We start from the raw sequence: 57671 nt of genomic DNA, 5'->3' as shown, positions 1-57671 counted from the left end.
TGCATCCAAATATCTTGCACCGTAACACCTGCATTGTCGTAAATCTCAAATGGCAACTCACCAATCTCCGCAAACGCCTTACTTACCTTCTCCCAATCTTCCATCGCAAAACGATGCTTCGGATTTTTCAGCCTACCTCCTGACACTTCACCTACGCAAGATGCCATCCTTTTTAACAATTGCTTACTACTCATCTCTAACGAAAACAATCCAACCGCCGCTCCAGACTTCGCCGCATGCAATCCAACATTAAGCGCAAACGCAGTCTTCCCCATAGAAGGACGCGCACCAAGAACGACAAAATCACCTTCCTGCAATCCGCACGTCATTTTATTTAACGATGTATAACCAGTCTCAATACCAGTAATCTCCTTCACATCTTGATGAAGCTCTTCATATAAATCAACTAGCGCATCCTTCAAATCAAACTCACATACAGAGTCTTTCTCCTCTAACTCACAAAGTGCCGTAATCGTCTCACCGATAACTTTCTCACTCTTCTCCGCAATAAGACGCTCTCCCATCTTGTGCCCGAGAACACCAGCCTGATACATTTTCCAGGCACCTCGAACAAGCCCCTCATAATAAGAGAAGTTGGCAGTTGTAGGCACACCATCCATTAACCCTATAAAATACTCCATTCCCCCGATTCCCTCTAAAAACTTCGGATCTACCCGAGAAATGAACGTCACAAGATCAATCGGTTGCCCCTCTCCTTCCATCTTTCGCATTAACTGAAATATAGACTTATGTACTGGCATAGAAAAATACTGCTCCGTCAAACGGCACTCCTTAATAAGCTCTCCATCAATTAATAGAGAACCTAACACCGTCTTCTCCGCCTCCACATTTTGAATACTCATGGCCGCCACCCGCGCTCCGCTAAAAAGCGCTGCAACTCTTCCTCTGACGGCGCATTCTTCTCCCACTCCTCACACCTCGCCAAAAACTCCTCCGTCTCCCCCGTACTAACAGACAACTCCTTCTTCCGAAACTTAGCCGTATCCGCCTCAACCTCACACACTTTCGTAAACCCTTTCCCGTGCCATCCTCTCAAAATCCCCTTCACATAAGCAATCGTCCGCTTATTATTCTCAAACGCAATTTGAAGCGCCTTCAGCACAAGCTCCTCTGACAAATCTTCCATCCACGCACTCAGTTCCTCCACCGCAAAAGGAGACAAACTACCGAAATGTTGCTCATAAAAAGAAAACACACGACTTCCCTTTTCTTCCTCTACAACCTCTTCTTCCTCTGTCTCCTCACAAATCGGCTCAACATCATCCACAGCCAAATCATCAGGCATACCGAAATGTGCTAAAAGCATCGGAACATTCAGCTCTTCCTCAGTGCACTTCTGAAGAAACATATGTACAAACTCCTTATTCTTCACACCCTTAAGCTCACGAAGTACACACTTCTCCACATTCGTATTCGTCACAGGATTATAACGAAGCCAATTTAAAACGAATAACTCCCGTGTATCCGCATCATAAAGAATCTTCCCATAATCAACAAAGCGCTGCACAAGCTTATCAACAGTCTCCCGGTTATAACCAGTCTCCATCTCAGCTAATCGCTTCGGAAAAGGAAAAATCCCACACTGCGTCGTCTTCGAACAAGTTAATAAGTAAACATAAAAATACCGCTCCTCCGGCGTCAAATCCAAAACAAAATCATCCTGCCAAAAATTCACCTGCACATTACGATACACCGCCATCCTAATTCCTCCCGTCTCCGTTCAAAATAAAAACCTCTTCATAATATATATGGGAGGTTAGTCGGGTTTTTGGCGTGTTATTTTAAATTTTTTTTGACTACTACTACGGTGTTTGTTGTTGTTTTTGTTTTGTTATGTTTTTTCTTAGTGATTTATTACTTGGTAGGGGCTTGCAAGGGGCTTAGGAGGGGCTAGTTATCGGTTACTTTGATTAGAAAGACCCATCTCCACATTCTGCTTAAACCAATTAAATGAATCCACAAATCTAATAAAAAACATATTAAATTCCAATAAAAAAGACCATATCAAAAGCATACTCCGATGTCATTTTGATACAGCCCCATCTATATTCGCTTAATAATTTTAGAAACATAAAGATATTAAAAATTTAATATACCTACAAAACATTACCGTCCTTTATATAATCATAGATCTTATTATCAATTGATTTCTCCATAATCATATTCATCGTAACAACAGGTAGTTCTTTTCCATTTTTATCTTTCATTTCAGTTTGTTCTACACTTGCTTTATCAGGTGTCGCTTTTCCTAAATAGTAAAAGTCGCTTCCCTCGTCATCATCTTTTTTCACAAAAATATGGACGTCAATATTATTTTCTTTAGCATCAATAATTGTTTGAACTTCCTTTGATTTTAATGTTCTATTACTTCTTGTATACCATTTAAGAACATCTTGATTAAGGAATTCATCACCGTAGTCCACACTGGATTCTACCTCATCATTTTTATGGTATGTGATAAATATTGGACAAGTATAGTACTTTGTCTTATAACCATACATAGTTGAGCTCTCGTCATTATGCCAATTTAAAAGTTTACACACATCTTTTCTTGAGTATTTTTTATATACAGTAAGGTTACTATCACACTCATAGTTTTTGCTCTTTTTCCTTGCACTTTTAATAATGTCCATAACCATACGCTTAAAGTATTGATTTTGTTCTAAGCTTTTTCGGATAGAATCATTAAACATATACATCTTATCGTCCTGTAAAGAGAGAATTGGCTTTTCTCCATATTTCTTTTGACTGTTTTGTGAGAAAAACTCTAATTCAAAAATTCGTTGTACTGAAGTAATCGTTTCATCATCTGTTAAGCAATTAGATTCTTCAAGTTGTTTTATATACTCATCCTTATCAACTTTTTCTTGCTTTAATAATAAGTCTAACAAAACGATTTCGTTTTTACGTTTTCCATTCAATACTTCCAATGAAAACATCGTTAAAACTTTATTTTCGTACTCTGTTAATGCAGGGACATCTTCTTTCATTTTCAATAAGAACTGATAATAGTTCGAATATCCTTCTGCAAGTACAACTGGATCAATAGAATGGTTTACTATAAAGTCATATAGATATGGAGTTCTTCCTATTCTATTTTTCAACTCAGCAAAAGCTTCCTTCAATACTTTCATTGCTGTTAAATTACTATTGTTAATCGCTTTAAAGATCTGCTTTTTCGCTATCTCTTCAAAGTTAACTGTTGAAATACCTTTAATATAACTCGTGTCATTTGTATATCTACGTATATTATCTTTATTTTGTGATCTATCTCCTGAAAGGGCAATCGGAATTAAATAGTTATTTTTATAGTTTCCAATAAAATCAATAATCGTAACAAAATCTTTCGAATCGTGTTTTCGAAGTCCACGCCCTAACTGCTGTATAAAGATAATGCTTGATTGAGTTTGTCTCAACATAACAACTTGGTTCACACTCGGAATATCAATACCTTCATTAAAAATATCTACTGTTAAAATATAATCCAGTATGCCATTTTCTAATTGATTCACCCGCAGTTCTCTTTCCTCTTGGGAATGATCGCCGGTTAATGCAAATGTGCGAAAACCTTTTTCATTTAAAGCATGTGATAATTGTTCTGCCTCATCTTTTCGGCTGCAAAACATTAGTCCTGTTACTTTCTCACCAGAAAAACCATAATATTTTACTTTTTCAACTATATGATCTACTCGTTCTTCCGTAACAAGTTTAGATAAAACAGTAGTGTCATCTATCTTTTCACCATTATATTCAAAATCAGTTACTCCAAAATAATGGAAAGGACAAAGCATATCTTCTTCAAGTGCTTCTTGCAATCGAATTTCATAAGCAATGTTGTAATCAAATAGCTCATAAATATTAAAATTATCTGTACGTTCAGGTGTAGCGGTCATTCCCATTAAAAATTTCGGTTTAAAATAATCAATAACTCTATGATAAGAACCAGCACCTGCTTTATGAACTTCATCTATTAAAATATAATCAAATAACCCAGGATCAAATTGCTGTAAATTTTCTTCTTTTGAAATGGTTTGGATCGTCGCAAATAAATATTTAGCATTTATTTGTTTATTTGACCCTGATAAAATTCCAAAGTCCTCATCTATCCCACCAAGAACTTTTTGAAAATCAGATTTCGCTTTATTTAATATTTGCTCTCGGTGAACAATAAATAACATCCGTTTAGGTGCAAAATTTCTGACATCAAATGCTGAAAGATATGTCTTCCCCGTTCCTGTTGCAGAGATAACTAAGCCTTTTTCTTTTCCGGCGTCTCGAATAGCTTGTATTTCTTGTAACGCAGCTTGTTGCATTTTATTTGGGGTAATTTTCAAAGCTTCTTCAATTGAATTGTGATATTGACCAGGTAATTCTATAACTCGATCTAGTAACTTATTTTCTGCAGCTTGCTCATATATTGTTTCGTAATTTGCAATCAACTCTTCGGTTAATACTTGAGAATGCTCCCAAACTTCTTCAAATTGGTTTTTAAAATGCTGTACAATCTCTCCATCTTCATGCGATGTTAACTTAACGTTCCATTCATAGTTTACCTTCAAAGCATGTGCAGTTAGATTTGAACTACCGACAATTAATGAACAATGTGTTTTATTATCAAATATGTATCCCTTTGAATGAAAACCAGATAAGTTTGTTAATCTTACTTCTACATTTTCAAGTTTCATTAATTCTCTAAACACTTTTGGTGTATTAAAATTTAAAAATGTAGATGTTAATATACGTCCTTTAACCCCTTTTTGTTTAAGGTCAAGGAAATGTGATTTTAAAGTCGCCAGTCCACTTTCTGTAATAAAAGCCACTGAGAAAATAAAGGATGTACTGTTTTCAAGCTCCTCCAACAATGAGCTTAAAACATTTTCATTTTTTTTCGTATTATTTACTAATAACTTAGGTTTATATATTCCGGGATGATTATGTTTTTGATCAATAAACCCTTTATATAAAGACCCCTCTAATTTTTGAATAAAATTCTCCATATGATCACCATTTATGACAATTTTTTATATTAATTGTATTACTCACTGATTTAAAGTGCAAATTTATTACAAACATAAAAAACTATCCGTATAAAACGAATAGTTTTTTTAAGATTACTTTACAATCGATTCTTTTGATAATTTCTCAATAGTTGGGATATCCGCAGGTGCCCATTCTAAAGCTGATAGCTCATTCGGATATAACCATTTAATTGCTACATGCTCAGTTAAAACCGGACTTCCTTCAACAAGTTTACAATAAAAAGTTTTCAAATGAACAATACCAAAATCATACTCATAGGCTGTATAATCAATTTGTTCACCAATCTGCACGCTACAATGCATTTCTTCATCAATTTCACGCTTTAACGCCTCTTGAGGTGTTTCTCCCTCTTCTATTTTCCCACCTGGAAATTCCCACATAAGAGGTAGCGATTTAGATGGTCCTCTTTGCGCACATAAAATTTTCTCTTCTTGGACAATTACTGCTCCAACAACATAAATATTTTTCTTCATTATGTCCTCCTTAAATCTCACAGAAACTCTATACTTTATGTTTCCACACTTTATAGACTGAAAAATGCCTTTTATATCTTTTAACGACTAATATATTTTTAATCAGTAAGCTAGATTTTATCTAACCCTATCTAGCCCTTTTAATGTAATTAGCCTAACACTCTCATCTCTTTTATATTATATAGAAGTAACTACAAAAATAAAGCATGATTGACTACTTCCCTCTTAAGCCTCTTTTTCCACCATCTCTTCATACCTAAAATTACTCTCCTCCAAAAACCCCCTAGTCTCCCCACTATCCTTATAATAAGAATTCCAACCCCGCTCCCTCAAAATCCCCTTCCAACTCTCACTCTCCACCATCTTCTTAATCACACCATCCCAATAAGCAACCTCTTCCTCCGTCATATCTTTCGGGCCCATGATTCCTTTCCAGTGCTGGAATATGACGTCGATTCCTTGTTCTTTCCATGTTGGGATTTGTGGTAGTCGGTCTATCCGTTTTGGTGCGGATACGGCTAGTATTTTTATTTTGCCGGCTTTGTATTGTTTTTCGGCTTCGGATAGGGTCATGGTTGCGGCGCCTATTTGTTTGTTCGTTAGGGCGTTTATGATTTTTTCTTTGTTGTCGTAGACGAAGAATTGTAGTTCGGCTGGGTTTATGCCGAATGCTTTGCTTACTTGTACGAAGGATAGGTGATCGTCGTTTCCTAGGCCGGGGGCAACTCCGATTTTGAAGTTTTTCTTGTTTTGTTTTAGTTGTTTCATTAGTTCGTTTGCGTTTTCTATGTTTGAGTCTTTTGATACGACAACGACTTCCCAGTCCGATACGAGTGTTGCGAGCGGCGTGAAGTCTTTATATGTTAGTTTACTGTGGCCTAGTAGGTTGTTCGTTATGAGTAAGCTTGAGTTAATCGTCAGTACGTGACCGCCTTTTTGTTTCGTATATTTCCATCCGACATCACCGCTGCCACCTACTTTGTTTGTGACTGTGATTGGTTTTGTGAAGATTTTTTCTTCTGTTAGTGTTTTTTGCATTGCTCGTGCTGTTAAGTCCCAGCCTGCGCCTTGAACGTTTGGCGCAACGATTTCTACTTTGTCGATGTTCACTATATTCGTATGGGATGTTTCTGAGGAACAACCAGCTATTACTCCTGTCATGATCCATATGCATAGTAATAATTGTTTTTTCATAGTCCTCGTCCTATTCGATATTTTCGTTCTGGTCGTCCGATAATGCCATATGTGTATTCTACTATGCATTCTTTTGTCGCTACTAAGTATTCTAAATATCTTCTTGCGGTTGTTCTGGAGGCACCCATTTGTTCTCCCATTTCTTCTATTGTAATGCCCTCTTCGAATCCTTTTATAATGCCTTTCACTTTTTGCAGTGTTAACGGATCCACACCTGTCGGTAAGTTTTTTATGTCTTGTGTTTGCGAAGTCCCGAAGAAATTATCGATGAGTGCTTGATTTACTTCATTGTTACTATGTAATAGTTGCTTCTTTCTTTTATAGTCTTCAATTGTGCGAACAAATTTTTCTAACGTGACCGGTTTTATAAGATAGTTGCTTACGCCATTTCGAATTGCTTTTTCTAGCATATAGTTTTCATTCGCCGCCGTTACCATAATGACGTCAACGCTTGGAAAGTCAGCATGAATTTTTGGCAATAAGTCTGTTCCAATTCCATCTGGTAAGTAATTATCTAATAGAAGCAAATCGATTTCTTCCCTTTGTAGTAGTTCCATCGTTTCTTTTGCGTTTAATGCTTTTCCGATCACTTTTACATCCTTTATTTTTAATAAAAACTCTTCCTGAACTTGCGCGACGCGGAAATCATCTTCTGCAATTGCAACCTTCAACATATGCCCATCCCCCTGTTTGTTATGTACTTTCTCTCAATGTTTTCGGAAGGTAAATTGTAAAAATAGCTCCCCCATTTTTCTCGTTTTGAATTTCAATTGTTCCCCCTAGTAGATCTACCATTTCTTTCACGTTTGCTAGTCCGTAACCGCGATCATTTCCTTTCGTTGAAAATCCTTTTTGAAAAATGGTCGTTATTTTTTCTGCCGGTATTCCTATCCCGCTATCTATCACTTCAAACACAATATCGTGCCCAATATCGGTAACAAAGAAGGAAACACTCTTTTCCTCTCGTTCATTCACCGCATCAAATGCATTGTCGATTATGTTTCCAAGAATCGTAATAAGATGCGAAACCTTTATATGGTCTGGTAACGGATGAAGCGCGCTATCTCCTTCAATATGAAAATCGATTTTCTTTTCAGACGCTGTTCCGATTTTTCCTAATAAAATAGCTTGTACTTTCGCATCGTGAATTTGATGAAATAAAATATGGTTTTGGCTTTGATGAATATTAGATTCTTGCTGGATAAATTCAATTGCTTCTTTGTAATGTCCTAACTGAAGTAATCCTGATAAGACGAAAAGTTTATTTGTAAATTCATGTGTTTGAGCACGTAAATCCTCAGAATACTTTCTTACCTCAGATATCGTATTCACTAAGTTTTGCAGTTCTGTTTTATCTCTAAAACTACATACAACCCCTACCGTACTGTTATTTTCAAGTATCGGTGTCATGTTTAAAATAAACACTTTATCTTGAAACGCGATTTCTTGATCGCTTTCTAACACTCGTTCCATATTAAATTCCGGTAAAACCTTTGAAATGTGTTGCTGCATATAATCATCATTTACATGTAGCATCTCTTCTGCCGACGTATTCATCATCGTAATAAACCCGTTTTGATCAATAGCGATAATTCCTTCTTTTATAGATAGTAATATTGCACTTCGTTCCCGGTATAGCGCTGCAATTTCATTCGGCTCTAAACCCAGTGTATCTTTCCGAATGCTACGTGCTAAAAGAATGCCACCAACAATTCCGGCTAATAATACCGCTACGGAGAAGAGGATAATTTCTTTCGTTCTACTCAATATGTTAGATTCAATACCTTTTATTAGAAACCCTACTGTCACAACGCCTACTACTTGATCGTAATCTCCGTTATGAACAATAATAGGTGCCTTCGCCATTAAAGCAGGACCACTTTCACCATTTCCTTCGAGCGTATAATAGCCACCAAAAGTGAGTGCTTCATAGTTATACGGGTTGTTACTCTTTGTTCCAATCAACTCAGAATTAGAATGAGAATACATAACCCCATAACGATCTTCTACAATGACGTAATCCGCACCAGCTTGCTCGCGAACTTGTTCCGCAATGGATTGAATGGTACTTTTATGCTCGTTATTTTGAAAAGCCTCTTTTATAGCTGGCATAAAAGAAAGAGATTTAGCTGTTTGCAGCGCTAACTGTTCTACTTGGCGCTTCGTATCAACGGACTGAATGTAAACAAATATTCCCGCTAATAGGAGAACGACAAATAAAATTAACGCGATAATTAAGCTTACTATTTTCGTTTGTAATGACACTTTGCGTGATTTTTTCATGCTTCATATCCTTTGATAAAATATTCAAAACTATCAATCTCCTTTTTTCTATTATTATGACAAAACTGAAAATGAAGCAACTATTAAAAATATCCATGTTCATAAAGTACAAAAAGAATAAAATTGTCATAATATTGAGATTTCATTCAAAGAACAGTACAATTCTTTTACAATGAACACGTTTTCATAATTATCATTTTATTACTAAGCAAGAGGAGGAATTAGTATGGCTCAAGTAAAATCAAACCGAGTCGCCGGCAATATCTTCAAAGGTTCAGTCGGTAATTTAATTGAATGGTACGACTGGTACGTTTACTCTGCTTTCGCTGTTTACTTCTCAGCAGAGTTCTTTCCTAAAGGAGATCCAACGAGTCAGTTACTGAACACAGCGGCTATTTTCGCAGTTGGATTTTTAATGCGCCCTATCGGAAGTTTATTAATGGGCCGCTATGCGGATCGGCACGGACGCCGGGCAGCATTAACACTTTCTATTACGGTTATGGCCAGTGGTTCTTTCATTATCGCCTGTACACCTAGTTACGAAAGCATCGGGATTATGGCGCCTATTATTTTAGTTCTTGCCCGTTTACTACAAGGATTATCACTTGGCGGAGAGTACGGAACATCTGCCACATATTTATCTGAAATGGCTAGTAGTGGTCGCCGCGGTTTTTATTCAAGCTTCCAATATGTAACGCTCGTTGCTGGACAGATGGTTGCGTTAGGCGTTCAAATTGTTCTTCAGCAATTACTAAGCGAACCAGATATGAAAGCTTGGGGATGGCGTATTCCATTCATTATTGGAGCGATGGGCGCAGTAGCTGTATTATGGCTTCGCCGCACGATGGATGAATCGGAGCAGTTCTCAAACATAAAATCACAAAAACGCGAAAGCGCAGGAACCGTTCGCGCTCTTATGAAACATCCGAAAGCAGTATTAACAGTAGTCGGCCTAACACTAGGAGGCACTGTTGCATTTTATACGTACACAACATATTTACAAAAGTTCATGGTAAACACAGTCGGCCTTCCGAAAGAAGTTGTAAGCTGGATTAACTTTGTTGCACTACTTATTTTCGTTGTACTTCAACCGATTGCAGGGCTACTATCCGATAAAATCGGACGCCGCCCACTATTAATGGCATTCGGTATTCTCGGAACATTACTAACAGCACCGATCTTCTTCTTCATGGAAAAAACGACAGAACCAATCGTAGCATTTTTACTCATGATGGTCGGTCTCATTATCGTTACTGGTTACACATCAATTAACGCAATTGTAAAAGCAGAACTCTTCCCGACCGAAATTCGCGCACTTGGCGTAGGTTTACCATATGCACTAACAGTCGCGATATTCGGCGGAACAGCTGAGTTCATCGCATTATGGCTAAAAAGTATCGGAATGGAATCATTATTCTACTTCTATGTGGCGGGTTGTATCGCGATCAGCTTTATTACGTATTGGCGTATGGATGAGTCATCGAAGACTTCGCAGATTGAGGCAGAGCTTGGTGGTGGGGATAGTTTAGCTAATAATAAGTCTAGTTAAAATTATGTATTCTATGTTCTTCGTTTATCTGAACTCGATTTACTTTATCTAAGAAGGCATAATTTATTCATATATAATTTAAAAACCTTTGGATATTGGTTCTATAAACAAAAGATATGGCGATGTTGCAAGAAATACTCAATTAGAGCACCCTACAAATTACACTGAAATATATTGGTATCAACAAGGTAGAAAAAGACAATATACTAGATACACTTTGTATTTAATTCAATACATATTTCTAATAATATCCCCAGTAAGTACTCATGAACCTAAAATATATTGAAATTAATAAAAAACTAAAATAACATCAAGAACTTGCAGATTTACAATATTAAATATCTATCAATATGATTTATTCTATTGATAGATATTTAATTAATTTTACACTTCAGCTAAGGCTTACAAGTATCTCGTATGACTTATCTCAAAATCCCTATTGATGTTAAATTTATTCATTTTTAAGACTAGAAACAAATTAATATAGTAAATTCACATTTTAGGGGTACTACCCCATCACCATCAAGCTAATATTTTAAAGTACTCCCAAAATAAAATTGTTAGCTCTCTACAGTTATTTATGTGAATTCAGCTCGTTTTTTGTTTTGGATGAAAATTATGTTTGAACTTGATAGCAATGTGGTGCTGCCCCTATTAGGCAAATTCGACAAAGAAAAGACACCCAAAGGTACCTTCCTCCGACTTAAACCATCTTAATTTTATTGTGTTGTTATTATATAAGAAAAGAAGACATCGCCTAAGATGTCTTCTTTTACTTGTACACTTGGTGTTAAGAAGGTATTTATTGCTTAAAAACCATAAAAAAATATAACAATCATCGAGTAAACCTATTATAGCATCAATAAATAGAGTTTTTATATGCATTTTTACATATATATAGATTTATTTATGTTTTATATATATAGTTAAATTGTCTGTTTCTTGTTTTAATTCGTTTGTTTATTTTGAGTGCTCCAGCAATGGAGCCTTTTTTTATGCAATAAAACATTTTCTTAGCATTACTTAGTTGATCTATATTAACTTTACCCTCTTAATTATATCTATATTTTACCAAATGATTATATAGATAACCAGTTTTTTCTAATAATTTAGTGGATTGATAATTTTAATGTTAGTTGTTAATACTTATAGAAAAATTCATCATGCAATGAAAATTGAGAAATCAAGAATTATAAAAAACTTATAGTATCTTTAGGAAAAGTACATTTATAATTTGTATATTAATATGTTATAATTTAATTTCTAAAACTACCAAAAAAGGACTGCCAGTAATGGTGGTCTTTTTTATACTGGTGAGATTGTACTAGGTTGAGCAAAAAAATGGAACCGAAAAAGTTATTTCTAATGAGGATAGCCTTCTTATGATGAAGTTTAATTCAGTGAATCTGCAAGCAAACATAAAAGAAGGAAAAAATTACGATTTTACTTTACGTGGATATAGAGTACCTATACTTTCATGGTTTCCAAATTTAGATGGTGCCGAACCACAAAATTAGCACTATTCTTTAATAAAAAATCCGACTCATTTTTTAATGAGTCGGATTTTTTATTAAAGAGCTATTTCGTATTAATTTGTGCCATCATTTAATATGCTATTTTTAAATGATTTCCAAATTTGATAACTAATTATCTAAATTTCTAAATTCTATACAGCACTATCAATTAAACAATTATTAGATATATCTTCTATCTAAAACATCGTATTATCATTAGCTGCTTCACTTGGAATCTCTTGAATTACATCCCAGTGTTCGACAATCTTTCCATCCTTGATACGAAATATATCCACTATAGCAACTCCCTTATCTTGAGAATTAGTACGAGAGTGTACATGAAGAGCAACTGTATCCCCTTCAGCTACTACACGTTTAATCTCTGCAGAGGAATTAGGATTTTTAACAAAATCCTCCTTAAAGAAATCCATGAAGGCTTTTCGTCCATCAGCAACAAAAGGATTATGTTGCTTATAATCTTCGCTAACATATTTAGGGATAATATCGATATTATGTTTGTTAAAAACTTCATTATAGAAATCAACTACCATCTTTTTATTCTTTTCATTTTCTTTCACTTCTTTTGATACAGAAGTAACATTCTCGCTCTTTATTGAGTTCCCTTTGTTATTACCGGTGGAAGCTTGATATACCAAAGTCGAAACTACTCCTAAAATAAATACAGAAATAATTGTTATGATTAAACTTTTCTCTAATTTCATATATACCTACCTCTTCTACTTAAATAAGTTTTCTTCTATAAAAAGTTTGAAGAAGGAGAAACCTTCCCCAAAATGTAATGTCAGGGGTAATGTTAGGAATTTCATTTATCCTCCCCCTATACAAGGCATATTAGAAACGATTAACTCTAACTTAATACCTCATTAACAGTTGCACTGTCCACAATTTGAATAAACTTCTTAACCTTATCGTTCTCATCAAACTTATAAAGATGACAAAAATCTGCTACAAATGACTTCCCTGTAGCTTTATATGTTCCACTATATTTTCCATACACAATAACAGTATTGTTATTAAAAGTATAAATTTCATCTTTAGCGCTATAGTCATTCCATTCCGTGCCAAGACGTTCATGTACGTTTTTCACTACTTCATCTGGACCTATATAAGTACCTGCATATGGAAACCCAGCAGCTTCTGTCCAAGATACATTTTCACTTAAATACGTTTTGAACGCATCCAATTTCCCTTCGCCAGTTAACACATACGTTTCATGTAATAGTTTTTGATATTTATTCATATCATTAACCCCAAGGCATTTCTTTTGTTACAACTTTTGCACTTAATTCTAATACACCTTTATTTGCATAGTCTGGATATGCTGCTTCAAGTTTTGCCACAAAATCTTTTGAAGTTCCACTTTCCTCAGAAGCTTGAACCGCAGTTCTTAGATAATCCATTGTCGCAGTAAGTGCTTGATTATTTAGAGATTTTTCGATTGATCCATGGCTTGGTACAATTATGTCAGCATGTAATGCTTGTAACACTTTCAAGTTCTCAATCCACGCCTCCATCGCCGCTTTTGAGCTAGTATCCGCTAAGAATACATGTATTTCGTTAAATACATCAATACCACCAATTAATACTTTCAGCTCTTTATTAAATAAGCTAGTTCTGTAATGATCTAAGCCTACTAGTTCAAATGTTAACCCCTGAAAGTCAATCGCTTTTTCTTTAAACACTTGAGGTAATACCACGTTACTTGGCGCATTTTCTCCAAGGGCGTCTTTCCAAACTTTTAATTTCCCTAAGACAGAATGAACGATATGTTCAACAGTAGACTCCGTAGCATACGCTATAGCTTCTGGGTAAACGGCTTTAATGCTCTCTAATCCAAAGTAGTAGTCTGGATCCCCATGAATAATAAAGATTTTATCTAGAGATAAGTTGTTTTTTTTCAAATACTCTACAATTTCTTTCGAATCAGATTGAGTAAATTTTGAGTTTATTAAAAATGCATGTCCTGCTTTCTCAACTAATGTTGCTGTGACCATAAAGCTTTTTTCGTCCGAACTAAACACCGTTAATTTCACATCTTTTTGATTTGTATCGATTGTTTTAAACATAGTATGTTATTCTCCTTTTGTTAAAGTTATTAACTAATTATCATATTTTTATCTTGTTTCGATAAAATCTCCCACTCCCATTCATCTGAAAGTGTAATAGTACTGGCGAATATTCCGGAGATGAATGTCAGGTGTCCTAAGATAACATGTTTGCTACTATATCCTAAATTTTCTTAATATAAATTTTTAAAACGCGCTTCAATTTTATCCGGCGTCATTACGCCACCACCAATAGGAATAATTTGATTATCCTTTTGTAAAAGTAAGGAAGGATAGCTATTAACACCAAGCTGTCGAACTTTATTGAAATCATTTTGGACATCTATTATTGTTTCTTGAGCGTTTAAACGTTCTAATACTTGTTCAGGGTCCAAACCATGCTCGATTGCAATTTTGCGATATGTTTCAGGATCACTCAGACTTTGGCCCTCATAATAAAACGCTTTTTGCATAGCCGAAGTGAATTCTAATAAACGGTCTGGCGCTAATGAGCGTAAAGCTGAAAAACCAATTGCAGCATCTTTCGAATTCATTTTAAAAGTCCCTTCCTCCACCAATTTTTGATATGAAGGACCAAATTCAGCACCTGTAAGTTGATTAATTCTTTTATTTCCTTCTTCTATATATGAGAAGTTTTTCATTGGTAAATTATCTAAAAATAACCCTCCACATAAAACCGTTAATGGCACTTCAGTGTGGTTTTTGTAAAATCCTTTAATACTTTCTGAAAAACCATAGCACCATCCACAATATGCATCCCATACGTAAATAAGGTTATCTTGTTTCGTCTCCATTTAAATCTCCTACCTTTTTTTTATTATCCAGCTCAACTAAATTTTTGGTTTATATAAGTACATCTTTTTATACCTTGTTCTTTTTTAGATACCTTACTATATTTCCCCAAAACTAATATTTCCAAAGAAAGATCCACCAAGGTTTTTAACAAAAGATAACGTTGCACCTTATTGCCCCGTAACAGAAAATACTAAAGCTTAGAATATGCATTGATTTGAATGTGTTAGTAACTTTCTACACCGGGTGGCAACGTATGGACCACCATCCTTAATTAAATATATAAATCATATTTTTAGCAGATATTAGTTGTAACTAAATTGATTACATCTTTATGTAACTATTTTAGTTACAACTAATATAGAAGTCAATTCTTTTTTTCGAAAACATTAAATTTCTACATTAATCTACAACCAATCCCACTCTTTAAAAAAATATATCAACGATTATTCGATTATATCGATCGTAACTCCGAATATATCAACGTTTCGACACAACATATCGATTTACCGACAAATTTCGAGCGCGTTATCTCCTAAACTAACAACCAATCCCACATCAAGTTCACCTACAAAACCAAAAAAGTACCAGATCCCTCCATATCCACCAAGTTTCAAAAATGATGGATATAGAACCCATGGTAGCATTTTCACTCATGATATTCGTCCTCATCATTTTTATTGGCTACACATCCATTAACGCAATTGTAAAAGCGGAACAGCTGAGTTCATCGCATTATTGCTAAAGAGTATCGGAATGGAATCACTATTCTACTTCTACGTAGCTGGCTGTATCGCGATAAGCTTTATTACGTATTGGCGTATGGATGAGTCATCGAAGACTTCGAAGATCGAGGCGGAGCTTGGTGGTGGGGATACATTAGTTAATAATAAATCTAGTTAAAAAAGGCAACTTAAGGTGCCTTTTTCTCATTTGAATTTACTATTTGAGTAATCTAATCGTTTACCTTTGATCCTTAAATCCCCAACCGGAGACTAAATAGTTTTGCGTTTTGTTTATCGTAACGCGAATTGCCTTTTTCTTATCATTTTTAGAATAACCTTCTACATCAATAAAACCATCACGTACTCCATGTAAAATCTCAACTTTAGTAACTACAAGATCTATATTTTCTTTATCCTTCATATAGTTTATTGCTACTTTTGAAGCTTTATCTTGAGTAATATTTTTGTTGTACATTGTATAAGATATGTAGCCTATTATTAATAATAAAATTGTAAAAATGGCAATATTCACCTTTTTTCTCTTATTCAATATATTTCCTCCTTAAGAAGATTTATAATATAACTATAAATCTTTTTTGAGGAGATGGAAATATGGGAAGTTCAGTTTCAGATAAAAGCCTTTCCCATTTGGCTACTAGTAGTTATGGTGATGCTCTTACAGAAGTTGTATAATTTGGTAAACAAAAAGAGATTTGGAAACCTGTAGAAATAAATGGTGCTGTTCTTCATAACTCAAATAATAGCTTTGATGCCACTGTTTACAAGAATGAAGAAACAAAACAAGTTGTGATTGCTTTTCGCGGCTCTTGGGAAGCACCTGATTTTTATGATGCAGATGTATTTGATGTTATGGGTAATCGTTTTAGAAAAAATCAAGATAGTTTGGAAAAAATGAATAGCTTTGACACTTCATCACTTCCTTTAACTGAACAATTTAATTTCGCTATGGCGAAAGAAAGAAAGCAAAAAATAGTTGCAGAAAGTCAATTTACTAATGCTGATGATTTAACAAAAGAAGTAAAGAAATATATGAAAGACCCTAAAAATGGGTTAGACGGATACCAGCTTACATTAACCGGCCATTCTCTAGGTGGTGGTTTAGGTGAATACGCTGGGGTTATGAATGATGTAGCAGTTGTTAGTTACGAAGCTCCAAATGTTATTGATTCATTACCTAAAGATAAAAAGGAAAAAGCCTTAAGGGGGGATTATAAAGATCAAATTACAACTATCGGAAACCCCAATGATACTGTATTTACTGGTTTTAGAGGAAATGATAATAAAAATAGAGGTCGTATAGGTCATTTATTTTATACAGATAAACCAGATATAAAAAATGATAATAGGATTCATGATGCAAGTAGTTATATTCCATTTTTACCTTTTTTAACAAATGGTTATAATACTGTTCGTTTTTTCATGGGTTTTATGGGACCAAGCTTTCATTCCATGGATAACCTTAGTCACGATAAATACGGTTATTTAAATATGCCGAATATGTACGATGGGGAGACAGGAGAGAAAATTCAGGGGTCCCCGCGCGCTGATGGGGTTACAATTCATTTAACAGTCGAAGAAGTTAAACAAATTACTTCAGATTTAAGAAGAGAAATTGATGATATTAACCAAAAGATCGTACAAGCAAGCAATAAAATTATTAATGTATTACAACAATCACCAGCTAGTGTTGATGGTAATTTAATTAATACACTTACATACGGCATTTATGGATTTCAAAGAGGGTATATGGAACGTATTCGTTCTGAGGCTGATTTCATAGAACAAAGAGCGGTTGAATTTGAAACTGTTGATAAACAAAACTGAAAAACGGGTGATCTTCATGAAAAATTATGATGTTATAGCACATGCTGCCGATGTAGTAGGTGCCAAAAATGATTTAGAATCGTGTATTTTAGAATTAGAAAATCACAGAAAAAATGTCAATGCCATAAAAACACTATTGGGACATAGCTGGAAAGGAAATACCGCTAAAGAAATTGAAAGAAGGTTAAGTGAAGTAGAGAAAGAACTTGTCTATAGAATTGATGAATTTAGAAAGATAGGAGATGATTTAGATAGATATAGAAGAGCAATGGATAGCTTCGCGAATCAATTCATGATGATGGGGCCTAAATATTAGTATAAAAACACCCTAATGTATCCATTTCTGACTTCGATAAATATATATAATCTTAGCTCTGCGCGCTTTGCTTATTTGTCATACTTAATTCTAAATTTAACCTTACCAATATGAAGGTTATTATAAATTATGCATGTATAACTAATGTTTGTTTCATCTTACAAAATAATACGTACTACATATTGAGTTTATTTACTATAAAAAATGACTTAAATTCTAAAACATTTAATTTTGTAGAACCTGTCCCCTTTGATTACCGCATAATTCCATAGTGTTTTCTCCACCTAATTTTGGAGCACTGCTAATCAAAAATTTTTATTTTTGAACAAGAAGCATTTCGTATCTAATAATTCCCTTTGTTAGCTTAATGCCCATGTAAAACAAAAAGCACCAGGTCCCCCTAGTGCTCTCCCTCTAAAACAAATGACAAGCCACCTGATGCCCCTTCGCAATCTCAACCATCTTCGGTACTTCCTGTGCGCATTTTTCAGTGGCGAATTTGCAGCGCGTTCTGAATTTGCAGCCGGATGGTGAGTTTAGTGGGCTTGGTACTTCTCCCTCTAGGATTATTCTTTCTTTCCCAGTGTTTGTTGGATCTGGTTCTGGCATAGATGAGAGTAGTGCTTGTGTGTATGGATGTGCCGGTTTTGTGTATAGGTCTTCGCTGTCGGCAATTTCTACTATGTTTCCTAAATACATGACTCCGATTCTATCTGAGATGTGCCTTACCATCGATAGGTCATGTGCGATGAATAAGTATGTGACTCCTGTTTCTTCTTGAATGTCTTGCAGCATGTTTACGACTTGTGCTTGGACTGAGACATCGAGTGCTGAGATTGGTTCGTCACATAGGATAAAGTCAGGTTTTACAGATAGTGCGCGCGCGATGCTAATGCGCTGGCGCTGGCCTCCACTAAATTCGTGCGGGTAGCGATATAAATGTTCTTCTTTTAAGCCTACCTTTTTCAGAAGGTCTAAAATGATTTCTTTTTGTTCTTCTTTTTCGTAGGAACCGTGAATGTTCATCGGTTCGCTAATAATTTGGAATACGTTCATTGCCGGGTTTAATGATGCGTATGGATCTTGGAAAATAATTTGCATTCGTTTTCTATATTCTTTTAGTTCACTTTCTTTTAAACTTGCGATATCTTTTCCGTCGAATAAAACGTTACCTGAAGTGACATCGTGTAAACGAATGATGCTTCTTCCTGTCGTTGATTTTCCGCAACCTGATTCTCCTACTAAACCGAATGTTTCACCTTTTTTAATGGTGAAGCTAAGGTCATCGACTGCTTTTAATTGCTCTGTTTTCCTGCCAAATAGTCCTTTTTTAATAGGAAAATACTTTTTTAAGTTCCGAACTTCAATTAAGTTTTCTTCATGCATGTGAATCACCTACTGTCTTATCGTTTAACCAGCACATGGAACGTCTTTCGTTTCCGATTTCAAAATATGGCGGACGTTCTTTTTCACAAATGTCCATCGCATGCGGGCAACGCTCTGCGAATGGGCAACCTTGTGGCGGGTTTAATAAGTTTGGTGTTACACCTTGAATAGGAGCGAGTCTTTCTTTTACACCGTTCGATATTTTTGGCAGAGAGTTTAATAGCCCTTTCGTATATGGATGATTCGGCGATTGGAAAATATCAAGTACAGGTCCTTCTTCCATAATAAGCCCGCCATACATAACGATGACGCGCGTACAGTTTTGCGCGACAATTCCTAAGTCATGCGTAATAAGAAGTAACGCCATATTCGTTTCGTTCTTTAAGTTTTTCATTAAATCTAGTATTTGTGCTTGTATCGTTACATCAAGTGCAGTCGTCGGCTCGTCCGCAATAAGAAGGTCAGGGTTGCAAGACATCGCCATTGCGATCATAACCCGCTGCTTCATACCACCGCTTAGTTCATGCGGATATTGTTTTACCCTTTCTTCTGGCGACGAAAGGCCGACTTGTTTTAACAAGTTAATCACGATTTGCTCTGCTTCTTTCTTTTTCACTTTTTGATGACGTATAATTACTTCCGTCATTTGTTTCCCAATTTTCACGACTGGATTTAGCGCTGACATTGGGTCTTGAGAGATAAGTGAAATTTGATTTCCTCTAATAGAACGTAATTCTTTTTCAGATTTAGAAAGTATGTTTTCATTATGAAAAAGGATTTCCCCTTCTTTCACTTTTCCTGGTGACGTAACGAGAGACATAACAGACTTCGCCATTACACTCTTTCCGCTTCCAGATTCCCCAACGATACCGACTACTTCTCCTTTATTTAAGCGAAATGTAACGCCGCGAACCGCTTCAACTTCGCCACTTTCTATGAAAAAAGAAGTTTTTAAATTTTTCACTTCTAGTAGTTTTTCAGACACGCTTCTCACTCCTTTCACTTAACACTTTAGTTTTCATGTCCGGCTCCTTTTGGTGCGAAAGCTTTCTTCAACGCTTCACCAATTACGTTAAAACTAAGTACCGTTAAAAGGATAAGGAATCCTGGGAAGAGCGTTAAATACCAAGCTTCACCAATATATCCTTGCGCATTGTTTAGCATGCTGCCCCAAGAAGAATCTGGTTCTCTAATACCTAAACCTAAGAAACTAAGTGATGATTCCATTAAAATCGATGTCGCAATCGTTAATGTCGCGGCGATAATAATGGTTGATAAAATGTTAGGAATGATATGTCTTACAATAATCATAAGTGATTTTTGTCCTGATACTTTTGCGTATAAAACGTACTCACGCTCTTTTACAGATAACGTTTCTGCCCTTACAATGCGCGCGGTGTCCATCCATGTTAGTAATCCGATAATAAGAACTAACGTCGTAATTCCTGGTTTTAAATACGCATTTAATAGTAGCATTAAAAAGAATGATGGAATTGACATAAGTACTTCAACAACTCGCATTAAAAAGTTGTCTAACTTTCCTCCAAAATATCCGCTAATTGTTCCGACTGCGGTCCCGATTGTAATAGAAACAACCATCGCAAGGAAACCGACCGCAAGTGAAACTCGTCCGCCATATAACGCTCTCGTTAAGTAATCCCTTCCGTAATCATCCGTTCCGAAAGGATGACTCATACTTGGTTCTTGTAAGCGATCTGGAATTGACATTTTACTAGGATCGTACGGCGATACGAATGCGAAAATTGATGCGACCGTTAAAACCGCAAGTATAATAACTCCCATTGCAACAAACTTATTTTTCGTAAAGCTATGTTTTATCGTTTGAAATCTCCTATTATTCATTCCAAATCACCCCCTCATTCGAATGCGCGGATCTACTACGCCATATAAAATATCAGCAATTAAGTTACCGAGAATTAACATGAATGATGATAGTAATGTAATTGCCATGATAATCGGATAATCAAATCTAAAAATAGCATTTACCCCAAGTGAACCAAGACCCGGCCATGAGAATACTGTTTCCGTAATAAACGCTCCGCCTACTAAACTTGGAATCGATAATCCGAAAATTGTAATGATCGGTATTAATACATTTCGAAGTACGTGATTAAATAACACCGTTTTCTTTGAAGCGCCGTACGCATATTGAATTTGTACATATTCTTCTTCTAATTGCTGAATCGTACTTGAACGAATATATCTCATATAAACAGATACGTTTTGGAACGCTAACACCATGCAAGGTAAAATGCCGTGTTGCACAATATCCCAGACAGAATCTTTACCTACGGTGCGCATACCCATACTCGGAAGTAGGTTCAATTTTAAAGAGAATAAGTAGACTAATAGTAGTGCAAACCAGAAAACCGGCATAGAAATACCAACGTATGAAATAAAGTTTACAATGCGGTCAAAGAACGAATTCTTTTTCACACCTGCAAATAGTCCAAGTGGTATTGCGATTACGAATGAGACGAGTAAAGATGATCCCATTAATCCAATTGTTGCAGGTAATCTTTCTGTGATAAGTTCCAAAACAGGACGATGATTTTGAAGTGAGTAACCAAAGTTTCCTGTTAAAATATTTTTTAACCATAAAAAATACTGCACGTAAATTGGTTGATCTAGTCCTAAACTTTTACGAATACGCTCAACATCAATTGGACTCATGTTTGGCGTAACAAAGTTTCGAACCGGATCCCCCGGCGCTAGTTTTATTAATAGAAAAGAAATAATAGAAATAACAAATAAAAGCGGAATTGCATTTAAAAGCCTCTTCGCAATTACTTTATACACAAACTTCCCCCCTCAAGCTAAAGAAGCTGATTTCCACCAGCTTCTTTATTGTTTCTTATTTCACTTCATAAATCTTAGATAGATCTTCAAACATTGTGACAGGAATTGCTTTCGCTTCTTTTAATCCATCAAACTTTTTATCTACTGCAATAACTGCTTTCGGATACGCGATTGGTAGATAAGGTACGTCTTCTCTAGCTGTCTCTTGAATTTTATGGTATAGCTCTGCGCGTTTTGTTTTATCTGTTTCAACTGCAGCTTCTTCCCATAACTTATCGAAATCAGCGTTTTTATATCGTGCATAATTGTATTCAGCATTACTTAAGAATAAGCTCTTATATGAATCTGGCTCAGGTCCCATTATGTAACCACCAAATGTAATATCATATTCTTTATTCTCTTTATCTAAGCCTTTTTCACTTGCCGCACTAGCATCTAATGCATTTAGTTCAACTTCTAAGCCAACTTCTTTTAATTTTTGTTGTGTATATAACGCTAAGCTTTCCATAATTTTATTATTCGTTACATACATCACACGTACTTTTTCCTTATCTTTCACGCCAGCTTTTGCTAATAAATCTTTCGCTTCTTTTTTATCATACTTATAGTCTTTAATATCTTTCGCATAATACATAGCGTCTGGCGTTAAGATTGAATTTGCTGGTTCTGCAAATTCACCTGAAACGAATGCTGAGTTAATCATTTCTTTCTTATCTAACGCATGTGCAATTGCTTGGCGCACTTCTTTTTTCTTCATAAGATCAGTATTCATGTTATAAGATAAGTAGAATAATCTACCTTCAGGGAATGTCACCATTGAGAAGTTCCCAGTGCTATCTAATTTCTTAAAGTCTTGCGGCTCAATCATCTTCATGTTGATTTGACCATTTTGCAGTGAAACATTTGCTGTATTACGGTCTTTTACAACTCGGTATACGATAGAGTCTAATTTAGCTTTCCCACCTACATAATCATCAAATCGATCTAATGCAACGTACTCATCTGATTTATACTCTTTAAACTTAAACGGCCCTGATCCTACAGGTTGTAAGTTTTTCTTACTCTTCGCTAAATCTGCTTCCCCTTCAAATACATGTTTCGGAATTGGGAAGAAATCATTCATCACACCTTCGAAAGATGCGCTTACTTGTGGTAAAACGAATTGAGTTGTTAACTCATCTACCTTTTTCACCTCAAGCGGCTTTCCTTTAAAAATAAAGTTTTCACGACTTGAGCTATTTTGCTTCTCATCTAAAATAGATTGGAATGTAAATGCTATATCGTCTGATGTAATTTTCTTACCATCATGCCATTTCAAATTATCTTTTAATTTCAATGTCCACGTTAATTGATCTTCTGAAGGCGTAAAGCTCTCAGCAAGAACAAACTTTTTCTTACCGTCTTCCATATGATATAGCGGCGCATATAAAGCTTGCTGCACAGTTAATGACACACGATCATTCGCATAAAGCGGATTCATCGTATCTGGATTATCGCTAACACCAATCGTTAACGCCCCTCCGTCTTTCGGAGTCCCTGATTTACTAGTTCCTGCTTGCTTCGAATTTTTTTCCCCTGAACAAGCAGCTAATGCAATAAATAATAGTAGGACAAATGGTAATACAAACAACTTCTTCTTCATATTTCGACCCCTCTCGACTATTTACACCTATAAGAAAACTCGGAATTAATACCGAGTTTTCTTATAGGTTTTAAATTACCACTACCGGTATGTATTGTCAAACTTTTTCGCAAAGGTAGAAAGTTTGTAATCTATTAATGCATTCTTGCGATAAACTATATTTATGCGGAGGAGAAAATAAAAAGACCACGAATAAGTAGCCTCATAAAATGAGTTAAAAAACTATCAACTTACAGAAAATCCCTCTAAAATGATTGTTTTATATGATCTAAAATGTAAAATGAAATTAAAGACAAAAAACACATTTAGGAGGTTATCATGACATTTGATGAATTGAAAAAAAATAAACCAACAACCTCATGGGTTGAGTATGATGAAGATGGGGAATTTTTTACTGAAGAAAATATAAGTGCAACAAATACAGTTCTTGACACTTACATTAACAATTTACAGCGATTAGGAGAGAATCCAACCGAAGTCGAAGTAATGCAAGTTGTTAAAGAGGTAGTTATTAAATTAAATGAATTAAATATCGAACATGACCATTTTATCGAAACAATGGAAAGAGAAGATCTCTATGAATTTATCGATACAGCAGCACGAATAGCTGGCTTAGAATCCGAGGAAGATATAACAGAAGAATGGCGTGAATGGTAAAAAGTTGCATCTCTAATAATTAGAGGTGCAACTTTTCCATATACCAATTGAATGAATGATTTGATGTCCGCGCAGAATTCATATATTTCAACATAATATTAAAAGGCTTCAATTATAAATACTAGCACACCCATCCTGACAAAAAGACCACCAAAAGGCAGTCTCAAAACTCAATCTTATTCCCTACTCCTTGCTCCACCGCTTTCTCATACAAATACTTCGCAACGATAATATCTACTACCGCTAAACCAACTGATTTGAAAATAGTAATCTCTTCATCATTTTCGCGGCCAGCTTTTTCTCCGCTTATAATTTGACCAAGTTCAGCGTGAATGGTGTTTGCTTTGAATAGACCTTCTTTTATCGGAACTTGAAGGTCTCCTGTTTCGTCTAGTGCTGCTTCTTTTGATTCGACTACTACTTTGTTTGCTTTAGCTATGGCATGTGAGGGTAGTTCTTGCATGCTCGGTCTGAATGAGCCGACGGCGTTTACGTGGACGCCTTTTTGTAGTGTTTCTGAGAAGACTGGTGTGGATGCATTCGTAGTTGTGACGATAATGTCTGCTTCACGTATTGCTTCATTTGGATCCCTGTAAACGTAAGCTGGTTTTCCAAATTTCTCTTGTATATATTGCGCAAATGCATACGCTTTTTCTTCTGTTCGATTGTATAAGATGACTTTTTCGATATCTCTAACCGCAAATATTGCTTCGGCCATTCCCTTCGCTTGTTCACCCGTTCCGATAATGCATAAAGTTTTTGCGTTATGACGAGCTAAATATTTTGTCGCTACTCCTGATAAGGCGCCTGTTCGGATCATCGTTAAGTACGATCCTTCTAAAAGTGCGAGCGGTTCTCCCGTTTGAAAGTCTGATAGCATCACAATCCCGTTGATCGTTTTCTTTCCTATCTGTTTATTTTGCGGGACTACCGTTACTATTTTTACTCCAAGCGCCTCAAGCCCTTCCGCTACTGAAGGCATAATTAATGCCGTATTTTGCTCGTTCGCAAATGGTAATGAGCCCCTTATTGGTGTAATCGTTCTTTCTGCGGAAAATTCTTTTAAAGCAAGCGCCGCGTATTCAATAACTTCATTCATATTTACTAAGTTTCTTTGTTCGTTCGCGCTTATGACTAGCATATCTTTCCACCCCCTCCCCTTATCCTAACAAAAATCCTCGATTCAAATCATCTCTCGGATCTACAACGAACTGATGAAATCCTGTAATAAAGGCATTCCCCGTTACTTTTGGAACGACAGCTTCATATGTATCTACTGCGGTTACGGATAATACTTCTCCCTGGAATTTCCCATCAGTAATGCATTCATGGATGAATACTTCTCCTTTTTGCAAGGTAGCTTTTTCAAAAAGAGTTGCGATTCTCGCGGAAGTTCCTGTACCGCAAGGAGAACGGTCTACTTGCCCATCAGCAAAAATCGTTACATTTCGTAGCGTAGCACCTTTGTCTTTCGGTTCATCTGAAAAGATAACGCCGTATATTCCTTTCAATCCTTCTTCAAGTGGATGTTTCACTTCCATTTTGCTCTCTATATAATGTTTAATTTTACCGCCCCACATTTGAATAGCAGATAAATCTTTGAAATCAACTTTCAAACCAAATTCTTTACAGTCTACAACAGCGTAAAATGCTCCTCCAAACGCGATATCTACTTGAAATTCATAGTTATCTATTTTAATAGGAACGTCCTTTTTGTATACAAAGGAAGGGACATTTTCAAATGATACAGATTCTACTTCACTCCCGTTATATTTTGCATACGCAATGACTTCCCCAGCCGGGCTATCAATAATGAACTTTTGTTTTTCCCCCTTCACTTCAAACATGCCTGTTTCAATTCCAACTGTAATAACAGCGATAATACCGTGACCACACATCGTACTCCATCCTTCATTGTGCATAAATAAAACACCAAAATCAGCGTGGGCACTTGCTGGCGGTGTAATGATACAACCGTACATTCCGTGATGCCCTCTCGGTTCATACATAAGAAATTCACGAAGGTAATCCAAATGTTCCATACAGTAGGCGCGTCTTTCCAGCTGCGTTTCTCCTTTTATTTCTGGCACTCCGCCCGTAATAATTCGAAGCGGCTCCCCAGCTACGTGTGCATCAATCGTTGTATATATTTTACTAACCTTCATTTCGATCTCTCCCCTATACGTTGATACTCTTTTCATTGCAAATATCATGCCAACGCATAGGGTATAAATTTGTATGCATTTTTTAGAAAAACATACACTACTGTCTATTTTTTTATACACTGTCCAGAGGCTATGTTATGGGGGCCCCCTTGATACAACCAGTCTTATTATTTTCAATGTAAAGTTACTTCGCCCCCCAACATATACTGTTCAAAAGCAAAAAGGAAGTGATCCCATGTATTACGGAACAAAGGGCTGGTACGTAGCTGAACTTAAAAAATTAGGCGTGCGCTATCATGAAGGTCGAAAACTAGAAAGTTACCGCGGACACATATTACGCAATTTACTCATCGCACAACAAGAAAAATTAAAAGAACAGTAATAGACTCCTATCACAATATCAACTTATCGCCACCTGCAAACTGCCAATCAATCACACATCAAACTACACTAAAAAGGTCACCCAAACGGGTGACCTTTCTCTTTCTATTCACAAACAAGAATTTGTCTAGTAAATGATCCTTTTCTTGTAATACAGCGATCTGTAATTTCAAATCCTGCTTCATGGATCATGTCGTCCATTGTCTCCATCGTTACAACGACTACCTTTTTAGCGATGCGGCGTGCACTTGAAAGAATGGAGAGCTGGTCTTCTGGTGTGGCATGCGTAAATAGGTCGTACGGCATATCGATAATGGCAACGTCGTAGTTCTCAGTAATTTCCTCGATTGGTCCTTTTGTGACTGTTCCTTCAAATCCGAAATGTGCGATATTTTTTCTTGTTCCAAGAACTACAAGTGGATTTATATCTCTACCAACGATGTTAATCCCCATAGAAAGTGCTTCTACTACTACTGTTCCAATACCGCAGCACGGGTCAATTGCTCGTACTCCCTCTGGATTTGGTACAGCGATATTTGCAACCGATCTCGCAACACGTGTGCTAAGTGATGTCGAATAACTATGCGGTTTTTTTATGTGATGATACCAAACTGGTTCGCTTTCTACATAGTGCCCGAAGTACCAGCGTCCTCCAAGAGGAACAATCCCGAATACACGCTCTGGATTACGAACATCCGCTTCTCCTTCAATATGCATGCCAAGGTCTCGTTCAATAAGACGTCTTTCTCCATATTCAATTTTATTTTCTCCAACGAGGTCATTGATTTTAACGAAGATAACTTTAAACGACGCCCCCGCTAAATCAATTTGTTCCACTTGTTTTAAAATGCTTTTTAAGTCGTCCCCTTCATACATAACCTCAACGCGCTCTTTCATAAACGCACTTCTACTCGGGTCAATTTTTACATCACTTTTTAAAATATTAACGTGCGACTCCATTCCAAAGAACGAGCGCATTTCCAAGTAACATAAAGCACGCTCCTCCTCACGAAATGCATACGTATATATACAGGCAGGTGTTTTACTATGATTATTCAATCTATTATCATCCTCTATCGTTTAAAATTGTTATGATTACAATTACTCAAATACTTTTTTGTATATAAAATTAAATGATATCATATGCCGGAAATAAAGAGAAACGTTAATAAATAAAAGAGACTGCCAATGGCAATCTCTTATTATTTATTAACGGAAAGAAGACACGTTGTTACCCATTTCTTCATAGTAATCTAAAATACCTTGATAAATAGCTTCCGCTGCATTTTGTCTTTGCGCTGGTGTAGCTATTTTATCTGCATCACTTTTATTATCTACAAATGCTAATTCTGCTAATACAGCTGGCATTGTATTTTCTCTAATTACGTATAAATCGCCTTTTTTCACACCACGATCTTTTGTTCCCAGTGCATCTACAAGACGCTCTTGAATTTTTTCTGCTAGTAAACGACTTTCTGATACGTTAGGATTTGTTCCTCTTGCTGTCGCTGATTCATAGTAGAATGTTTCTGTACCTTGTCCACTTTTCTCTTCCGTGCCATTACCATGAATACTTACAAAAATATCCCCATTATTTTTTTGAGCAAATTCTACACGTTTCTTTAAAGAATCAGAAGCACTTGTTCCTGGACGTGTATCATCTGTACGAGTGAATAACACAGTAAATGGTGTCTTTTTCTCAAATATTTTCTGTAATCGTAATGATACATCTAATACAGTTTCACTTTCTTTCTCATAATAACCTGGATTACCTGAATCTGCTCCACCATGACCTGGATCAATAATAATCGCTTTTCCTTCTAAGAAATTCCCTTGCTTCACTGGATTTAATTGATTTTTATTAACCCATTGGAAACCAGCGCCCATGCGGATACGAATCCAGCTGCCGTTCTCTTCAATAACAGTTACTTGCTGTGCGTTATGTGTTCCCATTACTTTTGATGAAGAAGAAGCTTCTGCATAAGTAGTGAATCCTTCATTAATAACTTCTGTTTTCTCTACTAAAGGTGTCCATTTATCACCGTTACTTGTTGCAATTTTGATCCATCCATCTCGTTCTTCTTTAATTTCAACCGTTTGTGGGTTATGCTGATTCGCACTAATCCCAGAACTTAATGATGGTGCGTGATATGTAATGAATTTTCTATCTATGTACATTTTCTTTGTTTCTACTGGACGATCACTATTCTTGCTAAATTTATCTGTTTGCGCAGTAAGCTGAGCTGCTTGTTCACGCGTAATAGAATCATTCGGTTTCCAGCCATTCTCTGTACCTAAAGAAAGTTTTAATTCTACTAAAATATTAACTTCTTCTTTACCCCAATGATTCTCTAAATCAGCGAATTTTGTAGGAACTGGTCCTGTTACTTTGCTTTTCAGATTATATGCTCTTACAAGCATAGCTGCCATTTCAGCACGGGTTACTTTTCCTTCAGGATCAAATACTCCTGGTTCTCGCCCTTTAATAATATTCTCTTTTTCCATGGCTGCAATAAATGAAGCTGCCCAATTATTTTTTGCATCATTATAAGACGGCTTTGCATTCGGATCTACTTTAGCACCAATTGCTGTTGCGATAATCTTTGCTGCCTGGGCACGTGTTAAATTTCCGTATGGCATAAAGTTACCATCTGGCATACCGTTAATTACATTTCTCTCTACTAAATAATAAATTGCGTCTTTCGACCACGCACTATCTGAAACATCAGGAAATTTCTTCGTTTCTGCTAAACTACTAATTGGATGTGCTAGTAAATTTGCTGCTAATAAACCTGCGGCTATTGCTTTGTACTTCATGAAAAATAAATCTCCTCTCAAAACTTCATATTCATACAATTTTTTTATTCAAGCTAACTAAAAAATATTAACTATTAATTAATTCCTTTCATAGTGTATAACATTATATATCTATAGTAAATACGTTTCCGGCCTTATAACAAAAATCGCATATATATAACTTATAATGAATGTATATAAAATAAAACTTTAATCAACCCACAAATAGCAGGATAAAAAAAACGATTAGGACATGTCTCCTAATCGCTTCGCCAAATAAAAAGCTGATTAAAAATATTATTTTTTATCAGCTCTCTATTATCTATGAAATTATTCTTCAATTAAATTAGACATTACATATGCATACACTAATGCTTCTGTATGCGCAATAGAACTTTCATGTGTACGTTCAAATGCGTGAGAAGAATCAATACCCGCTCCAATTAAAGCATGTTTCACATCAAATCCCGCGCGAATCGCAGCTGATGCATCAGATCCGTAGTATGGATAGATATCTACTTTATATTCAATATGATTCGTTTTCGCAAGCTCTACTAAATGTTTACGCAGTGCGTAATGATACGGGCCGCTAGAGTCTTTTGCACAAATAGATACTGTATATTCATCAGATGTTTGTCCATCACCTAACGCTCCCATATCAACTGCTAAGTATTCAACAGTTTCTTCTGGAATGTTAGAATTACCACCGTATCCAATCTCTTCATTATTAGAAATTAAGAAATGCGTCGTATATGGTAATGTTACGTTTTCATCTTGTAATCTTTTAATTAATTTTAATAAAATCGCAACACTTACTTTGTCATCTAAATGACGTGATTTTATGTATCCACTCTCTGTAATTTGAACGCGCGGATCAAATGAAACGAAGTCTCCTACTTCAATTCCTAATTCGCGTACTTCATCAGCTGAAAATACGCGCTCATCAATACGAACTTCAATATTTTTCTCATCGCGTTTTGCTTCACCTGCATCTTTATATACATGTACAGATGTTTGATGCATTAAAATCGTTCCTGTATACGTCTTGCCACTTGATGTTTCAATTTCGCAATATTCCCCTTCTACAGAGTTCCAGCGAAATCCACCAATCATAGAAAGACTCAGGCGACCATCAGGCTTAATTTCTTTCACCATCGCACCTAACGTATCAACGTGTGCCGTTAATAAGCGGTGCTGCGCATCATTCTTCCCTTTTACCGTTAAAATAAGAGCGCCTTTATTGTTACGCTTCGTTTCTACGTTCCACTCACTGACATAGTTTTCAATGAAATTAATAATTTTTGCTGTATTTCCAGATGGACTCGGAATAGAGACAAGCTCCTTAATCAGTTCCATCGTTTCTTTCGTATGATGTGCCATTGTCGTTTCCTCCTCATTTTCTCTACTATTCAGTATACAAAATTCGCCAGAAAACCTCTACTTATATAGCTTAATTTTCTAAATTGTAGTAAAATTCTTTTTAGTATACAAAAGGAGTCCTGAAATATGAATATATCAAAAAAATATATACACATTGCACTCATTTGGTTTTTAGCATCATTATTTTGTTTACAAATCTCTTATGCCATTCATACTACTACTTCTATTACAATCGGCTGGATATTAACAGCTATCTTCTTCATTATTAGCTTCATTGCAACAAAAAAGCATAGCGTTACTCATTAACGCTATGCTTTTCCTATAAAACTATTCTTCTGAAACGTCTAATAAATAAATACCTCTTTCAAATCCACCGCGCTCTACTTCTTTTTTCTTACGAAGGCGTTCCACATCTTCAATCGATGCACCTTCTGCACGTGCTAATGAAATGATAACTTCTAGCGCATCCGCAAGAGAATCTAGCGCATGTTCGCGTTCTTTCATAGAAGCAAATTCACGAATTTCTTCTGTTCCAATTTTCGCTAAAGCTTGTATGTATGCTTGACCTGTTAATTTTTGTGCTGTATACGTTTTTCCAGACATTAAAATCTTCTCTGGAACACGATCTCTTACTAACTTGTTATATGCTGACATCATTCATCCTCCTATATTTAATAACATCCGAGCTCTGCTTTATAGAAAAACCATTTTTTCTTCACGCACGCACTTAACATATCAATTCCTGATCCATGTGCTCTTACATGTGGAAAGAAATAGTGCTCTAAGTCTTCGTCCTTACCATATAGAGTTTGATACTCATCTGGAATCGCTTCTTTTTTCACATCTTTTTCTTTCGTCACCCCGTCAGAAAATGCAACACTTGGATGTCCCTCAAAAAACAACGCAGTCCGAACTGCCAAAGATGGTGTACTATGCAAAGCAGAATATGTAAGCAAAATAATAGTGATAACACCGATCATTTTCTTCATGTATTACTCCTTAAAAAAAGTGCTAACACAATTATACTAAAATGTGTTAGCACTTTCTCCCCTTTATCCCGAATTAACGAGCTAATAATCAGTGAGGAATGGACAAACTTTATTCCCCTTTAAATGCTGGTAAACGTTTCTCTAAAAACGCAGCAATTCCTTCCTTATGATCCGCTGTTTGTCTCATTGCATATTGACCACGCTTTTCTAATTGCAATGTTTGCTCTAAATTAGAGCGATTTACTTCACATAAAATTTGCTTCGTTTGAATCATTGCTTTAATCGGTTTTTGTGACCATTCATTAATTTTTTGCTTCACAGCCGTTTGGAAATCTTCGCCGATTACTTCATCAATTAAGCCGATATCAAGCGCTTCGCTCGCCGATAATTTCTTGCCTTCCCAAATAATTTGCTTCGTCATATTTTCACCGACGCGCTTTTGAAGGAAGAAATGACCGCCTCCATCTGGAATTAAAGCGATTCCAATAAAGTTCATCGCAATAACAGATGATATATCCGCCATTACATAATCAGCTGTTAACGCAATACTTAACCCAAGACCTGCAGTTGGTCCATGAATTGCACTAATAACAAGCTTTGGCATCGTATATAACGTCACGACAACTTCAGAAATAGTATTCATAATGCCATCAAACTTACTTTCATCATTACTTGAAAGCATCGATTTAATATCCCCACCCGCAGAAAAACCACGGCCGTTCCCGCATAACACAACGATATGCGCAGAACTTTCCGCTACTTCTTTCAACTTTTGTAATAACTCTTTTAATGTCGGCTCATCTAACGCATTTAACACCTCTGGGCGATTGACCATAACCGTTGCAACGTGGCCTTCATATTTCACAACGACAGATTCTGTTTTACTTGTTATTTCCATTATATATACCCCTCTTTTCTCCATAAAGATTATACTTATATAATTATAGAGAACCATTGAAAAATCCTTCTTTTTTCTCAATTTTCTGTCTAATAATCTCGCAATTTGTACATATACCGTATAAAACATACAATTCCGTTGAAAAATATAGAAATTAAAGTCGGTTTATCCATGCTTTTCATCTATTTACCATTACAATGAAATGGTGTATTCTTAAGTTTGATAAAAAAACAAATATTGAAATTCATTCGCCTTACTATGTAAAAAAGGCTTTATACCCATCTTTTGGGTGTTGTAATAAAGGAATGAAGAACTGGAGGAACATATGGTTAATAAGTTGAAACAAACGGATAACTACTTCCCACATTTCCTATTGCTATTCATTGTGTTTCAACCAATTTTAGATTTATTAACATCTTTTTCAATCTATATACTACACATGAGCGCAACAGTTGGAGTTGTAGTCCGTTTCGCCTTTATGCTTCTTGCATTAGGATACCTACTTCTTCATCACAAACAACAAGATGCGAAAAAGTACATCCTCTATTTATGTTTACTCGGAATCGCACTCGCAATCGGTCTTGTAAATAATATGATGGTTAAATCTCCATTTTCATTTGGAGAAGAAGTTAAATTCATTTTAAAGAGCATATATCCAATTGTGCTACTGTTTGGATATATTATCGCCTTTAAAGAGCTAAAAAATAAAGAGTATGTATTTCATAAAATCATTACATATTTCTTATATGCAACTTTAATTTTAAGCATCACAATGATTGTCGCAATGCAAACTGGAACGGATTTCCCAAGCTATCCTCATTCAAAAATCGGTTCAAGAGGTTGGTTCTTCGCTGGAAATGATTTAAGTTCTCTTTTCGCCATTATGTTCCCAATCATTGTCTTATATTCGATTCATAAAACAACTTCTTTCTCGAAAATATATTACTGGATTCCAACAATACTTGCGATGTATGCAAGTATTATGGTCGGAACGAAAGTCGGATATGGCGCAATTGTTATTACATTAGGCGTAGCACTTTTCTTCTCATTCATTGAATATATGATAAATCGTAAAAAAGAAGGAAAAGGATTCACACATATTGTAAATACCGTTGTTGCCGCAGTTATACTAGGAGGTTTAATTGCTCTTACACCGCATACTCCTATCGCAAAAAATATGGGCATTCACATGCAAATATACGAATACAAAAAATCAGTACAAGAAGAAAAAGATCGAAAAGAAGGAAAAGTAATTAAAGAAGATCCAGAAGATGCAAAAAAACATGCAAAAGGTGAACTTACAGATTCTGAAATGAAAAGTTTGATTTACAGTGATCGCGACAAATTCTTAAAAACATACAAACAGTACTATAAAGACGCACCGCTTTCACAAAAACTATTCGGAATGGGTTACGCTGGTAACTACACAGATAAAATTAAATTAATTGAAATGGACTTCCATGACCTATTTTTCGCCTTTGGAATTGTCGGTTTCCTTATTTACTTAATACCACTTCTATACTTTGGTATTAAATTATTCATCCGCATGATCACAAACTTTAAGAAAATCATGACCGTAAAGTATATGCTATTAGCGAGCACACTCATTCTATCACTTGGCATTGGCTTTATGTCTGGCCACGTATTAACAGCGCCAGCCGTTAGTATTTTCTTCATTGTTATTCTCGCTTATATCATTGTTGATTTTGAAATTGAATAAAGTGAAACTTTAATCAGTGGGGGTTTTGTTCATCCCCCACTGATTATTAGTTGAACCAATCGGGCTTTTACGGGCAGTTCATCCCCCACCTAACTTCCTTGCTTCCACTGAATTTTGAGGTGGGGGATTACTGCCCGTTAATGCGGGATAAAAAGAAGGTGCTACGAAATATTAGTAGCACCTTCTTTTTTATTTAATTAATGTTTTACGTACTCTAAGCTTTCTTTTGCGATATACGCTTCTGTTACAGTAGGGTTATCTGAAATAACTTTAACCCAAGCTTTTCCATTTATTATTTCTTCACCAGTAACTGTGACAACTGCATTTGTATTTAAACGATACAGTCGCTCATTTGATATACTAGGATTCTTTTTCACTTCCACGTTATTCATCACACGTGCAAGTTTATACTTGTTGTATTCTTTTTTACCCAAATAAGAATCAAAACGGTTCATGTGCCCCGCTACTTTTTTACCCCAGTTCGCATCAGATGCATATTTTGCATTTAAACCAGCAGCTTTATCACCTGTATATGTTGCTGTATAACGCCAATGTCCTGGATTTAAATATCCTTCATTCATGTATAATTTTGCTGCATGTTCAATACAATCTTCTTTTGAATTAAATGCTTCCCCGTTACCATATGGACTATCGTCTGTTGCTTTTAAACCAAATAAATTATTTTTGTCTTTTGCAAGAGCGCTTGTTCCATAATAACTTTCATGAATTGCTAATGAATATAAGAATAATGCATTTACATTATACTTGCTTTCTACTTCTTTAAATTTCTTTCCTAAACCAATTAATGGAGAGTCTGGCTTAATCGATTTCACATAACTATCTAGTTGTTCAGCTGTATAATCTGTTTTCGAACGTAATGATAAATAATTGAAATATTGATAGAAAGTTTCGTCTCCAAATGTCTTTCCATCTACACTATACATTTGCTGTCCTTGCTTCATGAAAGAAGGTGCCACACCATATCTAAATTCTGTATATCCAGGTGAACTTGTATTATATGTATAATATTTATGGTATAAATATCCATCTGATTTCACATAATAAGACGACTGTTTCATTTCATTTGTAGGAATTAAAGTGATTTCATTCTTCTTCACATAACCTGTCAAACCAGAAAGTTGAACTTTCACACGATCTTCGCCAACTTCTAACACTTTCAATTCTGTTCCATACTGAATATACGTATATACTGTTGATAAATTCTCATCATAAATATTAATGATGTTTTGCCCAGTTATTCTTTTCGCACTTGCAAAACCATCTTTAATCCATAAAAATTCGTTCTCGTATTTTACCGCATTCATACCTTTATTTTGAGCAGCCGTAACCGCTTCTTTATACGTATTATAGCGCTCTACTTCTTGCTCTGTTCCGTTTTCTCTTACATTTGTCACAACATATTTCTTAGTTTCTACAGGATTGCTATTTCCGTTTTTTTCAATCGTCTGAAGCATACGATCCAACATAGCTGAAGCCATCCCTCTTGTAGCTGATAAATGTGGTCTAAATGTATTATCTTCTGGATACCCTTTAATAATTTGAGTAGCCACCATAACTTGCACATGCTCTTTATAGTTAATACTATCTTTATCAGTAAAGGTAAGCGGACTTACAGCTACTTTAATATTTTTATAGTCTAACGCTCGCTTTACCATTATCGACATTTCTTCACGTGTAATCACATCATTTGGTGAGAATGTCTCGTTCGTACGACCATTAATAATTTTCGCTCCATATGCTCTACTTACACCATCATATAAACCGTAAGTCTTCGGCACATCCTCGAAATTCGAATCAGCTTTCGGTAAATTTAAAGCCCTTGCTATGAATGTAGCAAACTCTGCTCTTGTTACTAATTTATCAGGCGCATATACATTGTCTCCATACCCCATTAAAACTCCTTTAGTAATAAGTGAGCGCATATGCGTCTCAAACATATGTCCTGTAATATCATCATTTGCCGCATAACTTGAAATAGGAGTTAAAAGTAATGATCCCGTTAATGCCACTGCTGTTATACCTTTTGAAAAAGTCTTCAAGGTTATCCTCCTCGTAATCTACGAATTTATTATCACAAATTTGATTATATAATACTCACAATCATTTTAGCATAATAAATAGGAATTAAAATAAAACGTTTTTTAATTAGAATTTTCATTACATTCAAAACAAAATAAAAGACACTTTACTTTCTTAATAAAGTGCCTTTTTCCATATGATCAATGAGTTTCTTTGTTGCCTGTTTGCCTTGCAACCGAAGCTCATCTATTGTCAATTGTAACTCTTGCTGCACAGTTCCTTGTTGCATTAATTGCTTTTTCGCAATTTCATATAAATATTCAGCACTCCATTCGCCATCCACACTTCCTATAACTGGCTGATTCACTTGACTTAAAAACGAATCAATTTTCGGATCGTATGAAATCCCGACCATTGGAGTTTTGGCTACAGCAGAAAAAACTAGTGCATGAAGACGCATGCCAATTAGTAATGAACATTGTGATAAAATGAATATTTTCTCGTCGATATCCATTTTATATGGAAGCATATACGTCTCTTCTCCCATTAAGTCTACTACTTCACGCGAAGCTTTTTGATCAAATGGCTCATGCATTGGAACAAATAGAATTTGGTATCCTTCTTGCTTTAATTTTTTTAATGCCGCTGCTAATTTTTTTATATAATCTTCTTTTGCATTCCAATAACGCACACTAACCGCGATTACTTTTCCATGTATCGAATGTTTTTGCAACCAATCCGATTGTTTTGTCCGTTTCCATGTTAAAACAGGGTCTGGAACAATTTCAATATCGTTTTTTATGCCAAGTCCTTTTAAATATAAAAACGAATCCTCATCTCGAACTGATACATAGGAAGCTTTTGACAAGTTCCATTTTACTAATAGACGATTATATCCTTTTGTAATTGGACCTATTCCTTGTGAATAAATATAATACGGCTTTTTTAATAATCGAGCGAGTCCCATAATACCCGTATAATATAGAATACTCTTCGTACTTGTCTGATCTTGAAGAAGGCTCCCGCCACCACTAATAACTCCATCACTGTTTTTGATCGCATGATAAACAGCTTTTATATCCCAGCGATCTACCGATTCTACACCATACATTTCCTTTGTATATTTAGAATCATTTGATAGTACTACTAGTTCTATATCCGGGTTCTCTTTACTTAACGATTCAATAATTGATTGTAGAATCGCCTCGTCTCCAACATTATAAAAACCATAATATCCTGATAAGACTAAACGCACCCTAAATCTCCTCCAAAACTAGGTAACCGTTTATTTCATCTAACATAAACTGGTACCCATTCCTTACCTAAACACTTAATACCCTACATAGTTTCCTCTTTATCAGCTCATATGAATTTTAATAAAAAATTAAATTTTTATATTTATCTTTTCAAAAATGGTATTTTTTTTATTGATATCCATTTTAATTTCAAAGCACATACACCATACAAAATGGTTGTAATGCTTAATGCTATACCACTGAATAATAACGTCATAATTCTTGAAGATGTAACATCTATCACATTAAATAGTTCATACAATCCTAGTCCTAAAATAGATGCTATTGCTAGCACACCAAAAAAACTTTTTAAATGAATAGAATAGGCAATATAGCTTCGAATATACAAATGATTTACAATACAAATCAATACGCAAGTAATGAATGTACTATACGCCGCTCCATCTATGCCAAACTTCTGCACGAACATTATGTTTAACACGACTTTCACACAACTCGCACCAATAACTATCCATGCAGCTTGTGCAGAACGGTTAATGCCCTGTAAAACACCTATTGATAATACCATAACCGCAGTAAAATACGAACTGCCAATCATAACTGTTAACATACTACTGCCTTTTACGTCTGTGAACAATCCGACATTTAACGGTACTGTTAATGCCATCAACCATATTGTTAACGGCGCTGTCAAAACATGCGCTAGTCGATTTGTATTTTGAATTGTTATTTTCGCCAAATTTATATCTCTTTTGGCCAATGCGGAAGTTAAGAGTGGTATTAACGGAAATACAATTGCACTTGCAAAAATAACAATTATTTGCGTGAATGCAAAACCGCGACTGTATATTCCAAATTGTTCTTGAATTTCTGTTGATGATCCTTGTAATACATGCGGTATTGTAAGCGAGTCTACTAAATTTAAAAGTGGCATTGATAAAGCTCCGATAGCGATTGGGATCGATACCCTCAATATCTTTTTGCCGTTTTCTCTTAAATCTCGGAGTGAATAGGAATTGCTTTTATTGTAGTATGGACTTCTATTATATTTTATACGCAAATATATAAGCGAACTAATGACTCCAAGAAAAGAGCCAACCATCGCACCACTAGTAATAACAGTATTACTCTTATCCCATGATACTAGTATGTAAGCAATTATTAACATAAAAAACACACGTACAAATTGCTCAATGACCTGTGATACCCCTGTTGGTTTCATATCACCGAAACCTTGAAAATACCCTCTATAAACTGCCATGTATGGAGCAATGAGTAATGCTAATGAAGTAATAAGCAACGGCATTCTAGTTTCTTGTCCACCAAGCATATTTGCAATTTCAATAGAAAATAATACAATGAATAAACAGCCGAAAACGCCAAATGCTATTCCTATAATTGACGCTGATGTAAATAATTTCGCAATTTCCTTTTGCTTATTTTTTTCGTTCAACTCTGCAATTAGTTTCGAAATTGCAAGTGGAACTCCGGCTACCGATAATGTAAGAGCAATCATATATACAGGAAAAACAAGACGGAAAATACCGAGCACTTCATCTCCTGCAATATTTTGTAATGGAATTTGAAAAAAACTACCAAGCAATTTTGACAAAAAAGTTGTAATTGTTAAAATCGCTGCTCCTTTTACAAATGTTTTATTCATATTTTTTCTCTTTTCTTTTATACATATACTCTCAAACATATTGTTTTAAACGATAGGGATTCACTTTATCCCATTGGTTATCATAACAAATTTATTATAGGTTGAATACTTGGTTTTTTTTACAAAATAGAAAAGAGAACCAATTCACGCCTATCTCTTCACACTCTAACTTCTAATTCCTTCCATTATATGTACACATTATAACTGTTTTCTTTACTCAAAAAGAGCTCTTCTCTATCACTGCAGTACATATTACTAAAAACATTATAAGAATATCCCACAACTCTACATTATAATGTATGTAAAATTGTGAGATATTCTAATTACCATCTAAACACTTAAGATTTTCAATTGTTCTTTCTGTTCATCGCTTGCCATTACTATGATTGTTTTTTCAATACTCGGATGTACTTGCTCAAGCTTTACACTTGCTCCTACTTTATTTGATTGCTCAACAAAATTTAATAATGCCATAGCTCCTGATACATCCATATAACGCACATCTTTCATACGTAAAACAACCGGTGACTTCACATCTTGTAAAGTAGAGAAAATACGATCTACTGATAGGAAAGAGAGCGGTCCTTGAATTGTGTACGTTTCTTCTTTTTCTTTTACGATAGAAGCTTTGCGTTCTTTACATTTCACTATATATATGATGAACGAAAGAATAATACCGAATGCAACAGCAATCATTAAATCGAACTTCACCGTTACAATCATCGTTACGAGCATAACAACGACATCACCTTTAGGAGCGACATGCATCTTTTTCATGCTTCCCCAATCGAACATTCCAATACCAGTTAAAATTAAAATACCTGATAATACAGCAAGTGGAATATATTGTACGACCGAACCAAGACCCATAATAAAAATGAATAAGATAACACTATGCATACATGCCGAAAGTGCCGTTTTACCGCCACTTCTTATATTCACGATAGACCTTACAGTCGCACCTGCACCTGCTAATCCGCCAAACAATCCGCTCATCATATTACCGATACCTTGTCCAACGAGCTCTTTATTACTTTTATGACGTGTACCTGTCACATTATCCATTACGACCGATGTTAACAACGAGTCAATCGATCCTAATAAAGCAATACTAAGCGCTGGTAAAATAAGTGCTGCTATTCCTGTTCCACTTAAAGATGGAATATGAAGCGTAGGCATCGCTTCTGGAATGGTTCCAATCTTTTCAATTACTTTGTTTAATGAAAGATTTCCGATAATCGGTAAATTTACTGTAAGTCCTTCGAGTAGGGAAGAAAATAAAGGTAGCAAAGCTGTCACACCGACTAGTGCTACTAAACTAGACGGAATCGCCTTAATCCATTTACCAGAAACAATCATTACAATAATCGTTAACACAACAAGTAGAAAACTATTTTGTACGTGCTTTATTTCGCCTAAAATAATGATTAATGCAATACCATTCATAAATCCTGAAACGACAGGATACGGAATATATCGAACGTAAGAACCGAGCTTACATACACCGAATAAAATTTGAAATAACCCTGCCATCATAAAGGCAATAAAACTTGCCTCTAACCCGTGCGTCGCAATAACTCCTGTTGCGATAACGGTAATTGGTCCAGTTGGCCCCGTTACTTGCCCAGGTGTCCCGCCAAATAACGCTGCGAATAAACCTGCAAAAATCGCACCATACAATCCAACAAGCGCTCCCTCAGACGTTCCTGTCGCAGCAATACCAAATGCAATCGCAAGTGGTAACGCAACAATCGCAACAGTAAATCCTGCTAAACATTCCTTTGCTATTTTTTGAAACATAAAAAAACCACCTTTGTATAAAGTCCATGTTCCATTGTACACCTAAAAAGATACATTCGTTAGCTCACTTTTTACATTCTCGTGACGTAAACGTATTCAATGAAAAGTTTCCCCCTTATCTTTGGAAACAATTGCAACTATGCTATAATGAACAAATTAAATCTTTTACTATATACTTGGAGGCACTATGCTAACTTTTGAAGAAAAATTATCGATTATTGAATCTTTCCCAGAACTAGAAAGAAAGAACGTATCATTAAAACGTGTAAACTTCCACTTTGAAGAAAGTCGTTTAGATAAAAAGAACGTTGTATTTCATTTACACCCAAATGGAAATGGATTTGTGTATGCAAGCGGTATTAAAGGTTACAAAACGGATGATAAAGGTATGGTTAACATCCGTGAGTTTTCAGCAGAAGAGTTACGTTCAGTAATTGAGAAATCAATTGACCTTCTATCACAAGAAGAAGTAGTAGCACCTGTAGAACCTGCGAAAGAAGAAGAATGGCAGAACGAAGATGGTCATATTCTTACTCTTATTTCAGAGGATGACATGTGGAACGTGTACGCTGGTGTAAACTTAGACGGTACATTCAACTCTTATCCAGAAGCTGCGGAATACCTTGATGAAGAAGGGTTTTCACGTAAATAAAAATAGAAACCTATTTCATTGAACGACTTTTATAGTAATCAAAAAAGACACTTAAGGTGTCTTTTTTTGTTATATAAACTCCTTTCTCACACTAACTCTATTAATTTTCATAAAATGATTCAGAGGAGGTTTATATGAATACAACTGCTAAATTAATAAATTGGAAAGAACATGGCGATATGATTATTCTAGAATGTGAATTAAATGGAAAACGCTTCGAGATATCAACATATAAACAACGAATATATAATGCACACCTTTTATCAGCTGACGTTTATATTCGTTTAGATTCATCTGATAATATAATTGGAATAAATATCTATAAAAAGTAAGAAAAGCCCACTATTCCGTAAGCGGGCTTTATCTTTATTACAAAATGTTAGAGTATACTCTCTTTTTTTCATACAGTTTATGTAATTATACATATTCATTAAAAAATACACTAAATGAATATTACATGTAGTAAAATATAACTTGTGGGCACGTTCTATAAAGCAGATTCTTTTAAAAGGCGTAACATATCAATTATTATAGGGGATGTGGCGTCACTTCGATATTGATCTCAAATCTCTTGTCTTTTGTGAACTAACAATCTAGTGTATATAGACGATTCTGCTTTATAGTGTGTGTTTACACTCATAACAAAGGGGTAATGGTAATACGGATAGATTCCGATTCGTATGAAATGAAATGGTTCAAGTCGGAGAGAGGCACCTTAAGGTGTCTTTTCTTTTTGGACATTACATCCATTTTGTTTTTCCACCTTATTTCAAATGCGCTAATTAACCTTCACCAAGAAAAAATGAGAATTAAAAAAGATATTGTTTCTTCTGTTTAATACAGAAAAATGAAGGATACCCCATAGATATGGGGCATCCTTCATTTTCTATTTTTTCGCACCTTTCAGTGACTCCCTCAGCACAAACTTCTGCAACTTCCCGCTCGCATTACGCGGAAGTTCATCTACAAATAAATAATGACGCGGACGCTTATAATCTGCTAATTCGTCACTTTCTTTGCAATACGTTTCTAAATCAGCTTCTGTTATTGTTTCATCTTTCTTCACAATAACTGCCACAACACGCTCTCCCCATAATTCATCTGGCTCACCAAGTACCGCCACATCTAATATACCGGGATGACTATGAAGGAAATCTTCAATTTCACGAGGGTAAATATTTACGCCACCGCTAATTACCATATCATCAACACGATCTGCAACGAATAAATAACCATCCTTATCAAAGTATCCTAAATCACCAGAATGATACCATCCTTTATACATCGATTTTTTATTTGCCTCTTCGCGATTATGATAGCCAGCCATCATAGTTGGGCCGCGTAAAATAATTTCTCCTACTTCATAAGGAGGTAATACATCATCTGGTTCTGCCGGTGCATCCTCGTTCGGTTTCACAATACGAACTTCATGACTAAAGCATGGCGTGCCTGCTGAACCAGCTTTCGTAATTTGATCCTCCTCTACGAGAAACGCCACCACTGGTCCCATTTCTGTCATTCCGTATATTTGAACAAGGTCAATATAAAGACGTTCTTTACATTCCTTCACTAACGCCGGTGCCATTGCCGCTCCGCCATATATACCGATTTTCATTGAAGTTAAATCATACTGAGTTAAATCTTTTTGCAACAACATATTCCACATCGTCGGTGCTGCAAAGAACGTCGTAATCTTTTCTTCTTGAATCGTATGTAATACTGTTTCTGTATCAAAATGATGCAAAATGACATTTTTTCCGCCAACTTGAATGCGTGGTATGATTCCGGCATTTAATTCACCACAGTGATATAAAGGCGCAACAACAAGCCCTACACTATCTCTATTATATTTAAGAAAATACGTACAAATCATACTATGCTCAGTCATTTCGCGATGACGATGTAATACGCCTTTCGGATGACCTGTCGTACCGCTCGTATAAAGCATTGAACAATAATCCATTTCATCAATTTCGATATTTACTTTCTCAGAAGATGCTGCATTCACTTTTTCATGGTAGGAACTTGCATAGGAAGGTTTGTCGTTTTCTATAGACCAAAAAGATGTATTTGGAAAATCTCTTTCAATTATAGCAACAGTTGACTCAACTGCTTTTTCAAAGACAACGACTTTCGAGGATGCGTCCTGAAGAATATAAGATACTTCTTTCGCCTTTAAGCGAAAGTTAATCGGATTAAAAACTGCACCAATTTTCGCACAAGCTAAGTAAACGTTTACAAATTCATGACAGTTATATAAGTAAACAGATACTGTATCTCCCTTTCTTACTCCGTCTTCTAATAAAGCGTGTGCCGTTTTATTTATTTGTTCATCCCACTGTTTATATGTCCAGCGAATATTTTTTTCAGGTTCCACTAACGCCTCTTTATTCGTATACTTACCAACAGATAAATCAAAAATTCTCCCTATCGTCATGTACATGCCAACAATTTCCCCCTTTTCTCTTTCATAAATCTATCATTTCGTCTATAAGTAGACATTGTCCTTCAATGTTTTGACTAATTTTTCTGATTATTATCGACATAGTTTTACATACGGTACCACTAGACGGTAAATGAAATTATATCGGCGATTTTTCGAATATATCGACTTACCGACAAAAACTGACAAGATATAATCGGCCCCCGTTACTGCAGGATAAAAAGAGGTTGTTCCGACTCAGAACAACCTCTTTCTTCTTATGCGAATAGCTCTTCTAAAATTTTCAATTTATCTTCTGTATATTTTACGAAGCCATCGTTATATGATTTTGGATCTTTCGGATTCGCGAAGTGCGTAATTGCCCCCGTCTTCGGATGAACAAATTTACTTGATGCACCGCAACCAAGTCCGATAATTGATTGTACTTCTTCCATAATGACAATGTTGTAAATACTTTCTTGCGTCGGCATTGCATAACCAACGTTCTCTAAGTTACCTAAAATATTCTTTTGACGATATAGGTAATATGGTACGTAATTATGCTTTTGCGTCCACTCTTCTGCTTCGTGCATCATCGCTGTAATTTCTTCGCGACCTGCTACTTTATATTTACGTTTGTTTTGCGTCATTTCAGAAGCACGTTTAAATGATAACGTATGAACTGTTAATGATTCTGGCATTAACTTTTCTGTTTCATCTAACGTATGCTTGAAGATATCTAACCCTTCACCAGGAAGACCAATAATTAAGTCCATATTAATATTGTTCATTCCCATTTCACGAGCTAAATGGTATTTCTCAATTGTTTCTTCTACAGTATGATGACGTCCAATTGCTTTTAGTGTCTCTTGATGATATGACTGCGGATTAATACTAATACGGTCAATGTTCCATTTATTTAACACTTCTAGCTTTGCTGGCGTGATCGTATCTGGACGACCTGCCTCAACTGTTACTTCACGTACATTTTTCACGTCTGGGAACGCTTCGTACATTTCTTCATACAGCATATCCATCTCTTCTGCTGTAATACTTGTAGGTGTACCGCCGCCATAATAAATCGTCGTAACTTTCACACCTTTTTCTTTTAAAAACTTACCAATTTCACGAACTTCATAATGTAAACCACCTAAGAACGAATCAACAGACCCTTGGCGTCCATTAATCGCATAAGCCGGGAATGTACAGTATGCACATTTCGTTGGGCAAAACGGAATACCGATATAAATACTTACTTCTTCTTTCAAACGGTATAAATCCGGAACAACTGCTAATTGGCAATCAACAATACGCTGAAGAAGTTCAATTTTCTCTTCATGAATTAAATAACTTTCACGAAGTTCTTGATGCGCTTCTTCTTTTGACATACCATTTTGAAGCATTTTATGAAGAAGTTTCGTCGGACGTACTCCCGTTAAAATACCCCAGCTTTGTTCAAGTCCAGTTAACTGCTGAAGAACAGAAAGATATACATAAGAAACAACGTGCTTCACTTGCTTCATACGCTCTTTTTCATCTGTGAAAGCAGATAAATCTTTCGAGAATGTTTCTTCATACACATTTCCTGTGCTAACATCCGTTAATCGAGCGGATGCTTTCACATTATCCTCAATGTGTATATCAACGATCAGATTCGCTTCCTCTTGTTCAAATCCAATCGTACTATCTTCAAAAAATAAGCCGCCAATATTTTGTAGCGGACGTAAAAAACGATCATCTTGTAACGTTTTAATTGAAATTAACACATTATCACCTTTTCATTTGCAAACTCTCTTTAGTTTACTTGAAGGGCGTTTACAGGTCAATACAGAAGGTTTTACCTGTTTCTCTTACATTTTTTCAAATAATTCTTTTTATGAATATCGCTCATGTATATAGACATCATGATTTTCTCTTGTTAAAATTTATTAGTACAAAAAATCGTTACATAGCGAAAATACAATATATAAAGGAGGAATGTTAACACTAGATTTTATAATCTAATGTGTTAAAAAAAATATGAAAAAGAAATTTTATAGTGTATTAACTCTCTCTCTTGCATTACAAACTGTTCTTGCACCTACTTATTCATTTGCAGAGAGTGCTGAAAAATCCGCCGAAGTATATACGGAGGATCAAGTTTTTAAAAGTATTAAGGAGCATGTTAATGAGCATAGTACTCATGAAGAAGATATCGAGGTTACTGGCCAATTCCTACTATACACTTCAAAAAAACATTCATTATATACCGCGAATGATTTAAAAAACAAATCGAATATCGAGATTACAGAACAAGTCGTAACGGCGACAAAGAAAAAAGGAAATGCTTACTACATAACGACGCCAACTGGCGCTGGATGGATAGATAACAATGATAATAGCTTAGAAGTTCAAGAGATTCATAAACTATCTAACCAAAAATTAATCGTAAAAGAAGAAGCTTCCATACATGCCCTTCCGTTCCAATCGTTTAAAGAAGAAGGGAAACTAGAGCCACAAGTCATTACTCCTACTGAACAAGCTGGAAATTGGTTTAAAGTCCAAATAAACGAAACAGCAAAATGGATTTATGCACCTTCTGCTACATTTGAAGGTACAAAAGCTTCATTACTAAAAAACAGTCGTACTGCTAAAAATAGTTTATTGAGAGCTCCGGAAGCTCTACAAACAAACAATATTTATGGCGTTACATTTAAAGAAATGATTGTCCCAAAAGGAAATGACGATATTCGCCCTGGCTACCCGATGGTACCTAAATATATTACGATTCACGAAACGGCTAATACAGCGAAAGGTGCTAATGCTCTAAATCATGCAAAATTCTTAGATAACCAAGCACGCGGAACAGCTGATCGCGCCGCATCTTGGCATTTCACAGTAGATGATAAAGAAATTTATCAACATCTTCCGGTAAATGAAGTTGGATGGCATGCTGGAAATAAAACTGGAAACTATGAATCTATCGGAATTGAAATTGCCGTTAATCAAGATGGAAACTATGAAAAAGCGGTAGAAAATGCCCGTAAATTGGCAGCTTATTTAATGAACGACTTAAATATTTCTCTAGATAAGGTCCAAAAACATCAATTTTGGTCAGGAAAAAACTGCCCTGCGTTTATGATTCAACGCGGACAATGGAATGCTTTCTTAAAAGGAACTGAAACATACTATAAGGAAAACCAAAAAAATCCCGTAACTGATGACATTACAGGTGGATGGTATGAACAAGACATTCGTCAATTAGCAGCTAGAGGCATTATGCAAGGAGAAGGGAACGGCAAGTACTTCCCAGAACGTCTTGTAACGCGTGCTGAATTTGCTACATTAATTACTCGTGCTTTACAATTACCAAGTGGAAATGCTAAGTTCACAGACTTAGAACAAGTACACCCATCTTTAAGAGACGGTATTAATCGTGCAGCAAGCGCAGGCATAATCCGCGGACGTGGTGATAATACATTTGATCCAAATACTACAATTACACGCGAAGAAGCTGTTATTATGATTGATCGTTCTCTAAAACACGCTGGTATTTTTGCAAAACAAGTTGAACTACCATTCGTAGACCAAAACTTAATTTACGCTAAAGAAGAAGTACAAAGAGTATATGGATATGGAATTGTAAAAGGTAATGAATTTAATCAATTCGTACCAAAAGGACCATCACAACGTGCACACGCAGCTGCATTTATAAACAGAATGCTTAGCGTGATTGAAGCTTAAAATATTTATCTGTATTAATTTAAAAGGCATCAGAGATTGTATATCTCGGATGCCTTTTATACATCTGTTAACTATTTTTAGCCATAAACCTTAAACGTATTCCTAATAACAGAAGCATAAAACCGATGAATGGAATGTAATTCGTATTGTGTCCTGTAGCTGGAAGTTGTTGATTATTAGAAGAACCTTGTCCTTTTTCTGGGAAATTAGGTTTTTCTACTCCCTCACCTGGTTTTTCTACTCCTTCACCTGGCTTTTCTGTTCCTTCACCTGGTTTTTCTGTTCCTTCACCTGGTTTTTCTGTTCCTTCACCTGGTTTTTCTGTTCCTTCACCTGGTTTTTCTGTTCCTTCACCTGGTTTTTCTGTTCCTTCACCTGGTTTTTCTGTTCCTTCACCTGGTTTTTCCGGCCCTTTTTCTGTATCTTTTTTATTTGTAATTTGAAGCTTTACAACTTCAATTTTTTCATTAGAAATCGTAAATTTCATTTCCTTATCGGATAAAGTATATCCTTCTGGCGCTTGGATTTCTTTTAAAGTGTAATCTCCTGGTTCTAACTTCTTAGAAGTCGCTTTACCGCTCTTATTTGTTGTTAATGTATCGATTTTTGTTCCGTCTTTCCAAATTTCAAACACTGCGCCTGCTAATATTTTATTTGTATTATTAGCATCTACCTTTGTAATTTCTAATTGACCTGTAATTTCTTCTTTCATTTTTTCATTCATAACTTCTTGTTTTACTACTTCATTTGCTACAACATTTACGTCTACTGTTACTTCTAGCGCTTTATAACCTTCCGGTGCTTTCGTTTCTTCTAACGTATACTTTCCTGGCACTAAGCTTTCGAATTTCACAACGCCGTCTTTATTCGTTGTTTTCGCTTCTCCAACTACTTGACCAGCTTCGTTCTTTAATTTAAATTCTGCACCTGCTAGAACTTTTCCACTCTCTGCATCCTTTTTGATTACTTGTAAGCTTCCTAGTTCTTTTGCGTTTTCTATTTGTACTTCTACTACTTTGTCTGCTTCCACAACGACTTCAATTTCTTCTTTTAACAACTTATATCCTTGTGGTGCTTTCGTTTCTTTTAATGTGTATGTTCCTGGCTCTAATTTCTGAGAAATTACTTTACCAGTTTTATCTGTTCGTAACGTATCTACTTTTTTACCATCCTTATACACTTCGAATTCTGCATCTGATAATACTTTCGTTTTATCTTCCGCATCTACTTTTACAATTTCGAATTGACCAAGGCTCTTACTGTTCGTTACTTTTACACCAACAAATTTTTCACCGTCAACTGTTACATGAATTATTTGTTTTGTTAACTCATAACCTTCTGGTGCTTTTGTTTCTTCTAACGTATATTCACCTGGCACAAGTCCGTCTACTTTAACCGTTCCAGACTTATCTGTTGTAATTCCTTCTTTTACAACATTTCCTTTCGCATCTTTCAATGTAAATTCTGCGCCTGCTAAGCGTTTCGTTTGATCTTTATCATCCATTTTAATAATTTGTAGAGAACCTAAGATTTTTTCGTTTTCTGCCTCTACTTTTACTACTTCTTTCTCGTTTTGAATTGTTACTTTCCATTCTTTATTTGAAAGCTTGTAGCCCGCTGGTGCTTTCGTTTCTTTCACTGTGTATTCACCTAGCGGTAATTTCGGTGACATCACTTTTCCACTCTCATCTGTTTTCAGTTCCGCTACCTTTTTACCATCTTTATACACTTCGAATTCTGCACCTGATAACAATTTCGTTTTATCTTCCGCATCTACTTTTACAATTTCAAATTGACCTGTTACTTTTTCGGGGATCTTTTTATTCACCACATCTACAGTCACTACTTTATTAGCCTCTACATCAACAGAAACTGAACTAGATGATAATTCATATCCTTTCGGTGCTTCTACTTCTTTTAATGTATAGCTTCCAACTAGAAGTTGTTTCGATAAGGCTTCACCTTTATCATCTGTAACAATTGTTTCCACAACTTTCCCATCTTTATCGATAACATCAAATTTTGCACCTGGTAGAAGTTGACCAGATTCACTATCTTTTTTCAATAATTTAAATTGGCCATTCTCTACTTTTTTCGTATTCTTCATAACAAGTTCAATTACGTTTGTATTATCAATTGTTACTTTGACTGGTGTATCAACTTTTATATATCCTTCTGGTGCATTTATTTCTTTTACAAAATAGTCACCAAGTGGTAAATCTTTAACTTCCGCAATACCCTTTTCGTTTGTTGTAACAGTAGCCACAACGTTATTATCTTTGTCTATAACATCAAATTTTGCATCTTTTAAAACAATGTTTTTATCATTTTCATCAACTTTTTTAATTTGTAAATGTCCTTTTTCGGCTGCTGGTTTATTCCATTTTGGCCAGTTAAATTTAAAGTTATGAACCTCAAAACCATCTCTTTGGTGTAATCCTCCAACATAGGCTTGTCCATTAATAGAACCACCTTTTGTTTCTACAACTGCATTAGGTGCAAACACACTACCTACTACACCATAACCTTTAGTTGTTATCTTTGTAGCATTAGGAAATACCCAAATTACCTTACTAGCTAACTCAGTAAAAGATGAATTAGGATCGTATGCTTGAGATGTATTAATTAAATCCGTCGCCATCCCAGTATTTCTTGTATCATACAAAATTGCACCGCCACCAAAACTCACTTCTTCTGCATCTGAATAAATAACAATAAAGTCTTTATTCTCTACATTCGGAAGAAAAACGTCTTTTACATCAAATGCTTTCTTTCCCGTCTGACCTGAAGAGACATAAATATTAGGGTTGTTTACATCTTCACCGATTCCAAAGCTCATATTAGGTTTTGGCTTATCAGTGTGTAGTTTACTTGCATCCCCAATTACACCATCAACGTCTTTTCTAAATTCTTTAAACTTAGCATCAATCTCCGCTTGCTCTTTATAAGAGATACGGTCATATGACGTTTTCATTGCGCCATCTGGGTCACCGTCTTTTGTCATCGCCACTGTTCCATCTTGAATAATTACTTGTCCTGCTCCCGCTTTCGTAAATTGACCGCCTAGTAATAATGATGGATATCCTTCATCTACCCAAGTTGCTCCAGCTAAGTTATTTGCTCCAGTTGCAGCCGCTACGACTGTATAACTTGATGCGTTCATATTTTTCTGAACAGCCATCGCACCTTCAATATCCGCACTCGTTGCACTATGATCTCCAAAAATGATGGCGTTGTAATAAGATACATCACCTAAACCTTTTAACTCTGTTGTAGCTGCCTCCGCTTTAAATGGTAAATGGATTAAAAAATTCATACATATTAGTAATACAACTATTAAACTACTACTTAACTTTTTAATTTTTTGATTAAATGATTTCCTCAAGAAATTCATTCCCCCTTTTAAACTTCCTAAAATCACAAAAAGAAGCACATTTCATATGTACCAGGTCTTACTCACATTAACTTAAAATAATCCATTTAAATAAAACAAAGGAACGCTACAACTACTTAATAAAATTACTACAATTCATTTTTGAAATAATACGTGAACTAAACTATCATGCGGAAATGTTTTTACGTACGGGAGCTCAATAAAATTAATCTGAAGAATATTTCATGTGGTGTAACTGTTTTGGCAACATCATCCACTTTACATTAGTTTTCTAAAGGATTCAAGTGAATTGTATGAATCCCATACACAATTCACAATTTAAAACGTTTTCATTCATTTTAATAAGCTCAACAAAAAAAACGTAGCCAAAAAGCTACGTTTTTCTTTCATCGTTTCGGTGTATTTTTATGATTCTTCAAAAACGGAAGCGGGAATTGCTTACGGAAATGCTCTTTAATCATGTACTCTACACCGTTCTCACTATTTGAACGTGTAATCCAATCTGCTGCTTGCTTTAACTCTACAGGTGCGTTCCCCATCGCTACACCAAGTCCCACGTTTTCAATAACCTCTAAATCTTCCATACTATCTCCAATCGCAACCATTTCATTTAGCGAAATATTTAAATGCTCTCCAAGCAATTGTAATCCGCGTAACTTTGATACATTTTGCGGCAAGATTTCTATTCGTTTTGAATCACATTCAACATACTCTACATCTTGGAATGCTTTTCTTAATGTGTTCAGCCCTCTTTCTTTTTCACCCTTAGTTTGGAAAAGAACATCAATTTTTGGCGCCGCTACCGGATGGTCACGAAGCGCGTCACCTAACGAATCTACAAATTGAACTGGATAAAATAACGGATCTGCGCTTGATAATACAGTGCGCGCAATTAAGTTTGGTGTATTTCTCTCACGATTTCCTATCGAAAACCGTTCATGAGAAATACGTACGTTACAATCAAAGTGCTCTAACACTTGCACAATGTTAAAAGTCTTCTCTTCAGATAATCTTCTTTGAACGTACGGCTTATCTAACGTTGCTGAAACGAAAGCACCACCATGTGTCACTAATATAGAATCTAATTTTAACGCCTTTGCTACTTTATGAGCGGATTGAAAATTACGGCTCGTAAATAACGTAACGTATACATCTTTTCTTTTCACAAATTCAATTGTTTCTCTTAATCCTTTTGCAATTTTTCCATTGTTGTATAGTAGTGTCCCATCTATATTAAGAGCTAGTAAGCGATAAATCATGTCGCACTCCCCCTCTTCGCTGTTGTACTCTATCCATAATTTATGAAATACACCCGATAAATAGAACGAGTTAGAATTACTACTGAAAATTTGGTTTACTATATACATATACACTTAGTAAAGGAGATAGTACAATGCAGGCACCTCCTTCCTTTTATGAAGGCGATACGTTAGAAGTAGCAAAAAAATTACTCGGGCAAAAACTTGTTCATATTGTAGACGGAATAAAGCGAAGCGGAATCATTGTAGAAGTAGAAGCATATAAAGGCCCAGATGATAAGGCCGCACATAGTTACGGCGGCAGACGGACAGACCGCACAGAAGTCATGTTTGGCGCACCAGGGCATGCTTACGTATATTTAATTTACGGTATGCATCATTGTTTTAACGTTATTACAGCACCAGTTGGCACCCCGCAAGGTGTTCTCATTCGAGCCCTTGAGCCGGTAAATGGAATAGAAGAAATAAAACTAGCACGCTACAACAAAACAGACATTACAAAAGCGCAGTACAAAAATTTAACAAACGGTCCTGGCAAACTATGCCGTGCCCTCGGAATTACTTTAGAAGAACGAGGCTTATCATTACAAAGTGACACATTACATATTGAACTCGTCCCAAAAGATGAACACATATCATCACAATATAAAATAGCAGCAGGACCTCGTATTAATATCGACTATGCAGAAGAAGCTGTACATTATCCGTGGCGTTTTTATTATGAGGGGCATCCGTTTGTTTCAAAGAAGTAAGCATATGTTAAAGGGAGAGATTATGAGAGGCAAACCTGAACTAAAAATAGAATCAGAAAAAGTATATAAAACGAAGAAAAACCCAAATGGAATGTTTGTAGCAAGAATACTACAAATTCCGAAAGAAGAAGATAAACTAGACTTTGTCCTTATTTTACAAAATAAAAAAACGAAAAATATTATTTATAACAAAGTTTTAGTAACAACAGATAACGACTATTATTCTTTCCGACTCGCTCGTGGGAATATTAAATGGTCATCCTTATATACTGTTACAGTATGGGATGGGCTTGGACATCAATTAGTAGAAGTATCAGCCTTAACTGGTAAAGAGAACTATTCTATTTCTGATGAGCATTGTTCCGCATATCGGGAGTAACTCAAAATAAAAGAGAAGCCGAATCGGCTTCCCTTTTACTCTGCACCTTCCGCAGTTGCAATATTATCCTCTAAGTTTTCTCTTGATAATTCAGCCGCCATAAAATCAGCTGTTTCTGGAAGTGCTAAATGCATATGAGCTTTTTGACAAATTTGAATCGTACAGTTTTCTATAACATAGTCGAAAACATGTCCACCCCCGCTTCTTTCATCATCAATATAATGTAAGTGGAATCCTGCTACACCAATACCTTGCGCATAATCTGGTGTCCAAAATCCAGCAAGCGTACCTTCTGTATTTTCAAATGAAAAGATTGGTTGTGATTTCGTCACTTCAACGAGCGGTGTATACGGTTTTTCTTGTCTTGGAACAGTTCTCGTTCTTACTTCACGGAACGTACCGTCCATTCGAATACCATAAAATAAGTTTTTACTTGGCATTAATTCATGTAATAATGCTTCAACTTCTTCACGATTCATCGGACGCTCTACCGTATAACTCATTTCTTTTTCAAAAAACGTTACAGTCGCAAATGGTGTTGTTTCTTCTGGTTCTACTTTTTCTGCTGAACCGTCTGAACGTAAATGATAAAATTCATTATCAAATGCAATCATTTCACCATCTAATTGATCAAATGTGCCGATGCCAAAATCACCATGTTTTTTCAAATCTTCAAAGCTAATCACACCATCATATATACCATCTAATAGCGCAAGCATTGTAGATGTTTGATATACTTCATTACTCGTTTTCGTTTTTTTTGCATCAATATCAATTAATTGCGCAACAGTCATCTCAAATCTGCCTCCATTAGTTTAATTGGTTTGGTAATAATTTTTCGCTTAATTTAATATTGTCACGATAGTCAATTGGAATATCAATAATGACAGGACCATCTGCTGCTAATGCTTCTTTTAATACCCCTTCTAATTCATCAGGCGTGTTAACACGAAGACCTAACGCCCCGAAACTTTCCGCATATTTCACAAGATCCACATCGCCAAACTCTGTAGCTGATGTTCTGCCGTATTTCATCATTTGTTGGAATGCAACCATATCATATGTGCCGTCTCTCCAAACAAGATGGACGATTGGAGAATTTAAACGTACCGCCGTTTCTAACTCCATCGCTGAGAATAAGAAACCACCGTCACCTGATACGGAAACTACTTTTTTACCTGGTTCTACTAAAGTAGCTGCGATTGCCCAAGGAAGTGCAACACCTAACGTTTGCATGCCGTTACTAAATAATAATCTACGTGGTTCATAAGAACGGAAACATCTCGCCATCCAAATAGAATGGGAACCGATGTCACATGTAACAGTTGTATCGTCACTAATTAAAGAACGAAGTGTACGAATCACTTGAAGTGGGTGCGTAACACCCTCCGAAGCACGGTTCGGAACTTCTGCTTGTTCTGATAATTTTGCGCGTAATCGTTCTAACACCGCTTCTGATTTCGTACTTAATACAAGTTTCGGTAATTTTTCCGCGATGCTATTTACCGTTAAGGCAATATCACCAATTAATTCACGCTCTGGTTGGTAATCATGGTCGATATCTGCTTGATGGTCGTCAAGATGAATAATCGTTCTGTCGCCAAGTTTATTCCAAAACTTTGGATCATACTCGATTGGATCATAACCAATAGAAATCACAAGGTCTGCTTCTTCCAGTAAAATATCACCTGGTTGGTTACGGAATAATCCAACGCGGCCGAAGAAATGATCTTCTAACTCACGTGAAATCGCACCAGCTGCTTGATATGTTTCAACGACAGGAAGTTCTGTATCCGCAATTAATTTACGAACAGCTTTCGTCACTTCATTTGTGCTCGCTCTCATACCGAGTAAAATAACTGGTAATTTCGCTGATTTTATTTTTTCTACTACATATGTAATATCATTTGTGGGAGCGATTCCAAGCTGTGGCTTAGAAAGCGCACCGATAGACTCTACAGTTGTTTCCGCAGTCATAACGTCTTGCGGAAGACTTACTAAAGTAGCTCCCGGATTTGTGGAAGTCGCACTTCGAAATGCATTACTAAGTGCTTCTGGCACATTATCAGGATGCTCTACTTCTACGCTATATTTTGTGATTGGTTCGAATAGTGCAGCATTATCCATAGATTGATGCGTACGTTTTAATCGATCCGTACGCGGTACTGCACCAGCTAAAGCAACAACGGGATCACTCTCCGCATTCGCAGTAACAAGACCTGTCGCTAAATTTGATGTCCCTGGTCCTGAAGTTACAAGACATACGCCCGGTTTTCCTGTTAATCTACCAATAGCAGCTGCCATAAATGCTGCATTTTGTTCATGACGACAAACGATTAACTCTGGTCCTCTTTCTTGCAATACATCAAATACAGAGTCAATCTTTGCTCCTGGAATACCGAAAACATGTGTAACACCTTGTTTAATTAAACAATCAACAACAAGATCTGCTCCTTTTGTTTTTGTCTTCACGTCGTTTACTTTTACACCTGTACTCAAACTAATCATCCGATACGATAAACTTAACTAAATCTATACAATTCAATCAAATTTACACGAGTTAGTGCTTCATCGTGTTCTCGCAACCCCAAAGGGACGAGGGGTATAACACTCCACACGAGGCAGTATCGTTACCTCCTATTATCAAGCATTTATTTTACCCATCTTGATAAATTTATCGACGCATTTACATCCCTATCGTGATAGCTATTGCATGAAGCACAACGCCACTCACGAATCTTTAAACTCCACTGTCCTTCTGGTTGAACTGAATGGTCGTATTTAACGCCGCAACATGAACAAATCTTGCTTGAAGCGAACCATTTATCAGCTTTTACATACTCAATGCCGTACTTCTCACACTTGTATGATAAACATTGAAAGAAGAAGTTTAATTTTTGAAATGAAAATGCTTTCGATAGTTTTTTGTTTTTTAACAGGTTTGAAATAGATAAGTCTTCCACAACAATCCTCATTGGTTTGGTTTTCACCAATTTAGCTGTTGCTTGATGGATATGGTTATTTCGGATATTCGTAATTTTCCTAGATAACCGCAGGTGCTCAGCTTTCGCTTTTTCATATCCGGTAGATTGAATTTTTACACCTTTTTTAAATCTCCTAGACATATCTCTTTGTGCTGACTTTTTCCTTTTCAAAAGTTTTTTAACCTTGGCATCTTTGTTTATATTTCGTTCTTTCATACCATTAGAAGCTACAAACAGCTCTTTTAAACCAACATCCACACCAATCGACTCATCGGTTAGTTCTTGTGATTCAAAGTCTTCTTGGAACCCTACACTAATCCACCAGTGATGACCGTCAAAGGTAACTCTTGGGTTGGATGGTTTTTTATTTCTTGGTAGTTGTTGGCTTGTTTTCACTTCTCCAATAGACTGAATATGAACGACTTTCTTTCCTATAACCAGTCTTTCATAATTGGTATAAAATCCTTGAATTAAATCTTTTTTGGATTTATAAGAAGTGTGAGAACCATTTTTGTACTTTTTGAACGAATTTTTTCTCGCCGTATCAAAATCTTTTGAAGCCTGTTTGGGAACTTGTGCATTAATGTCTTTTAACCACTCATATCTCTTTCGCTTCTTAATCTTTGTAAATCGTTTCTGTAAAGCTAACTGTGAAACAGATTTTCCAAATAGCT

48 protein-coding genes and 2 pseudogenes (1 of these 50 running past the window's edge) are annotated in these 57671 nt (G+C 35.7%); 14 read left to right on the top strand and 36 right to left on the bottom strand.

Annotated features, from left to right (window positions below; genetic code table 11):
* From dnaB to CQ064_RS26705, 7 genes are all read right to left on the bottom strand, one after another.
* Positions 1–863, bottom strand: partial view of a replicative DNA helicase gene (gene dnaB, locus CQ064_RS26735; RefSeq protein ID WP_000027306.1) — the 5' portion only. The gene continues 427 nt to the left of window position 1, outside the view; only the first 863 of its 1290 coding nucleotides appear in the window; its start codon is at positions 861–863; its stop codon lies beyond the left edge, outside the window.
* Positions 860–1720: a DnaD domain-containing protein gene (locus CQ064_RS26730; protein WP_000312064.1), complete on the bottom strand. Its 861-nt coding sequence runs from the start codon at positions 1718–1720 to the stop codon at positions 860–862. Before CQ064_RS26730 ends, dnaB begins: the two co-directional genes overlap by 4 nt.
* A 397-nt stretch (positions 1721–2117) precedes the next feature.
* Entirely contained in the window at positions 2118–5018 is a 2901-nt protein-coding gene (locus CQ064_RS26725; RefSeq protein WP_000427028.1) for a DEAD/DEAH box helicase, read from the bottom strand.
* A gap of 114 nt (positions 5019–5132) precedes the next feature.
* Positions 5133–5534, bottom strand: coding sequence for a (deoxy)nucleoside triphosphate pyrophosphohydrolase (locus CQ064_RS26720; protein WP_000739615.1), 402 nt, complete (start codon positions 5532–5534; stop codon positions 5133–5135).
* A gap of 225 nt (positions 5535–5759) precedes the next feature.
* Complete coding sequence (locus tag CQ064_RS26715; protein ID WP_000744403.1) at positions 5760–6728, bottom strand: tripartite tricarboxylate transporter substrate binding protein; 969 nt, start codon at positions 6726–6728, stop codon at positions 5760–5762.
* Positions 6725–7402: a response regulator gene (locus CQ064_RS26710; protein WP_000921571.1), complete on the bottom strand. Its 678-nt coding sequence runs from the start codon at positions 7400–7402 to the stop codon at positions 6725–6727. Before CQ064_RS26710 ends, CQ064_RS26715 begins: the two co-directional genes overlap by 4 nt.
* A 19-nt stretch (positions 7403–7421) precedes the next feature.
* Positions 7422–9011, bottom strand: a complete 1590-nt coding sequence (locus tag CQ064_RS26705; RefSeq protein ID WP_000749639.1) for an ATP-binding protein — start codon at positions 9009–9011, stop codon at positions 7422–7424.
* 226 nt (positions 9012–9237) lie between these two features.
* Between CQ064_RS26705 and CQ064_RS26700 the strand changes: the two genes are divergently transcribed.
* Together CQ064_RS26700 and CQ064_RS34465 are read left to right on the top strand one after the other, a co-directional pair.
* Positions 9238–10560, top strand: coding sequence for an MFS transporter (locus tag CQ064_RS26700; RefSeq protein ID WP_000079873.1), 1323 nt, complete (start codon positions 9238–9240; stop codon positions 10558–10560).
* 84 nt (positions 10561–10644) lie between these two features.
* Positions 10645–10787 (top strand): annotated as a pseudogene (locus tag CQ064_RS34465) (tyrosine-type recombinase/integrase); the annotation flags it as partial.
* Positions 10788–12271: 1484 nt separating this feature from the next.
* Here CQ064_RS34465 and CQ064_RS26685 read toward each other — a convergent pair.
* The 4 genes from CQ064_RS26685 to CQ064_RS26670 all read right to left on the bottom strand — a co-directional run bounded on the left by CQ064_RS26685 (position 12272) and on the right by CQ064_RS26670 (position 14955).
* Entirely contained in the window at positions 12272–12796 is a 525-nt protein-coding gene (locus tag CQ064_RS26685; protein ID WP_000764218.1) for a nuclear transport factor 2 family protein, read from the bottom strand.
* A 146-nt stretch (positions 12797–12942) separates the two neighbouring features.
* A complete protein-coding gene (locus tag CQ064_RS26680; protein ID WP_001046374.1) occupies positions 12943–13335 on the bottom strand; it encodes a nuclear transport factor 2 family protein in 393 nt (130 codons plus the stop codon).
* A gap of 4 nt (positions 13336–13339) precedes the next feature.
* Positions 13340–14161: an MBL fold metallo-hydrolase gene (locus CQ064_RS26675; RefSeq protein ID WP_000477272.1), complete on the bottom strand. Its 822-nt coding sequence runs from the start codon at positions 14159–14161 to the stop codon at positions 13340–13342.
* A gap of 173 nt (positions 14162–14334) precedes the next feature.
* Positions 14335–14955, bottom strand: coding sequence for a DsbA family protein (locus CQ064_RS26670; protein ID WP_000448622.1), 621 nt, complete (start codon positions 14953–14955; stop codon positions 14335–14337).
* 629 nt (positions 14956–15584) lie between these two features.
* Between CQ064_RS26670 and CQ064_RS26665 the strand changes: the two are divergent.
* Positions 15585–15856: pseudogene (locus CQ064_RS26665) on the top strand (alpha-ketoglutarate transporter); the annotation flags it as partial.
* A gap of 60 nt (positions 15857–15916) precedes the next feature.
* On the opposite strand, the gene CQ064_RS26660 reads toward CQ064_RS26665, so the two are convergent.
* Positions 15917–16228, bottom strand: coding sequence for a hypothetical protein (locus tag CQ064_RS26660; RefSeq protein ID WP_001042355.1), 312 nt, complete (start codon positions 16226–16228; stop codon positions 15917–15919).
* Between the two features lie 257 nt (positions 16229–16485).
* On the opposite strand from CQ064_RS26660, the gene CQ064_RS26655 reads away from it, so the two are divergent.
* Entirely contained in the window at positions 16486–17523 is a 1038-nt protein-coding gene (locus tag CQ064_RS26655; protein WP_000560057.1) for a lipase family protein, read from the top strand.
* A 16-nt stretch (positions 17524–17539) separates the two neighbouring features.
* Positions 17540–17839, top strand: coding sequence for a hypothetical protein (locus CQ064_RS26650; RefSeq protein ID WP_002093893.1), 300 nt, complete (start codon positions 17540–17542; stop codon positions 17837–17839).
* A 414-nt stretch (positions 17840–18253) separates the two neighbouring features.
* Here the strand turns inward: CQ064_RS26650 and CQ064_RS26645 are convergent, their stop codons facing one another.
* Genes CQ064_RS26645 through CQ064_RS26625 form a run of 5 tightly spaced genes read right to left on the bottom strand, consistent with a single transcriptional unit; the run spans position 18254 to position 23687 of the window.
* Positions 18254–19225 carry an ABC transporter ATP-binding protein gene (locus tag CQ064_RS26645; RefSeq protein WP_000544136.1) on the bottom strand — a complete coding sequence of 324 codons (972 nt, stop codon included), beginning with the start codon at positions 19223–19225 and terminating at the stop codon, positions 18254–18256.
* Positions 19218–20210 (bottom strand): ABC transporter ATP-binding protein, encoded by a 993-nt coding sequence (locus CQ064_RS26640; RefSeq protein WP_001291177.1) that lies wholly within the window; start codon positions 20208–20210, stop codon positions 19218–19220. Before CQ064_RS26640 ends, CQ064_RS26645 begins: the two co-directional genes overlap by 8 nt.
* A gap of 26 nt (positions 20211–20236) precedes the next feature.
* A complete protein-coding gene (locus tag CQ064_RS26635) occupies positions 20237–21088 on the bottom strand; it encodes an ABC transporter permease (protein ID WP_001065285.1) in 852 nt (283 codons plus the stop codon).
* Between the two features lie 6 nt (positions 21089–21094).
* Complete coding sequence (locus CQ064_RS26630) at positions 21095–22045, bottom strand: ABC transporter permease (RefSeq protein WP_000278776.1); 951 nt, start codon at positions 22043–22045, stop codon at positions 21095–21097.
* A gap of 55 nt (positions 22046–22100) precedes the next feature.
* On the bottom strand, positions 22101–23687 hold the full coding sequence (locus tag CQ064_RS26625; protein ID WP_000727719.1) for an ABC transporter substrate-binding protein: 1587 nt from the start codon (positions 23685–23687) through the stop codon (positions 22101–22103).
* A 318-nt stretch (positions 23688–24005) separates the two neighbouring features.
* Between CQ064_RS26625 and CQ064_RS26620 the strand changes: the two genes are divergently transcribed.
* Positions 24006–24344, top strand: a complete 339-nt coding sequence (locus CQ064_RS26620) for a hypothetical protein (RefSeq protein WP_000141782.1) — start codon at positions 24006–24008, stop codon at positions 24342–24344.
* Between the two features lie 163 nt (positions 24345–24507).
* On the opposite strand, the gene CQ064_RS26615 is transcribed toward CQ064_RS26620, so the two are convergent.
* Together CQ064_RS26615 and CQ064_RS26610 are read right to left on the bottom strand one after the other, a co-directional pair.
* Positions 24508–25485, bottom strand: coding sequence for an ornithine cyclodeaminase family protein (locus CQ064_RS26615; RefSeq protein ID WP_000960325.1), 978 nt, complete (start codon positions 25483–25485; stop codon positions 24508–24510).
* Positions 25486–25504: 19 nt separating this feature from the next.
* On the bottom strand, positions 25505–26509 hold the full coding sequence (locus tag CQ064_RS26610; RefSeq protein WP_000868674.1) for a proline racemase family protein: 1005 nt from the start codon (positions 26507–26509) through the stop codon (positions 25505–25507).
* Between the two features lie 106 nt (positions 26510–26615).
* On the opposite strand from CQ064_RS26610, the gene CQ064_RS26605 reads away from it, so the two are divergent.
* Complete coding sequence (locus CQ064_RS26605) at positions 26616–26891, top strand: YflJ family protein (RefSeq protein ID WP_115609907.1); 276 nt, start codon at positions 26616–26618, stop codon at positions 26889–26891.
* 104 nt (positions 26892–26995) lie between these two features.
* Here CQ064_RS26605 and CQ064_RS26600 read toward each other — a convergent pair whose 3' ends face one another.
* The 3 genes from CQ064_RS26600 to CQ064_RS26590 all read right to left on the bottom strand — a co-directional run bounded on the left by CQ064_RS26600 (position 26996) and on the right by CQ064_RS26590 (position 31066).
* The gene (locus CQ064_RS26600) at positions 26996–27949 is read right to left on the bottom strand and encodes a TRM11 family SAM-dependent methyltransferase (protein WP_001059324.1); all 954 of its coding nucleotides are present in this window, start codon (positions 27947–27949) and stop codon (positions 26996–26998) included.
* A 150-nt stretch (positions 27950–28099) separates the two neighbouring features.
* Positions 28100–29707 (bottom strand): N-acetylmuramoyl-L-alanine amidase, encoded by a 1608-nt coding sequence (locus CQ064_RS26595; RefSeq protein ID WP_000875330.1) that lies wholly within the window; start codon positions 29705–29707, stop codon positions 28100–28102.
* A gap of 309 nt (positions 29708–30016) precedes the next feature.
* Entirely contained in the window at positions 30017–31066 is a 1050-nt protein-coding gene (locus CQ064_RS26590; RefSeq protein WP_000930086.1) for a M42 family metallopeptidase, read from the bottom strand.
* A gap of 126 nt (positions 31067–31192) precedes the next feature.
* On the opposite strand from CQ064_RS26590, the gene CQ064_RS26585 reads away from it, so the two are divergent.
* Entirely contained in the window at positions 31193–31372 is a 180-nt protein-coding gene (locus CQ064_RS26585; RefSeq protein ID WP_001027083.1) for a hypothetical protein, read from the top strand.
* 21 nt (positions 31373–31393) lie between these two features.
* On the opposite strand, the gene CQ064_RS26580 is transcribed toward CQ064_RS26585, so the two are convergent.
* The 3 genes from CQ064_RS26580 to CQ064_RS26570 form a co-directional block, all read right to left on the bottom strand.
* Positions 31394–31720: a nucleoside triphosphate pyrophosphohydrolase gene (locus tag CQ064_RS26580; RefSeq protein ID WP_001277348.1), complete on the bottom strand. Its 327-nt coding sequence runs from the start codon at positions 31718–31720 to the stop codon at positions 31394–31396.
* 17 nt (positions 31721–31737) lie between these two features.
* Positions 31738–32055, bottom strand: coding sequence for a hypothetical protein (locus CQ064_RS26575; protein ID WP_000738198.1), 318 nt, complete (start codon positions 32053–32055; stop codon positions 31738–31740).
* Between the two features lie 109 nt (positions 32056–32164).
* Positions 32165–32977 (bottom strand): enoyl-CoA hydratase, encoded by an 813-nt coding sequence (locus CQ064_RS26570; RefSeq protein WP_003269647.1) that lies wholly within the window; start codon positions 32975–32977, stop codon positions 32165–32167.
* Between the two features lie 301 nt (positions 32978–33278).
* On the opposite strand from CQ064_RS26570, the gene CQ064_RS26565 reads away from it, so the two are divergent.
* Positions 33279–34673 (top strand): O-antigen ligase family protein, encoded by a 1395-nt coding sequence (locus tag CQ064_RS26565; RefSeq protein WP_000247522.1) that lies wholly within the window; start codon positions 33279–33281, stop codon positions 34671–34673.
* Positions 34674–34870: 197 nt separating this feature from the next.
* Here CQ064_RS26565 and CQ064_RS26555 read toward each other — a convergent pair whose 3' ends face one another.
* The 4 genes from CQ064_RS26555 to CQ064_RS26540 all read right to left on the bottom strand — a co-directional run bounded on the left by CQ064_RS26555 (position 34871) and on the right by CQ064_RS26540 (position 41432).
* Positions 34871–36733, bottom strand: a complete 1863-nt coding sequence (locus CQ064_RS26555) for an S-layer homology domain-containing protein (protein ID WP_000847495.1) — start codon at positions 36731–36733, stop codon at positions 34871–34873.
* Positions 36734–36879: 146 nt separating this feature from the next.
* Complete coding sequence (csaB, locus tag CQ064_RS26550) at positions 36880–37968, bottom strand: polysaccharide pyruvyl transferase CsaB (RefSeq protein ID WP_001241597.1); 1089 nt, start codon at positions 37966–37968, stop codon at positions 36880–36882.
* 143 nt (positions 37969–38111) lie between these two features.
* Positions 38112–39632, bottom strand: a complete 1521-nt coding sequence (locus tag CQ064_RS26545) for a putative polysaccharide biosynthesis protein (protein ID WP_001044011.1) — start codon at positions 39630–39632, stop codon at positions 38112–38114.
* A 330-nt stretch (positions 39633–39962) separates the two neighbouring features.
* On the bottom strand, positions 39963–41432 hold the full coding sequence (locus CQ064_RS26540; RefSeq protein WP_000486667.1) for a SulP family inorganic anion transporter: 1470 nt from the start codon (positions 41430–41432) through the stop codon (positions 39963–39965).
* A gap of 187 nt (positions 41433–41619) precedes the next feature.
* Here CQ064_RS26540 and CQ064_RS26535 point away from each other — a divergent pair, with 187 nt between their 5' ends.
* Positions 41620–42084 carry a hypothetical protein gene (locus CQ064_RS26535; protein WP_000954998.1) on the top strand — a complete coding sequence of 155 codons (465 nt, stop codon included), beginning with the start codon at positions 41620–41622 and terminating at the stop codon, positions 42082–42084.
* A 134-nt stretch (positions 42085–42218) separates the two neighbouring features.
* Positions 42219–42416 (top strand): hypothetical protein, encoded by a 198-nt coding sequence (locus tag CQ064_RS26530; protein WP_001098258.1) that lies wholly within the window; start codon positions 42219–42221, stop codon positions 42414–42416.
* Positions 42417–42970: 554 nt separating this feature from the next.
* Here CQ064_RS26530 and CQ064_RS26525 read toward each other — a convergent pair.
* Together CQ064_RS26525 and CQ064_RS26520 are read right to left on the bottom strand one after the other, a co-directional pair.
* Positions 42971–44527 (bottom strand): fatty acid--CoA ligase, encoded by a 1557-nt coding sequence (locus tag CQ064_RS26525; protein WP_000282009.1) that lies wholly within the window; start codon positions 44525–44527, stop codon positions 42971–42973.
* 257 nt (positions 44528–44784) lie between these two features.
* Positions 44785–46272, bottom strand: coding sequence for a coproporphyrinogen III oxidase (locus CQ064_RS26520; RefSeq protein WP_000908776.1), 1488 nt, complete (start codon positions 46270–46272; stop codon positions 44785–44787).
* 253 nt (positions 46273–46525) lie between these two features.
* On the opposite strand from CQ064_RS26520, the gene CQ064_RS33205 reads away from it, so the two are divergent.
* A complete protein-coding gene (locus CQ064_RS33205) occupies positions 46526–48229 on the top strand; it encodes an S-layer homology domain-containing protein (RefSeq protein WP_000726524.1) in 1704 nt (567 codons plus the stop codon).
* Positions 48230–48296: 67 nt separating this feature from the next.
* Here CQ064_RS33205 and CQ064_RS26510 read toward each other — a convergent pair whose 3' ends face one another.
* The gene (locus tag CQ064_RS26510; RefSeq protein ID WP_049800790.1) at positions 48297–51623 is read right to left on the bottom strand and encodes a SpaA isopeptide-forming pilin-related protein; all 3327 of its coding nucleotides are present in this window, start codon (positions 51621–51623) and stop codon (positions 48297–48299) included.
* Positions 51624–52009: 386 nt separating this feature from the next.
* The gene (locus CQ064_RS26505) at positions 52010–52882 is read right to left on the bottom strand and encodes a Cof-type HAD-IIB family hydrolase (RefSeq protein WP_000640430.1); all 873 of its coding nucleotides are present in this window, start codon (positions 52880–52882) and stop codon (positions 52010–52012) included.
* A 134-nt stretch (positions 52883–53016) separates the two neighbouring features.
* On the opposite strand from CQ064_RS26505, the gene CQ064_RS26500 reads away from it, so the two are divergent.
* On the top strand, positions 53017–53634 hold the full coding sequence (locus CQ064_RS26500) for a DNA-3-methyladenine glycosylase (protein ID WP_001148775.1): 618 nt from the start codon (positions 53017–53019) through the stop codon (positions 53632–53634).
* A gap of 22 nt (positions 53635–53656) precedes the next feature.
* The gene (locus tag CQ064_RS26495; RefSeq protein WP_003311779.1) at positions 53657–54013 is read left to right on the top strand and encodes a hypothetical protein; all 357 of its coding nucleotides are present in this window, start codon (positions 53657–53659) and stop codon (positions 54011–54013) included.
* Between the two features lie 35 nt (positions 54014–54048).
* Here CQ064_RS26495 and alsD read toward each other — a convergent pair whose 3' ends face one another.
* The 3 genes from alsD to CQ064_RS26480 form a co-directional block, all read right to left on the bottom strand.
* Complete coding sequence (alsD, locus tag CQ064_RS26490) at positions 54049–54807, bottom strand: alpha-acetolactate decarboxylase (RefSeq protein ID WP_000215024.1); 759 nt, start codon at positions 54805–54807, stop codon at positions 54049–54051.
* 16 nt (positions 54808–54823) lie between these two features.
* Positions 54824–56512, bottom strand: coding sequence for an acetolactate synthase AlsS (gene alsS / locus CQ064_RS26485; protein WP_000103545.1), 1689 nt, complete (start codon positions 56510–56512; stop codon positions 54824–54826).
* A 152-nt stretch (positions 56513–56664) separates the two neighbouring features.
* The coding region (locus CQ064_RS26480; protein ID WP_105559714.1) for an RNA-guided endonuclease InsQ/TnpB family protein at positions 56665–57671 on the bottom strand (1007 nt) is incomplete at its 5' end.

Origin of the sequence: Bacillus sp. MYb78 (assembly GCF_002975115.1) — a bacterium.
In the GTDB taxonomy this organism is placed as follows: domain Bacteria; phylum Bacillota; class Bacilli; order Bacillales; family Bacillaceae_G; genus Bacillus_A; species Bacillus_A cereus.
This window is presented reverse-complemented; position numbering and strand designations above follow the sequence as displayed.

Coding starts and splice junctions, on each gene's coding strand:
- CQ064_RS26730 (WP_000312064.1), bottom strand. CDS start 1,720: ATGGCGGTGTATCGTAATGTGCAGGTGAATTTTTGGCAGGATGATTTT.
- CQ064_RS26725 (WP_000427028.1), bottom strand. CDS start 5,018: ATGGAGAATTTTATTCAAAAATTAGAGGGGTCTTTATATAAAGGGTTT.
- CQ064_RS26720 (WP_000739615.1), bottom strand. CDS start 5,534: ATGAAGAAAAATATTTATGTTGTTGGAGCAGTAATTGTCCAAGAAGAG.
- CQ064_RS26715 (WP_000744403.1), bottom strand. CDS start 6,728: ATGAAAAAACAATTATTACTATGCATATGGATCATGACAGGAGTAATA.
- CQ064_RS26710 (WP_000921571.1), bottom strand. CDS start 7,402: ATGTTGAAGGTTGCAATTGCAGAAGATGATTTCCGCGTCGCGCAAGTT.
- CQ064_RS26705 (WP_000749639.1), bottom strand. CDS start 9,011: ATGAAAAAATCACGCAAAGTGTCATTACAAACGAAAATAGTAAGCTTA.
- CQ064_RS26700 (WP_000079873.1), top strand. CDS start 9,238: ATGGCTCAAGTAAAATCAAACCGAGTCGCCGGCAATATCTTCAAAGGT.
- CQ064_RS26685 (WP_000764218.1), bottom strand. CDS start 12,796: ATGAAATTAGAGAAAAGTTTAATCATAACAATTATTTCTGTATTTATT.
- CQ064_RS26680 (WP_001046374.1), bottom strand. CDS start 13,335: ATGAATAAATATCAAAAACTATTACATGAAACGTATGTGTTAACTGGC.
- CQ064_RS26675 (WP_000477272.1), bottom strand. CDS start 14,161: ATGTTTAAAACAATCGATACAAATCAAAAAGATGTGAAATTAACGGTG.
- CQ064_RS26670 (WP_000448622.1), bottom strand. CDS start 14,955: ATGGAGACGAAACAAGATAACCTTATTTACGTATGGGATGCATATTGT.
- CQ064_RS26650 (WP_002093893.1), top strand. CDS start 17,540: ATGAAAAATTATGATGTTATAGCACATGCTGCCGATGTAGTAGGTGCC.
- CQ064_RS26645 (WP_000544136.1), bottom strand. CDS start 19,225: ATGCATGAAGAAAACTTAATTGAAGTTCGGAACTTAAAAAAGTATTTT.
- CQ064_RS26635 (WP_001065285.1), bottom strand. CDS start 21,088: ATGAATAATAGGAGATTTCAAACGATAAAACATAGCTTTACGAAAAAT.
- CQ064_RS26625 (WP_000727719.1), bottom strand. CDS start 23,687: ATGAAGAAGAAGTTGTTTGTATTACCATTTGTCCTACTATTATTTATT.
- CQ064_RS26620 (WP_000141782.1), top strand. CDS start 24,006: ATGACATTTGATGAATTGAAAAAAAATAAACCAACAACCTCATGGGTT.
- CQ064_RS26615 (WP_000960325.1), bottom strand. CDS start 25,485: ATGCTAGTCATAAGCGCGAACGAACAAAGAAACTTAGTAAATATGAAT.
- CQ064_RS26610 (WP_000868674.1), bottom strand. CDS start 26,509: ATGAAGGTTAGTAAAATATATACAACGATTGATGCACACGTAGCTGGG.
- CQ064_RS26595 (WP_000875330.1), bottom strand. CDS start 29,707: ATGAAGTACAAAGCAATAGCCGCAGGTTTATTAGCAGCAAATTTACTA.
- CQ064_RS26590 (WP_000930086.1), bottom strand. CDS start 31,066: ATGGCACATCATACGAAAGAAACGATGGAACTGATTAAGGAGCTTGTC.
- CQ064_RS26585 (WP_001027083.1), top strand. CDS start 31,193: ATGAATATATCAAAAAAATATATACACATTGCACTCATTTGGTTTTTA.
- CQ064_RS26580 (WP_001277348.1), bottom strand. CDS start 31,720: ATGTCAGCATATAACAAGTTAGTAAGAGATCGTGTTCCAGAGAAGATT.
- CQ064_RS26575 (WP_000738198.1), bottom strand. CDS start 32,055: ATGAAGAAAATGATCGGTGTTATCACTATTATTTTGCTTACATATTCT.
- CQ064_RS26570 (WP_003269647.1), bottom strand. CDS start 32,977: ATGGAGAAAAGAGGGGTATATATAATGGAAATAACAAGTAAAACAGAA.
- CQ064_RS26565 (WP_000247522.1), top strand. CDS start 33,279: ATGGTTAATAAGTTGAAACAAACGGATAACTACTTCCCACATTTCCTA.
- CQ064_RS26545 (WP_001044011.1), bottom strand. CDS start 39,632: ATGAATAAAACATTTGTAAAAGGAGCAGCGATTTTAACAATTACAACT.
- CQ064_RS26540 (WP_000486667.1), bottom strand. CDS start 41,432: ATGTTTCAAAAAATAGCAAAGGAATGTTTAGCAGGATTTACTGTTGCG.
- CQ064_RS26535 (WP_000954998.1), top strand. CDS start 41,620: ATGCTAACTTTTGAAGAAAAATTATCGATTATTGAATCTTTCCCAGAA.
- CQ064_RS26530 (WP_001098258.1), top strand. CDS start 42,219: ATGAATACAACTGCTAAATTAATAAATTGGAAAGAACATGGCGATATG.
- CQ064_RS26525 (WP_000282009.1), bottom strand. CDS start 44,527: ATGTACATGACGATAGGGAGAATTTTTGATTTATCTGTTGGTAAGTAT.
- CQ064_RS33205 (WP_000726524.1), top strand. CDS start 46,526: ATGAAAAAGAAATTTTATAGTGTATTAACTCTCTCTCTTGCATTACAA.
- CQ064_RS26510 (WP_049800790.1), bottom strand. CDS start 51,623: ATGAATTTCTTGAGGAAATCATTTAATCAAAAAATTAAAAAGTTAAGT.
- CQ064_RS26505 (WP_000640430.1), bottom strand. CDS start 52,882: ATGATTTATCGCTTACTAGCTCTTAATATAGATGGGACACTACTATAC.
- CQ064_RS26500 (WP_001148775.1), top strand. CDS start 53,017: ATGCAGGCACCTCCTTCCTTTTATGAAGGCGATACGTTAGAAGTAGCA.
- CQ064_RS26495 (WP_003311779.1), top strand. CDS start 53,657: ATGAGAGGCAAACCTGAACTAAAAATAGAATCAGAAAAAGTATATAAA.
- alsD (WP_000215024.1), bottom strand. CDS start 54,807: ATGACTGTTGCGCAATTAATTGATATTGATGCAAAAAAAACGAAAACG.